Annotated in this window: 52 protein-coding genes and 1 pseudogene (2 of these 53 running past the window's edge); 25 read left to right on the forward strand and 28 right to left on the reverse strand. The window is 62.4% G+C overall.

What is annotated here, in order from left to right; all coding sequences use genetic code 11:
• The 7 genes in view from V1294_RS21450 to V1294_RS21480 are tightly spaced (at most 52 nt apart) and all read left to right on the forward strand, a layout consistent with a single transcriptional unit that may run on beyond the window.
• On the forward strand, nucleotides 1-725 hold the 3' portion of the coding sequence (locus V1294_RS21450) for a D-alanyl-D-alanine carboxypeptidase family protein (protein ID WP_108519371.1). 538 nt of this gene lie to the left of the window's left edge; the window shows 725 of its 1263 coding nt (coding positions 539-1263); the start codon falls outside the window, past its left edge; it ends in the stop codon at nucleotides 723-725.
• 2 nt (nucleotides 726-727) lie between these two features.
• Complete coding sequence (gene tmk / locus V1294_RS21455) at nucleotides 728-1414, forward strand: dTMP kinase (RefSeq protein ID WP_334499911.1); 687 nt, start codon at nucleotides 728-730, stop codon at nucleotides 1412-1414.
• Complete coding sequence (locus V1294_RS21460; protein ID WP_334499912.1) at nucleotides 1411-2451, forward strand: DNA polymerase III subunit delta'; 1041 nt, start codon at nucleotides 1411-1413, stop codon at nucleotides 2449-2451. Before tmk ends, V1294_RS21460 begins: the two co-directional genes overlap by 4 nt.
• A 52-nt stretch (nucleotides 2452-2503) precedes the next feature.
• Nucleotides 2504-4435 (forward strand): methionine--tRNA ligase, encoded by a 1932-nt coding sequence (metG, locus tag V1294_RS21465; RefSeq protein WP_334499913.1) that lies wholly within the window; start codon nucleotides 2504-2506, stop codon nucleotides 4433-4435.
• 14 nt (nucleotides 4436-4449) lie between these two features.
• On the forward strand, nucleotides 4450-5241 hold the full coding sequence (locus V1294_RS21470; protein WP_334504755.1) for a TatD family hydrolase: 792 nt from the start codon (nucleotides 4450-4452) through the stop codon (nucleotides 5239-5241).
• Nucleotides 5238-6044 (forward strand): MBL fold metallo-hydrolase, encoded by an 807-nt coding sequence (locus tag V1294_RS21475; RefSeq protein ID WP_334499915.1) that lies wholly within the window; start codon nucleotides 5238-5240, stop codon nucleotides 6042-6044. Before V1294_RS21470 ends, V1294_RS21475 begins: the two co-directional genes overlap by 4 nt.
• A gap of 41 nt (nucleotides 6045-6085) precedes the next feature.
• A complete protein-coding gene (locus V1294_RS21480; RefSeq protein WP_334499918.1) occupies nucleotides 6086-6718 on the forward strand; it encodes an antibiotic biosynthesis monooxygenase family protein in 633 nt (210 codons plus the stop codon).
• Between the two features lie 3 nt (nucleotides 6719-6721).
• Here the strand turns inward: V1294_RS21480 and V1294_RS21485 are convergent, their stop codons facing one another.
• Genes V1294_RS21485 through V1294_RS21495 form a run of 3 tightly spaced genes read right to left on the reverse strand, consistent with a single transcriptional unit; the run spans nucleotide 6722 to nucleotide 11334 of the window.
• Nucleotides 6722-8371, reverse strand: coding sequence for an acyl-CoA synthetase (locus V1294_RS21485; RefSeq protein WP_334499920.1), 1650 nt, complete (start codon nucleotides 8369-8371; stop codon nucleotides 6722-6724).
• Nucleotides 8372-8399: 28 nt separating this feature from the next.
• Nucleotides 8400-10298 (reverse strand): TRAP transporter large permease, encoded by a 1899-nt coding sequence (locus V1294_RS21490; RefSeq protein WP_334499922.1) that lies wholly within the window; start codon nucleotides 10296-10298, stop codon nucleotides 8400-8402.
• A 16-nt stretch (nucleotides 10299-10314) separates the two neighbouring features.
• Nucleotides 10315-11334: a TRAP transporter substrate-binding protein gene (locus V1294_RS21495; protein ID WP_334499925.1), complete on the reverse strand. Its 1020-nt coding sequence runs from the start codon at nucleotides 11332-11334 to the stop codon at nucleotides 10315-10317.
• 415 nt (nucleotides 11335-11749) lie between these two features.
• Between V1294_RS21495 and V1294_RS21500 the strand changes: the two genes are divergently transcribed.
• Nucleotides 11750-12142, forward strand: a complete 393-nt coding sequence (locus tag V1294_RS21500) for a RidA family protein (RefSeq protein ID WP_334499928.1) — start codon at nucleotides 11750-11752, stop codon at nucleotides 12140-12142.
• A 33-nt stretch (nucleotides 12143-12175) separates the two neighbouring features.
• Here the strand turns inward: V1294_RS21500 and V1294_RS21505 are convergent, their stop codons facing one another.
• Nucleotides 12176-12982, reverse strand: a complete 807-nt coding sequence (locus V1294_RS21505) for an enoyl-CoA hydratase/isomerase family protein (protein WP_334499930.1) — start codon at nucleotides 12980-12982, stop codon at nucleotides 12176-12178.
• Between the two features lie 148 nt (nucleotides 12983-13130).
• On the opposite strand from V1294_RS21505, the gene V1294_RS21510 reads away from it, so the two are divergent.
• Nucleotides 13131-14348, forward strand: a complete 1218-nt coding sequence (locus V1294_RS21510) for an MFS transporter (protein ID WP_334499934.1) — start codon at nucleotides 13131-13133, stop codon at nucleotides 14346-14348.
• A gap of 8 nt (nucleotides 14349-14356) precedes the next feature.
• Here V1294_RS21510 and V1294_RS21515 read toward each other — a convergent pair whose 3' ends face one another.
• Complete coding sequence (locus tag V1294_RS21515) at nucleotides 14357-15118, reverse strand: hypothetical protein (RefSeq protein WP_334499938.1); 762 nt, start codon at nucleotides 15116-15118, stop codon at nucleotides 14357-14359.
• Between the two features lie 62 nt (nucleotides 15119-15180).
• On the opposite strand from V1294_RS21515, the gene nthA reads away from it, so the two are divergent.
• The 3 genes from nthA to V1294_RS21530 are packed head-to-tail and all read left to right on the forward strand — an operon-like array spanning nucleotide 15181 to nucleotide 16867.
• Nucleotides 15181-15822 carry a nitrile hydratase subunit alpha gene (gene nthA, locus V1294_RS21520; RefSeq protein ID WP_334499940.1) on the forward strand — a complete coding sequence of 214 codons (642 nt, stop codon included), beginning with the start codon at nucleotides 15181-15183 and terminating at the stop codon, nucleotides 15820-15822.
• Nucleotides 15822-16481: a nitrile hydratase subunit beta gene (nthB, locus tag V1294_RS21525; protein ID WP_334499942.1), complete on the forward strand. Its 660-nt coding sequence runs from the start codon at nucleotides 15822-15824 to the stop codon at nucleotides 16479-16481. The genes nthA and nthB overlap by 1 nt, the downstream gene beginning before the upstream one ends.
• Entirely contained in the window at nucleotides 16481-16867 is a 387-nt protein-coding gene (locus V1294_RS21530) for a nitrile hydratase accessory protein (protein WP_334499944.1), read from the forward strand. Before nthB ends, V1294_RS21530 begins: the two co-directional genes overlap by 1 nt.
• A gap of 151 nt (nucleotides 16868-17018) precedes the next feature.
• On the opposite strand, the gene queC is transcribed toward V1294_RS21530, so the two are convergent.
• Nucleotides 17019-17729, reverse strand: a complete 711-nt coding sequence (queC, locus tag V1294_RS21535; protein ID WP_334499947.1) for a 7-cyano-7-deazaguanine synthase QueC — start codon at nucleotides 17727-17729, stop codon at nucleotides 17019-17021.
• A gap of 267 nt (nucleotides 17730-17996) precedes the next feature.
• On the opposite strand from queC, the gene V1294_RS21540 reads away from it, so the two are divergent.
• From V1294_RS21540 to mazG, 3 genes are all read left to right on the forward strand, one after another.
• The gene (locus V1294_RS21540; protein ID WP_334499950.1) at nucleotides 17997-21392 is read left to right on the forward strand and encodes a response regulator; all 3396 of its coding nucleotides are present in this window, start codon (nucleotides 17997-17999) and stop codon (nucleotides 21390-21392) included.
• A gap of 3 nt (nucleotides 21393-21395) precedes the next feature.
• Nucleotides 21396-22394 (forward strand): GGDEF domain-containing response regulator, encoded by a 999-nt coding sequence (locus V1294_RS21545; RefSeq protein ID WP_334499952.1) that lies wholly within the window; start codon nucleotides 21396-21398, stop codon nucleotides 22392-22394.
• A gap of 159 nt (nucleotides 22395-22553) precedes the next feature.
• Nucleotides 22554-23447 (forward strand): nucleoside triphosphate pyrophosphohydrolase, encoded by an 894-nt coding sequence (gene mazG, locus V1294_RS21550; protein WP_334499953.1) that lies wholly within the window; start codon nucleotides 22554-22556, stop codon nucleotides 23445-23447.
• 77 nt (nucleotides 23448-23524) lie between these two features.
• Here mazG and hflX read toward each other — a convergent pair whose 3' ends face one another.
• From hflX to V1294_RS21575, 5 genes are all read right to left on the reverse strand, one after another.
• Complete coding sequence (gene hflX / locus V1294_RS21555) at nucleotides 23525-24904, reverse strand: GTPase HflX (protein ID WP_334499954.1); 1380 nt, start codon at nucleotides 24902-24904, stop codon at nucleotides 23525-23527.
• Between the two features lie 11 nt (nucleotides 24905-24915).
• Complete coding sequence (hfq, locus tag V1294_RS21560) at nucleotides 24916-25164, reverse strand: RNA chaperone Hfq (RefSeq protein ID WP_006020546.1); 249 nt, start codon at nucleotides 25162-25164, stop codon at nucleotides 24916-24918.
• Between the two features lie 304 nt (nucleotides 25165-25468).
• Nucleotides 25469-26839: a nitrogen assimilation response regulator NtrX gene (gene ntrX, locus V1294_RS21565; protein ID WP_334480739.1), complete on the reverse strand. Its 1371-nt coding sequence runs from the start codon at nucleotides 26837-26839 to the stop codon at nucleotides 25469-25471.
• A 17-nt stretch (nucleotides 26840-26856) separates the two neighbouring features.
• Nucleotides 26857-29208, reverse strand: coding sequence for a sensor histidine kinase NtrY-like (locus V1294_RS21570; protein WP_334499955.1), 2352 nt, complete (start codon nucleotides 29206-29208; stop codon nucleotides 26857-26859).
• 206 nt (nucleotides 29209-29414) lie between these two features.
• Complete coding sequence (locus V1294_RS21575; RefSeq protein ID WP_334504757.1) at nucleotides 29415-29516, reverse strand: hypothetical protein; 102 nt, start codon at nucleotides 29514-29516, stop codon at nucleotides 29415-29417.
• On the opposite strand from V1294_RS21575, the gene V1294_RS21580 reads away from it, so the two are divergent.
• Nucleotides 29482-29706, forward strand: a complete 225-nt coding sequence (locus tag V1294_RS21580; RefSeq protein ID WP_334505009.1) for a hypothetical protein — start codon at nucleotides 29482-29484, stop codon at nucleotides 29704-29706. The genes V1294_RS21575 and V1294_RS21580 overlap by 35 nt on opposite strands.
• Nucleotides 29707-29809: 103 nt before the next feature.
• Nucleotides 29810-30436: a hypothetical protein gene (locus tag V1294_RS21585; protein WP_334499957.1), complete on the forward strand. Its 627-nt coding sequence runs from the start codon at nucleotides 29810-29812 to the stop codon at nucleotides 30434-30436.
• Here V1294_RS21585 and V1294_RS21590 read toward each other — a convergent pair.
• The gene (locus V1294_RS21590) at nucleotides 30408-31055 is read right to left on the reverse strand and encodes a hypothetical protein (protein WP_334499959.1); all 648 of its coding nucleotides are present in this window, start codon (nucleotides 31053-31055) and stop codon (nucleotides 30408-30410) included. The two genes, V1294_RS21585 and V1294_RS21590, sit on opposite strands and share 29 nt — an antisense overlap.
• Nucleotides 31056-31129: 74 nt before the next feature.
• Here V1294_RS21590 and V1294_RS21595 point away from each other — a divergent pair, with 74 nt between their 5' ends.
• On the forward strand, nucleotides 31130-31252 hold the full coding sequence (locus V1294_RS21595) for a hypothetical protein (RefSeq protein ID WP_334499962.1): 123 nt from the start codon (nucleotides 31130-31132) through the stop codon (nucleotides 31250-31252).
• 57 nt (nucleotides 31253-31309) lie between these two features.
• Here the strand turns inward: V1294_RS21595 and V1294_RS21600 are convergent, their stop codons facing one another.
• On the reverse strand, nucleotides 31310-31705 hold the full coding sequence (locus tag V1294_RS21600) for a hypothetical protein (protein WP_334499965.1): 396 nt from the start codon (nucleotides 31703-31705) through the stop codon (nucleotides 31310-31312).
• The gene (locus tag V1294_RS21605; protein ID WP_334499968.1) at nucleotides 31702-32319 is read right to left on the reverse strand and encodes a DUF433 domain-containing protein; all 618 of its coding nucleotides are present in this window, start codon (nucleotides 32317-32319) and stop codon (nucleotides 31702-31704) included. Before V1294_RS21605 ends, V1294_RS21600 begins: the two co-directional genes overlap by 4 nt.
• Before the next feature lie 473 nt (nucleotides 32320-32792).
• On the opposite strand from V1294_RS21605, the gene V1294_RS21610 reads away from it, so the two are divergent.
• Nucleotides 32793-32951, forward strand: coding sequence for a hypothetical protein (locus V1294_RS21610; protein ID WP_334499971.1), 159 nt, complete (start codon nucleotides 32793-32795; stop codon nucleotides 32949-32951).
• A gap of 286 nt (nucleotides 32952-33237) precedes the next feature.
• Here the strand turns inward: V1294_RS21610 and ntrC are convergent, their stop codons facing one another.
• Genes ntrC through dusB form a run of 3 tightly spaced genes read right to left on the reverse strand, consistent with a single transcriptional unit; the run spans nucleotide 33238 to nucleotide 36863 of the window.
• On the reverse strand, nucleotides 33238-34680 hold the full coding sequence (ntrC, locus tag V1294_RS21615) for a nitrogen regulation protein NR(I) (protein WP_212422545.1): 1443 nt from the start codon (nucleotides 34678-34680) through the stop codon (nucleotides 33238-33240).
• 9 nt (nucleotides 34681-34689) lie between these two features.
• Complete coding sequence (locus V1294_RS21620) at nucleotides 34690-35865, reverse strand: two-component system sensor histidine kinase NtrB (RefSeq protein ID WP_108519394.1); 1176 nt, start codon at nucleotides 35863-35865, stop codon at nucleotides 34690-34692.
• The gene (gene dusB, locus V1294_RS21625) at nucleotides 35862-36863 is read right to left on the reverse strand and encodes a tRNA dihydrouridine synthase DusB (RefSeq protein WP_334504759.1); all 1002 of its coding nucleotides are present in this window, start codon (nucleotides 36861-36863) and stop codon (nucleotides 35862-35864) included. The genes V1294_RS21620 and dusB overlap by 4 nt, the downstream gene beginning before the upstream one ends.
• Nucleotides 36864-37149: 286 nt before the next feature.
• On the opposite strand from dusB, the gene V1294_RS21630 reads away from it, so the two are divergent.
• Both V1294_RS21630 and V1294_RS21635 read left to right on the forward strand, forming a co-directional pair.
• On the forward strand, nucleotides 37150-38331 hold the full coding sequence (locus V1294_RS21630) for a bifunctional 2-C-methyl-D-erythritol 4-phosphate cytidylyltransferase/2-C-methyl-D-erythritol 2,4-cyclodiphosphate synthase (RefSeq protein ID WP_334499973.1): 1182 nt from the start codon (nucleotides 37150-37152) through the stop codon (nucleotides 38329-38331).
• Nucleotides 38332-38334: 3 nt separating this feature from the next.
• Nucleotides 38335-38937, forward strand: coding sequence for a CinA family protein (locus V1294_RS21635; protein ID WP_334499976.1), 603 nt, complete (start codon nucleotides 38335-38337; stop codon nucleotides 38935-38937).
• Between the two features lie 8 nt (nucleotides 38938-38945).
• Here the strand turns inward: V1294_RS21635 and V1294_RS21640 are convergent, their stop codons facing one another.
• The 5 genes from V1294_RS21640 to lipA all read right to left on the reverse strand — a co-directional run bounded on the left by V1294_RS21640 (nucleotide 38946) and on the right by lipA (nucleotide 43705).
• Nucleotides 38946-40619, reverse strand: a complete 1674-nt coding sequence (locus tag V1294_RS21640; protein ID WP_334499979.1) for a thiamine pyrophosphate-binding protein — start codon at nucleotides 40617-40619, stop codon at nucleotides 38946-38948.
• Between the two features lie 102 nt (nucleotides 40620-40721).
• The gene (locus V1294_RS21645) at nucleotides 40722-41645 is read right to left on the reverse strand and encodes an NAD(P)-dependent oxidoreductase (protein ID WP_334499982.1); all 924 of its coding nucleotides are present in this window, start codon (nucleotides 41643-41645) and stop codon (nucleotides 40722-40724) included.
• A gap of 63 nt (nucleotides 41646-41708) precedes the next feature.
• The gene (locus V1294_RS21650; RefSeq protein ID WP_334499984.1) at nucleotides 41709-42191 is read right to left on the reverse strand and encodes a type II toxin-antitoxin system RatA family toxin; all 483 of its coding nucleotides are present in this window, start codon (nucleotides 42189-42191) and stop codon (nucleotides 41709-41711) included.
• A complete protein-coding gene (locus tag V1294_RS21655; protein WP_334499987.1) occupies nucleotides 42191-42730 on the reverse strand; it encodes a DNA topology modulation protein in 540 nt (179 codons plus the stop codon). Before V1294_RS21655 ends, V1294_RS21650 begins: the two co-directional genes overlap by 1 nt.
• Nucleotides 42731-42745: 15 nt before the next feature.
• Nucleotides 42746-43705: a lipoyl synthase gene (gene lipA / locus V1294_RS21660; protein ID WP_334499989.1), complete on the reverse strand. Its 960-nt coding sequence runs from the start codon at nucleotides 43703-43705 to the stop codon at nucleotides 42746-42748.
• Between the two features lie 135 nt (nucleotides 43706-43840).
• Between lipA and V1294_RS21665 the strand changes: the two genes are divergently transcribed.
• The 3 genes from V1294_RS21665 to V1294_RS21675 all read left to right on the forward strand — a co-directional run bounded on the left by V1294_RS21665 (nucleotide 43841) and on the right by V1294_RS21675 (nucleotide 47103).
• Nucleotides 43841-44446: a DNA-3-methyladenine glycosylase gene (locus tag V1294_RS21665; protein ID WP_334499991.1), complete on the forward strand. Its 606-nt coding sequence runs from the start codon at nucleotides 43841-43843 to the stop codon at nucleotides 44444-44446.
• Nucleotides 44447-45576: 1130 nt separating this feature from the next.
• Nucleotides 45577-46026 carry an ester cyclase gene (locus V1294_RS21670; protein WP_334480723.1) on the forward strand — a complete coding sequence of 150 codons (450 nt, stop codon included), beginning with the start codon at nucleotides 45577-45579 and terminating at the stop codon, nucleotides 46024-46026.
• Nucleotides 46027-46155: 129 nt separating this feature from the next.
• Nucleotides 46156-47103, forward strand: coding sequence for an alpha/beta hydrolase (locus tag V1294_RS21675; RefSeq protein WP_334499994.1), 948 nt, complete (start codon nucleotides 46156-46158; stop codon nucleotides 47101-47103).
• Nucleotides 47104-47312: 209 nt separating this feature from the next.
• Here V1294_RS21675 and V1294_RS21680 read toward each other — a convergent pair whose 3' ends face one another.
• Nucleotides 47313-47942, reverse strand: a complete 630-nt coding sequence (locus V1294_RS21680; RefSeq protein ID WP_334499996.1) for a glyoxalase superfamily protein — start codon at nucleotides 47940-47942, stop codon at nucleotides 47313-47315.
• 449 nt (nucleotides 47943-48391) lie between these two features.
• Nucleotides 48392-48637: pseudogene (locus V1294_RS21685) on the reverse strand (VOC family protein); the annotation flags it as partial.
• 484 nt (nucleotides 48638-49121) lie between these two features.
• Here V1294_RS21685 and V1294_RS21690 point away from each other — a divergent pair.
• Entirely contained in the window at nucleotides 49122-51428 is a 2307-nt protein-coding gene (locus V1294_RS21690) for a glycoside hydrolase family 113 (RefSeq protein ID WP_334499998.1), read from the forward strand.
• 44 nt (nucleotides 51429-51472) lie between these two features.
• Here V1294_RS21690 and V1294_RS21695 read toward each other — a convergent pair whose 3' ends face one another.
• The 4 genes from V1294_RS21695 to V1294_RS21710 all read right to left on the reverse strand — a co-directional run.
• Nucleotides 51473-51859, reverse strand: a complete 387-nt coding sequence (locus V1294_RS21695) for a VOC family protein (RefSeq protein ID WP_334500001.1) — start codon at nucleotides 51857-51859, stop codon at nucleotides 51473-51475.
• A 169-nt stretch (nucleotides 51860-52028) separates the two neighbouring features.
• A complete protein-coding gene (locus V1294_RS21700) occupies nucleotides 52029-54893 on the reverse strand; it encodes a valine--tRNA ligase (RefSeq protein WP_334500003.1) in 2865 nt (954 codons plus the stop codon).
• A 270-nt stretch (nucleotides 54894-55163) separates the two neighbouring features.
• Nucleotides 55164-55877: a PopZ family protein gene (locus V1294_RS21705; RefSeq protein ID WP_334480716.1), complete on the reverse strand. Its 714-nt coding sequence runs from the start codon at nucleotides 55875-55877 to the stop codon at nucleotides 55164-55166.
• Nucleotides 55878-56193: 316 nt separating this feature from the next.
• A protein-coding gene (locus tag V1294_RS21710; RefSeq protein ID WP_334500006.1) for a TolC family outer membrane protein crosses the window boundary here: on the reverse strand, nucleotides 56194-56891 show its final stretch. It continues 709 nt past the right edge of the window; the window shows 698 of its 1407 coding nt (coding positions 710-1407); the start codon falls outside the window, past its right edge; the stop codon is at nucleotides 56194-56196.

A 56891-nucleotide genomic window follows, 5' to 3' on the forward strand; every position in this document is an offset into this window, starting at 1 on the left:
GCGAGCTTGGCATGACGAAGTCGACATTCGGAAATTCCAGCGGGCTGCCCGATCCGGCCAACAAGATGACCGTTCGGGAATTGGGCAAACTGGCGCGTCACCTGATCCTGACCTATCCCGACATGTACAAATTGTTCGGCGAGCGGGAGTTCACCTGGAACAAGATCCGGCAGCAGAACCGCAATCCGCTTCTGAACTCGCTCAATGGCGCTGATGGGCTGAAGACCGGCTACACCAAGGAAGGCGGCTATGGGATGGTCGGCTCTGCGGTTCAGAACGACACGCGGCTGATCGTCGTGGTCAACGGCATGGAGGATCCCGACGATCGCGCCTCCGAAGCCAAGAAGATGCTGGAATGGGGCTTTCGCAATTTCGAGACGCGCACGCTGTTCGCGGCCAACCAGCAGGTCGGCTATGCCAAGGTGTTTGGCGGCGAAAGCCGCTCGGTGAAGCTAGCAAGCCCCGAGCCGATCAAGGTGATGGTGCCGAAGAACGGCAGTGAGAAACTGATCGCGCGCATTGTCTACAACGGTCCGGTTCGGGCGCCGGTGCAGGCTGGCCAGCCGGTCGGCGTCGTCAAGGTATGGCGAGGCCAGAACATCGCCGTGGAGACGCCGGTCTATGCCGCGGAGGCGATCGGCACCGGCTCGACCATGCGCCGCGCGATCGACGGCGCCAGCGAGCTCGTCATCGGCATGTTCCGCGCGAGCGCAGAGAAGCTCTGAGCATGACCCAGGCAACGCTGCAGCGGCCTTCCGGACGCGGGAAGTTCATTACGTTTGAAGGCGGCGAGGGCTCTGGCAAGTCCACGCAGATCAAGAAGCTCGCCGAGCGTCTTGGGGCGGGGAAGCTGCGCGTCATCGTCACCCGCGAGCCGGGTGGCTCGCCGGGCGCGGAAATCATGCGGCATCTCGTGCTGTCGGGCATGGGCAAGCTGCTTGGACCGGAGGCGGAGACGTTATTGTTTGCTGCCGCCCGTGACGATCACGTTCGCACCGTCATCCAGCCCGCGCTCGGACAGGGAACATGGGTGCTGTGCGATCGCTTCTCGGACTCGACCCGCGCCTACCAGGGCAGTCTGGGGCAGGTCTCGCCCATCGTGCTCAACGCCATGCAGCGCGTCACCATCGGCGATCTCAAGCCGGACCTGACCATCATTCTGGACATTCCCGTGGAAGTCGGCCTGCAGCGGGCCGCGGCTCGGCGCGGCAGCGGCGTGCCGGATCGTTTCGAGGCGGAAGATCTGCAGTTTCATCAGGAGCTGCGCGACGCCTATCGGCAAATCGCCGCCGAAGACCCGCAGCGCTGCGTGCTGATCGACGCCGATGCCGATGCAGACACGGTCGCAGGGCGCGTCTGGACGGCGCTGCGCGATCGTGTGTTCTCGGTCCCGAGCCCGGCGGGGACGGCATGAGCGCACGCAAGACCGAGCAGGAAACGGCGGCCAGGCATCCCCGCCAAACGGCCGATCTGTTCGGCCACCGCGAGGCGGAGATGGCATTGCTCAATGCCTATCGCAGCGGACGCATTCCGCATGCCTGGCTGATCGGCGGCCCACAGGGAATCGGCAAGGCAACGTTGGCCTATCGCATGGCCCGCTTCGTGCTCGCGAATTCCAAGCCCATGGCGCCTTCGGTACAACGCGCCGAGACGCTGGCGCTGGATCCGGATGATCCTATCGCGCGCCAGATCACGGCCGGCGCACATGGCGGGCTATTGGTGCTGGAACGCGGCCTCAACGATCGCGGCGTGATGCGGACCGTGATCACCGTCGACGAGACGCGGGAGACGATTTCGTTCTTCGGCTCGACCGCGGCGGTGGATGGCTGGCGGGTCTGCATCGTCGACACCGTCGACGAGCTCAATCCGAACGCCGCCAACGCGCTGCTCAAGATCCTCGAAGAACCGCCGCAACGATCGCTGTTCCTGCTCGTCAGCCATTCGCCGGCGCGGGCGCTGCCGACGATCCTGTCCCGTTGCCGCAAGCTGCCGCTGCGGCCGCTCGCGACCGACGACGTCATTCGCGCGGCGGCGCGCGCCGCTGACATCGCCCCCGATGATCCGGCGCTATCGGAGGCTGCCGATGCCGCGGAGGGCAGTGTGTCGCGCGCGCTGACGCTGCTCGGCGGCGATGCGCTGAAGCTGCAACAGCGGACCGCGGCGCTGCTGGCGACTCTGCCGCAGGTCGATCCGCGCGAGCTGCATGCGCTGGGCGATGCGCTGGGCACCAGCGATCGGGTGGCGCTGGCGGCTTTCATCGACGGCATCGATCGCTGGATCGGCGAAAAGCTGCGCACTGACGACGCCAACGCGAATCTGCCCCGCCTTGCACGGCTGGCTGAGGTATGGGAAAAGATCGTCCGCGCCGCGCGCGACACCGAATCCTACAACCTGGAACGAAAACCGCTGGTTTTCTCGGTGTTCGGGATGCTCGCGGAAGCAACCCGATAACGCTCCGCCTGATAACAATCCCGACAATTTTTGACAGATAGAGGAATTCGTGGTGGCGAAGGCTGGAAAGAAAGCTTCGAAAAAGCGCAAGGCGAAGAAGGTTCGCAAGTCGCCGCCCGCGTCCGCCAGCAAGAAGGCGGCGAAGAAGCGCGCCGCCAAGAAAGGTGCGACCAAACGCACGCGCGTTGTGAAGAAGGCCGGCAAGGCGTCGAAGAAGACTGCCAGCAAAGTCGCGAAAAAGTCACCCAAAAAGGCTGCGAAGAAAGCTGCCAAGAAGCCTGCCAAGAAATCAGCGAAGAAATCCACGAACAAAACGACGAAGACGCGCGCGGTAACATCGCAAGAGGCAGCTCCTGCCGTACAGGCAGCCCCCGTAGCTAAACGTGCAAAGCCAACCACGCCGCGCGCGAAGCCGGCTGCCGCGGCCCAGCCGGCGGTGGCTGCCGAGCGCAATACTTACTTCATCACCACCGCGATCGCCTATCCCAACGGCATTCCGCATATCGGCCACGCCTACGAGGCGATCGCGACCGATGCGCTGGCGCGGTTTCAGCGGCTTAACGGCAAGGACGTATTTTTTCTCACGGGCACCGACGAGCACGGCCTGAAGATGGTGCAAACCGCCGAGAGCGAAGGCATGAGCGTCGCTGATCTTGCTGCGCGAAATGCGGGCCGGTTCAAGGAGATGGACGAGCGTCTCAACGTGTCGTTCGACCGCTTCATCCGCACCACGGAGCCCGACCATCATCGTTCGGTCCAGGTGGTCTGGAACCGGATGCAGCAGAACGGCGACATCTACATCGACACCTATGCCGGCTGGTATTCGGTGCGCGACGAAGCCTATTACGCCGAGGAGGAAACCGTCCTCGGTGAGGACAATGTGCGCCGCGGCCCGCAGGGCTCGCCCGTCGAATGGGTCGAGGAGAAGAGCTACTTCTTCAAGCTCTCCGCCTATCAGGACCGGCTGCTGGCACTCTACGAGAACCAGCCCGATTTCATCGGACCGGATTCGCGTCGCAACGAAGTCATCAGCTTCGTGAAGGGCGGTCTGAAGGATCTCTCGATCTCGCGCACGACGTTCGACTGGGGTGTCAAGGTGCCTGATGATCCTGAGCATGTAATGTATGTCTGGGTCGATGCGCTGACCAACTACATCACCGGCGTCGGCTTTCCCGACGAGAGCGATCCGAACTGGCGCTACTGGCCGGCGGACGTGCACGTCATCGGCAAGGACATCATCCGCTTCCACGCGGTGTACTGGCCGGCATTCCTGATGTCGGCTGGCATTCCCGTGCAGAAGCGGGTCTATGCCCACGGCTTCCTGTTCAGCAGGGGCGAGAAGATGTCAAAGTCGGTCGGCAACGTCGTCGATCCCTTCAATCTGGCCGATCAATATGGCGTCGACCAGATGCGCTATTTCTTCCTGCGCGAGGTGCCGTTCGGCCAGGACGGCAACTACAACCACGAAGCCATCGTCGCGCGCATCAATGCCGACCTCGCCAACGATCTCGGCAACCTGGCGCAGCGCTCGCTGTCGATGATCGCCAAGCAGCTCGGCGGCGTGCTGCCGGAGCCCGGCGAGTTCACCGATAATGACAGGGAGATCCTGGCGGAGGCAGACGCCATGCTGGCGGCGTCGCGAACCGCGATGGCGACCCAACAGATCCATCAATGGCTGAACGCGGTGTGGTCCGTGGTCGCGGAAGCCAATCGCTATTTCGCCGGCGAGGCGCCGTGGGCGCTGGCCAAGACCGATCCTGACAGACAGAAAACCGTATTGTACGTGACGGCGGAAGTCGTGCGGCAGGTCGCCATCCTGACCCAGCCGGTGATGCCGGATGCCTCGGGCAAGCTGCTCGACAGTCTCGGCGTTCCCCAGGATGCGCGGGACTTCGCAGCGCTCAGCACGCGGATCAAGCCCGGCGCAACCCTGCCGCCGCCGGTCGGCGTGTTTCCGCGCTACGTTGAACCAAAGGTGGATTGAGCCGTTTGCAAACCATGCTCGTCGATAGCCATTGCCACCTCGACTTTCCGGATTTTGCCGAGGATCTCGACGCCATCGTCGCGCGCGCCGAGACCGCCGGAATCGGCCGCATCGTCACCATCTCGACCCGGGTGAAGCGGCTCGGCGGGCTGCTCGCCATCGCCGAGCGGTTTCCCAACGTCTATTGCTCGGTCGGCACCCACCCGCATCAGGCCGATGAGGAAGACGGCATTCCCGCGAGTGAACTGATCGAGCTGACCAAGCATCCGAAGGTCGTGGCACTGGGTGAGGCGGGGCTCGATTATTTCTATGAGCACGGCTCCCGCGAAGCGCAGGAGCGCGGCTTTCGCGCGCATATCGCAGCCGCCCGCGCCGCCGGCCTGCCGCTGGTGATCCATACCCGCGACGCTGACGAGGACTGCGGCCGCATTCTCGAAGACGAGGTGGCAAAGGGAGCGTTCCGTGCGGTGCTGCATTGCTACACCGGCGGGCGGGCGCTGGCGATGAAGGCGATCAGTCTGGGCCTCTCGATCTCGTTCACGGGCATCCTGACGTTCAAGAAGTCCGAAGCGTTGCGCGAACTCGCCGCCGAACTCCCGGCCGACCGCATCATGGTCGAAACCGACTCGCCCTATCTGGCCCCCGGCAAGTTTCGCGGCAAGCGCAACGAGCCGTCCTACGTGATCGAGGTCGCAAAAGTACTGGCAGAGACGCGTGGTGTCTCCCTGGAAGAGATATCGCGGCAGACCACCGAAAATTTCTTCCGGCTATTTTCAAAAGTGCCGGCACCGAAGGCAGCCGCATGACGGTGACGCTGACGATTCTCGGCTGCGGCTCCTCGGCGGGCGTGCCACGTCCGGCGCTCGGCTGGGGCGCCTGCGATCCCAACAATCCAAAAAACCGCCGCCGCCGCTGCTCGCTTCTGGTCGAGCGCACGGGTACGCACGGCACCACGCGGATCGTGATCGACACCTCGCCCGACCTGCGCGAGCAGTTGATCGATGCCGAGGTCGATCACATCGACGCCGTGTACCTGACCCATGAGCACGCCGACCAGACCCACGGCATCGACGATCTGCGCTCGGTCGTGCTGCATCAGCGCCGGCGCATTCCGGTCTACTTCAACCAGTCGACCGCGAAAGACATGATGGCGCGGTTCTCCTATTGCTTCATCGCACCCGAGGGCAGCGACTATCCGCCGATCCTGACGCGCCATTCGATCGAAGCGGGCGAGAATCATGAGACCGAAGGGAAGGGCGGGCCGGTGAAGCTTTCCGCCTTCCTGGTTCACCACGGCAGGATTCCCGCGCTGGGCTTCCGCATCGGCGCCGCAGCCTACACGCCTGACCTCCACGACATTCCCGAGGAGAGCTGGCCGGCGCTGGAAAACCTCGACCTCTGGATCGTGGACGGGCTGCGTTATGCCGGCCATCCCAGCCATTTCAGCGTCAATGACGCGCTTTCTTGGATCGAGCGCTTCAAGCCCAAGCGCGCCGTGATCACCAACATGCATTCCGATCTCGATTACGAAGTGCTGCGCCAGAGCCTGCCGGCCGGCGTGATCCCGGCATATGACGGGATGAGGCTGACGCTGGACGGCGCAGGCTGAGCCTGCGTCGCAATTCGATCGCAGAACGCGGAGTAACGTCAATGATTGGCCTGTTCTTTGAAGTCCAGACAAGGCCCGGGCACCGCGATCAATATCTCGATCTCGCGGCCGCGCTGAAGCCCGAGCTCGAGGCGATGGGCGGCTGCCTCTTCATCGATCGCTTCAGGAGTTTGACGCGGGAGAACCTGCTGCTGTCCTACCAGATCTGGCAGGACGAGGGGGCACTGACGGCCTGGCGGGTCCATGCCTACCATCATGACGTCCAGACCATCGGCCGCGAGAAGGTCTTTTCCGACTATCGCATCCGCGTCGCCCAGGTCATTCACGAGGCAAGGCCCGGACAGCCGGTCTGGCAGCCCGAACGGCGCACGCCCTATAATGATCCGGCACGGCGCCAGCCGACCTATATCCTCGCCTCGGAATCGAAGCATGCCACGCTGCCGGTGGAGACCGGATGGCGCCGTGACGCTTTCGTGAGCGTCTATCGTGAGGGGCATTTTGCGCACCTCGTCGATCTACCGGACGATCGCGCCGGCATCGAATTCGGCCCCCGCCTGTTTGCCGATCCGACAACCGAATATTTCCGCATTTTCGAGGTCATGCGCGACTACGGAATGTATGAACGCGCCGAGGCGCCGCAATATTACCCCCCGGTCACGCCTCGCTCGCACTGACGGTCAGGCCGAAATCGCCTTCGCCGAATCCACTTGGTTTCGCAGCATGAATTTTTGGATCTTGCCTGTAGACGTCTTCGGGATGACTCCGAACACCACTGCCTTCGGTGTCTTGAATCCCGACATGTGGGTGCGGCAGAAGGCGATGATCTCGGCCTCCGTCGCCTTGGCGCCTTCCTTCAGTTCGACGAAGGCGCAGGGCACTTCGCCCCATTTGGAATCGGGCTTGGCGACCACGGCCGCGAAAAGCACCGCGGGGTGCTTGTAGAGGACGTCCTCGACCTCGACGGAGGAAATGTTCTCGCCGCCCGATATGATGATGTCCTTGGAGCGGTCCTTGATGATGACGTAGCCGTGCTCGTCGAGCACGCCGAGGTCGCCGGTGTGAAACCAGCCGCCGGCGAAGGCTTCTTGCGTGGCCTTCTCGTTCTTCAGATAACCCTTCATCACGATATTGCCGCGGAACATCACCTCGCCGATGGTCTCGCCGTCGCGCGGCACCTCCTGCATCGTCACGGGATCGAGCACGGTCACGGCTTCCTCCAGCGGGTAGGGCACGCCCTGCCGGCGCTTCATCTGGGCGCGCTGATCGGCCGGCAACTCGTCCCAGCCCGGCTGCTCGGCACAAACGGAGGCGGGGCCATAGACCTCGGTCAGGCCGTAGACATGCGTCAGCTTGATGCCGATGCTTTCGGCGCCTTCGAGCACCGCCACCGGCGGTGCGGCGCCTGCGATCAATCCGATCACGGGGCGCGCGGCCTTGCCCTTCGGCGCGCCGGGCGCGTTGATCAGCGTGTTGTAGACGATCGGCGCGCCGCACATGTGGGTGACGCCGTGCTTCGGGATCAGCTCAAAGATTTTTGCCGGATCGACCTTGCGCAGGCAGACGTTGATGCCGGCCGAAGCCGCGACCGTCCACGGAAAGCACCAGCCGTTGCAGTGGAACATCGGCAGCGTCCACAGATACACCGGGTGCTGGCCGAGATTACCGGCAAGGATATTGCTGACGGCGTTGAGATACGCGCCGCGGTGATGGGTCACGACGCCCTTCGGATTGCCCGTGGTGCCCGAAGTATAGCTGAGCGCGATCGCGTCCCATTCGTCGGCCGGCAGCCTTGCGACGAAAGCCGGATCGCCCGCCGCGACCGCCGCCTCGTATTCGAGTTCACCGATCCGCTTGCCGCCCGCAAACGCCGCATCATCGACATCGACCACGAAGGGCTTTGGCCCGGTCATCAGCGTCAGCGCTTCCGCGATCACGTTGGAGAATTCCGGGTCGACCAGAATGATTTTGGCGCCGCCATGGTCGAGCTGGAATGCGATCGAGGGCGCATCGAGCCGGATGTTCAGCGCATTCAAGACGGCGCCCGCCATCGGAACCGCAAAGTGCACCTCGTTCATGGCCGGAACGTTCGGCAGCATCACCGCCACCGTATCGCCGTGGCCGATGCCACGGCCGGCGAGCCAGGACGCAACGCGCCGGCACCGCGCATAGGTCTCCGCCCAAGTGAAGCTGCGGCCTTCATAGACCGTGCTGAGGTGATCCGGATAGACAGCGGCGCTGCGGGCTAGAAAACTGAGCGGGGTCAGCGGCACATAGTTCGCCGGCGTCTTGTCCAATCCGATCGAATACTGGTTCTGGGCTGCACTCATCGGCTGTGTCCCATCTGAAAAGTTAGACTTACAAGAACCCGATGGAAATCCACGGGAAGATCGCCACGATAATCAGGCCGACCATCAGCGCCAACAGGTAACCCCAGATCGGCCGGATACCCTCGGCCGGATCGACGCGTCCGATGGCGCAGGCGGCATAATAGCCCACTCCGAACGGCGGAGCGAATAGCCCGATACCCATCGCGAGAATTACGATCATCGCGTAGTGCACCTCGTGGACGCCCACGGCGCGGGCGATCGGAAACAGCAACGGCCCGAACAGCACGATCGCCGGAATACCCTCGAGCACGCTCCCCAGGATCACGAAGGCCACGATCGACACCGCGATGAACGTCGCCGAACCACCGGGCAGGCCGGTCATGGCGGCCGCCAGCGTCCGCGAAAAGCCGGACTGTGTGAGGCCCCACGCCATGCCGGTGGCGCAGCCGATAATCAGCAGGATAGCGCCCGACAGGCACGCGGTCTCGACCAGCATTGGCATGATCCGCCGCCAGTCGAAATTGCGGTAGATCAAGAGGCCGTAAATCAGGTAGCCGACGATGAAGGCATAGACGATGCCGATGGTGGAAACCTCGGTCGCGGTCGCGATGCCTTCGACCACCGCGTAGCGGATCACGAATGGCAGCGCGATGGCGGGCAGGGCGATGGCAAACGCACTGGCGATCTCACCGCCGGTCGCCCGCGTGACATGGCGCAGATCCTCGTTCCGGTAGCGCCACCACACCAGCGCCGACAGCGTGATCGCCAGCACCAGACCCGGCAACAGGCCACCGGTGAACAGCGCTGCGATCGAGACGCCGGTGACGGAGCCAATGGTGATCAGCACCAGGCTCGGCGGAATGGTCTCGGTCTGTGCGCCGGTTGCAGAGAGGAGGGCGACCAGATCGCCCGGCTTGGCGCCCCGCGCCTTCATTTCCGGAAACAGCACCGGCGCCACGGCGGCCATATCGGCGGCCTTCGAGCCCGAGATGCCCGACACCAGATACATCGCCCCGACCAGTACGTAATGCAGCCCGCCGCGGACATGGCCCAGCAGGCTCGCCAGGAACGCCACCATGGCGCGCGCCATGCCGGTCATCTCGATCAGCAGACCCAGGAAGACGAACAGGGGCACCGACAGCAGGATGAGGTGGCTCATGCCCTCGTCCATGCGGCCGACCAACACCATCAGCGGCGTGCCCGTGGTCAGCGCCAGATAGCCGTAGGTCGCAAGCCCGAACCCGAACGCAATTGGTACACCTGCAAACACGCAGAAGCCGGCGACGCCGACAAAGAAGATGATCAGATTGAGATTGCCGAGCGGCTTCAGCGAGCCCCTGAGCAGCCAAAACACCGCGATGACAAGCGCGACCGACAGGATCGCAGCCAGCATGGTCCGTCCATTGCCCGACCGGGCCAGCCGCAGGAAGGCAAACAGCGCCATCAGCGCGATACCGACCGGCAGCGCCGCAGCACGCCAGATATTGCTGATCTGCAGCGCAGGCGTGGTGATGTAGCTTTCCTCGTAGGCGTATTCGTAAGCCGGCCAGGCAATCAGAACCAGAAACGCCAGTGCGGCTACGGTCGCCACCAAATCGAGATAGCCGCGCATGGCGGGCTTCGCGCTGGCGACCACCGCGGTCATCCGCATGTGCTCGGCGCGGCGGAACGCGACCGCGGCGCCCAGCATGGCGAGCCACAGGAACAGGATCGACGCCAGTTCGTCCGACCAGATCAGCGGCCGGTGCAGCGCATAACGCGCCACCACACCGGCAAACAGGATCACGATCTCGGCGACGACCAGAAGCGCCGCTGGAATCTCGACCAGCATTCCCAAGGCGTGTTCGATCGACGCCAGCAATGAGCGGCGGCGAGGGGACTGAGCCACCTCGCCGCCAACCACTTCAGTCATGTCGGCATGAGCCATGATGGCCTTCAGATGCTCAGGACAGCTTGCCCACGGACTTTTCGAGCAGCTCCCAGGCCTGGTCGCCGTATTTACCTTTCCATTCCGCGTAGAAGCCGGCGGAGCGCAGCTTGTCGCGGAACGGCGTCACGTTGGGCTGGTTGAAGGTCAGGCCCTTGCCGGCCAGTTCCTGCTGCAACCCGGCATTCAGCTTGGCGACGTCCTCGCGCTCCTTGACGGCCGCCGCGTTGATGTTCTTGGCGACGATGGTCCTGATGTCCTCAGGCAGCTTTTCCCAGGCGCGGCGGTTCGCCAGGAACCAGAAGCCGTCCCACATATGGTTGGTCAGCGAACAGAACTTCTGGACTTCATACAGCTTCGCCGTCGAGATGATCGCCAGCGGATTTTCCTGGCCCTCGACGATCCTGGTCTGCAGCGCCGAATAGACCTCGCTGAAATTGATCGAGGCGGGCGCTGCATCGAACGCCTTGAACATCGAGGTCCAGAGCGGGGAGACCGGCACGCGGATCTTGAAGCCCTTGAGGTCATCCGGGCCGTTGATCGGCTTGGTCGACGACGTGGTCTGGCGGAAGCCGTTGTCCCAGATCTTGTCCATCACCACGAGGTTCGCCTTGGTGATCTCGCCACGGATATGGGCGCCCAGGCCCCCGTCCATCGCCTTCCAGACCGTGTCGTAGTCCGGGAATGCAAAGCCGATGCCGCTGATGGACGCCGCCGGCACCAGCGTCGCCAGAATCAGCCCCGACAGCGTGAAAAACTCGACGCCGCCCGAGCGGATCTGGCTCAGCATATCGGTATCGGAACCGAGCTGGTTGTTCGGGAAAATCTGGAGGTCGAACCGGCCATTGGTCTCGGCCTTGATCGCTGCGGCCATCTCCTTGGCCCGGATGTTCAGCGGATGTCCATCAGGGAGGTTATTGGCGTATTTGTAGGTAAATTCGGCAGTCTGGGCCCGCGCCACCGGCGGCGCGCCGATGCCGCCCAAAACCGCTGACGCAGCAGATGCCTTGAGAAGCGTGCGTCGTGAAAAACTCATCCTGGTTCTCCCTTGAGAGTTATTGTTCTTGCAATGGTCCGATGTCGCGAGTCAGCGTACTCGCGCGCTTATTGCAGCGTCCGCACGCGGCGGCAACACAGGCTTTGGCGGAGCAGGATTGCTTGGGCCAAACGAACGCCTGTACAGCCGCCGGGCTGGCCTGGTTTGCTAGAAGATCCGCCTAAATATCTGATCTAATTGTAGATATAGATATTCCATAATATACCTTATGCGAATTACAGGTATCCGGCTCTCCCGGGTCGGCTGGTTTGCAAGTCCCGCATTGTGGTCTTCTCTTTCAGGCTCGTCAGGGCAAACAGATCGACGAGATCGCCAACGCTGCTGACACTACGGTGTCAGCATCCATGAAATAGGCTGCGCTATTGGGTGGTAGCAACGGGCTGGAGAAGTCGTCGTGAACAAGCAAACATTCCGCGTGGAGCCCTTGTCGACCTATATCGAGGCGCGCCGCGTTCCCGTAGCCCCCGTCGTTCGGCACGGAGACCTGGTCTATGTGTCCCAGCACCCGCCTTATGACCCGGTAACCGGAGAGATAAAGCGCGTGTCGATAGAGAGGCAGACAGAGATCGTTCTTGATCAGATGAAATTGTGTCTGGAAGCGGCCGGAACGTCACTCGAAAAGGTCATCAAGAGTAACGTGTATTGCAATGATCCAATTCACTTTCAGACGATCAACGCGGTATACGCACGGTATTTTCCAACGGATCCTCCTGCCCGTAGTTTTATCTTCGTTTCCGGTTGGCACGGTCCATTTGACGTCGAGGTTGATTGTATTGCCGGGGTCTGACGGGCGCCCGTCCGGGCGTGCCGTGAAGACTTGCTACCTGCCCTTGAACCGCGGTTTGCGGCGGCCCAGAAACGCTTCCACGCCTTCCTTGTGATCCTCGCTCATGCTCGCCAGCGCAAACTGGTCGAGGTCCATGTGGCTCGCCAGATCGTCGAGCGCATGCGCCAGGCGGTTGACGGTCAGCTTGGTCATGGCGACCGACAGCGGCGGCTGGGCGGCCACCTTGGCGGCGAGTGCCATTGCCGCGTCAAACGCTTTGCCGGGTTCAGCCACCTCCTCCACCAGCCGCCATTCATAGGCGTCAGCGGCCGAGATGCGCTGGTCGGCCAGGATGACGGCCTGCTTGGTGCGGGCCGGTCCCATCAAATGCAGCATGCGCGGCACGCTCTGCCAGCTCATGTTCATGCCAAGCCCGATCTCGGGCACGCGCATATGAGCGTCGCTGGCCATCACGCGGAAATCCAATGCGACCGCGAGCGCAACGCCACCGCCGACGCAAAATCCCTCGATGGCGCCGATCGTGATCTGCTCCATCTCCTGCCAGGCCCGCGTTAGCCGCGGTCCAAGTTTCAGGTGCCGGCGCAGCGCGCCGAGATCCATGGACTTGCGAGACCGGCCTTCGGGGTCCTTGAGGTCGAAGCCGGCGCTGAACGATTTGGCGCCGCCGGCCAGCACCACGACCGAGGTCTCGCCGTCATCCTCAAAACTGCGAGCGGCGTCCGTGAGCTGGCGTAACGCCTCCGGCGACAACGCATTGATGCCGTCGCCGCGGTCGAAACGCACGACCGCGATGCGGCCATCCGGTCCCAGGCCCTTTTCGATCTTCACAAATTCGGCCAACGCATTGCCTCCCTGCCCGTCATTTTTCCGAAGTCTAGCTCAGAAATAAATTTGGCGGACCAGTATCCTTCGCCGGTTCCCATTCGTCCTGTTCGAGAAAACCGCATCCGCTTCGCGTTGAGGGGATCGAACAAGGAGCATTTTACGCATGGGACCGTCATATCGTTGGGTGATCGTCGGTGTGGGCGCGCTGATGACGTGCGTTGGCATTGGCGCAATGTTCTCGCTCGCCGTGTATCTGGAGCCGATGTCCGCGGAAACGGGCTGGTCACGCGCCGGGATCTCGGGCGCGATGACCATCGACTTTCTTACGATGGGAATAGCCGGCTTCGCTTGGGGAGCGGTCAACGACCGGTTTGGTACGCGTCCCGTCGTCTTGAGCGGCGCCCTGCTCCTGGGCCTTGGTTTGTTTCTCGCCAGCCGCTCGACCTCGCTGATCGAATTCCAGCTCACCTACGGCATCCTCATCGGCCTTGCCGCGGGCGCTTTCTTCGCGCCGATGATCGCGGCCGCGACAGTTTGGTTCGACAACAACCGCAGCCTCGCAGTATCGCTGGTGTCCGCAGGCATGGGCGTCGCGCCGATGACCATCTCGCCGTTCGCGCGTTGGCTGATCTCGACCTACGATTGGCGTACCGCGATGATGACGGTGGGCCTGATGGCGTGGGCGTTGCTGATCCCGGCGGCGCTGTTGGTGCGGCAGGCGCCGGAGGCAACGCCGTCACGTGCGGCGGCAAAGGGCGCTGCCGGCGATCCCGGAGCCGGCTTGTCCGTTGCGGCAGCGCTTCGTTCGCCCCAGTTCCTGGTGCTGGCGCTGACCTTCTTCGCCTGCTGCGCCGCGCATTCAGGACCGATCTTCCACATGGTCAGCTACGCGATGCTCTGCGGCATCCCGGCGATGACCGCGGTCAGCATTTATAGCGTCGAAGGCCTGTCCGGGCTGGGTGGCCGCCTCCTCCTCGGCATCCTCGCCGACCGGTTCGGCGCGAAGCGGGTTCTGATCGGCGGGCTGCTGGTGCAGGCGCTGGCGATCGGGACCTATCTCTACGTGAGCAAACTGGGCGAATTCTATGCGCTCGCGATCGTCTTCGGGACCGCCTATGGCGGCGTGATGCCGCTCTACGCCGTGCTCGCGCGCGAATATTTTGGTCCCCGGATCATGGGAACGGTGTTCGGAGCCGCAACGATGGTGTCGAGCCTCGGCATGGCCCTTGGGCCCTGGATCGGTGGTATGATCTTCGACACGTTTCATGACTATCGCTGGCTGTACATCGGCGCGCTCAGCGTCGGGCTTGGCGCGATGGCGATTGCGCTCGCCTTCCCGCCGCTGCCTTCGAAATCTCGCGAAAGGCTGCAGCCGGCATGAGTGCCGGCTTAAAGGTGACCCGTGCGATGGTGCTCCGGCTTGCCGCCGGGCACCGGAAAACGGATCGTGGTGCCGAGCGTGATCCAGTTGGCGTTCTCACCCGAAATGTTGCGGCCGTAGATCAGGTCGACCGAGAAAATCTCGTTCGGCCGGTAGCGCACGCCGGTTTGAAACCGCGGCTGTACCGCGCTCGGAATATCGGACTGCCCGGCCTGGCCGAACGCTTCGATCGTCCACTGCAAGGTGTCGGTAAACTTCCAGTCGAATCCGATGCCGTAGAGCAGATAGTGGCGATCGACGCTGCGGTCCCACAGCCAGCCGCCGTTGACGTTGATGCGCATAGTCTCGTTCAGCCGGAACGTCGCGGGGATCACAGCAAAGGCCGAGACGTGTTCGCCGGTCAGCGCATCGAAACCTCCGCCGGCGTAGAACGAGATGCCAAGCCTGCCGACCCCAGTTGGCGCAATGTTCATCTTGGCTTTTGGCTGGATCGTGGTACCCCATTCACCATCGCTGCGCGCGCGGCTGGTGAACATGCTCAACTCAACGGCCTTGAACGCATTGACCACGCAGGATGGATTGGCGACCGCCGTAAAATCGGTGTTGGAAGCCGACGACAGCCAGCTCTCGACCTTGCACGAGCCGGCCTCTCCAATGTCGGCCGCATCGACCGCATAGGCGCCATTCGCCGCCCGCGCCTCTCCGGCCGGAAGCCAGGCCAAAATGGCCACGGCCGCCGCTATTTTGGTGCACCCTGCCCTGATCCCCATGGGCAAATGCTAGCAGAGTCCCTGCCTCGACATAGCCCGGATTTTGCGACTATCCTGACGGCATGAGCGACCATGATCACCATCACCACGGCCACCACCACGATCACGACCACTCCGAGTTGTCGGAGACCGAGCTGCGCGTGCGCGCGCTGGAATCGATCCTGACCGAGAAAGGCTATGTCGATCCGGCGTCCCTCGATCTCCTGATCGATCTCTATGAAAAGAAGATCGGACCGCGCAACGGCGTTCGCGTGGTCGCCAAGGCCTGGACCGATCCGGCCTACCACGCCCGCTTGATGAAGGACGCGACGGCGGCGATTGCGGAACTCGACTATTCCGGCCGCCAGGGCGAGCACATGGTCGTCGTGGAGAACACGCCCGAGCAGCACAATATGGTCGTGTGCACGTTGTGCTCCTGCTACCCGCATCCCGTTCTGGGATTGCCCCCGGTCTGGTACAAATCGGCGCCCTATCGCTCGCGCGCCGTCTCCGATCCGCGCGGCGTGTTGAAGGATTTCGGCGTGACGCTGCCGGACGCCACCAAGATCCGCGTCTGGGATTCTACGGCGGAGATCCGCTACCTCGTGCTGCCGATGCGCCCTGAGGGCACCGAGGGCTGGAGCGCCGAGCAGCTCGCCGAGCTCGTCACCCGCGACAGCATGATCGGCACGGGCCTGCCGAAACAGCCGGACGGGACTGCCTGATGGACGGCGCACATGACATGGGCGGCGCCAAGGGTTTTGGCCCGGTCGTACCCGAGCCGAACGAGCCGGTGTTTCACGGCGACTGGGAGCGCCGCGCCTTTGCGCTGACGGTCGCAATGGCGCGTCCGGGTGGCTGGAACATCGACATGTCGCGGTTTGCGCGCGAGAACCGGCCGCCTGAGGATTATCTCAGCAAGAGCTATTTCCAGATTTGGCTGGCCGGGCTGGAAACGCTGATGATCGAGCGCGGGCTGGTGACGCGTGAGGAGATCGAAGCCGGCAAGGTGCTGTCGCCGCCCAAGCCCGGCGTCACGCCGATCGCGCCAACTGAGGTGACGCCGGCGATCCGCCGCGGCGGCCCGACCGAACGCGAACCGAAAGCGCCCGCGATGTTTGCCGTCGGCGAGACCGTGCGGATGAAGGACATCCACCCGGTGACGCATACGCGGCTGCCGCAATATGTCCGCGGCCATCTCGGCACTATCGAGCTCAATCATGGCTGCCACGTCTTCCCCGACACCAACTCGCTCGGCAAGGGCGAGGACCCGCAATGGCTCTACACCGTGTGTTTCGATGGGCCGGAGCTATGGGGCAAAGACGGAGATCCCACGCTCAGCGTCTCCGTCGACGCCTGGGAATCCTATCTGGAGCGCGTTTGATGAATCTGACCCCGCAACAGGCGATGCGGGCGGCCATCGCCGTCCCCGGCGTGCCCCGTGACGAGGACGGCCCGGTGTTTCGTGAGCCGTGGGAGGCGCGCGCCTTCGCCATGGCGCTGGCGCTGCATGAAGCCGGCGTCTTCACCTGGAAGGAATGGGCGGAGACGCTGGGCGCACAAATCAAGCGTGCGCAGGCCGAAGGCGATCCAGATACCGGCGAAACCTATTACCGGCACTGGCTCGCCACGCTGGAAACGCTGGTCGCCGCCAAGGGCGTTACTACATCGGATGTTCTGCATCGCTACCGCGACGCCTGGGACCACGCCGCCGACCGCACGCCGCACGGCGCGCCGATCGAGCTGACGCCCGGGGATTTTGGGAAGTAGCTCGGCGTCCCCAGTCGTCATACCCGCGGAGGCGGGTATCCAGTACGCTGCGGCTTATCGGCTCACACGCAGGTCTCCGGGATACTGGATCGCCCGCCCCAGTGCGCAATTGCGCACAAGGCGGGCGACGACAACGGCAGTGTGCGGCACGCTACGTCCCCGCATATTCCCGCCAGCCCTTCGCCCGCAGCGCGCAGGCCGGGCATTCGCCGCAGCCATAGCCCCAATCGTGCTGCGCGCCGCGTTCGCCGAGGTAACAGGTGTGGGAGTGCTCGCGGATCAGGTCGACCAGCCCTGCCCCGCCGAGTTCGTTCGCGAGTTTCCAGGTCGAAGCCTTGTCGAGCCACATCAGCGGCGTATGCAGCTCAAAGTTCTTCGCCATGCCGAGATTGAGCGCCGACTGCAGCGCCTTGATGGTCTCGTCGCGGCAGTCCGGATAGCCGGAGTAGTCAGTCTCGCACATGCCGCCGATGATGTGGCGGATGCCGCGCCGGTACGCCAGCGCCGCCGCGAAGGTCAGAAACACCAGGTTGCGACCCGGCACGAAGGTGTTCGGCAGGCCATCCGCGCCCATTTCGATCGCGACGTCGCGGGTCAGCGCGGTATCGGAAATCACGGCCAGTGTCGGGATTTCCAACGTGTGGCTGTCGCCGAGTTTTGCCGCCCAATCCGGCCGCAACGATTTGATGCCTGCCAGCAGGCGGTCGCGGCATTCCAGCTCGATCGCATGGCGCTGACCGTAGCTGAAGCCGAGCATTTCGACGCGGGCGAAGCGCTGCAGCGCCCAGGCAAGGCAGGTGGTGGAATCCTGCCCCCCGGAAAACAGCACCAGCGCGGTTTCAGACTGGGATTGATCGGTCATGGGGTGCACTTACCACCGCGAGATACTCCCGCCAATCGTTGTGACAGTCTGTTCCATCATATCCGCCACAGCCTCAGGCACTCAAAATCGTTACGCTTTATTAACTACATGGCGGTTCAATATTGCTGCCAGAGGCGGCTTCTGCCGAGCGGCTAGTAAATTTAATTGCACCCTATTGGGCCGCGAACGGCCGCCTAGCCCATTCAATGCGCGTCGAGCCGTCGGTTGGCCGCCGGCAGCCACAGGGCGCGGAAGGCGGCATTCCCAATGAGTGGACGTATCCGAACGCGCCTGCTGGCTCTCGTCACAGCCGCCATTCTGCCGCTGCTGCTTCTGGCGGCCGTTTTTCTTTGGGAACGGTTCAACGAAGATTTTGCGAACACCCGGACCGCTGCGATTAACGCGGCGCACACGGCAGCGGCGCGCGTCGATGACCACGTCAACGACGTGAATACCTTGCTGCTCGTTATCGGCAAAATGATTTCCACCAATCCGGCGGATGCCGAAAAGAACGACGTGATTCTTTCCAAGGTAAAGGCCGACCTGCCGTCCTATTTGAACAACATTCTGCTGTTCGACCTGGCAGGCAACAACATCGGAACGTCGCAGTGGCCTGTGGAGGATCGAAGCAAGCTTTCCGGAATCGGGCGAAGCTATTTCAAACCGGCGCGCGAAGGAAAGCTCACGATAAGCGAGCCGCTCGTAAGCCGGCTGAACTCCGAGTGGGTTGCCGCTGAGGCGCGTCCGGTTCTTGACGACGCCGGCTCGATACTGGCCGTCATCGTCACGGGCATGAGACTGGCGCGCATCAACGAGATCGTGGATTCCGCAAAGCTGCCGCCCGGAAGTGCCGTGAGGATTCTCAACGAGAACGGCATCGTGATCGGCCGCACGGATCGTCCTGAATGGACGGGCCGCAACGTGAGCAACGACCCGATCGTGGCTCGTCATCTCGGTTCCGGCGAGGCAGGCGAAGAGTTGGCCTGGCTCGATGGCGTCACGCGCGTAACAGCAACCACCAGGGCGCGTACCGTTCCCTGGGTCGTGACGGTCGGCTTGCCCCCTGTGCAAATCTCCAACGTATTCAAGCACTCACAATGGGCGTTTATCTCGACCGCATTGGCGGTGGCGTTGGCGTACCTGCTGGCCTGGCTGCTTTCATCGGGAATAGTCCGTCCAATACGGCAACTGCAGCGCGATGCCACCATTGTCGGGGAAGGAAACGCCGATCACCGCTCGCACGTTCAGGCAAAGGGCGAGTTGGGCGAGTTGGCAAACACCTTCAACAGCATGGCGGCTTCCCTGCAGCAGCAATCGACGGAGCTGAAGCGGGCAAACATGCAGTTCGATGCTGCCATCGCCAATATTTCGCAAGGCATTTGCATGTTCAGTGCGGACAAGCGGCTGGTGATCTCAAACGATCGCTTCCGGCAGATGTATAATCTGACTGAAAAGCAGGTCGAGCCCGGCACGCCGCTGGCCCAACTTCTGCAATGTCACGTCGCAAACGGTGAAAAAAGCGACCTGTCCGTCGAAGAACATGCCCAGAGAATGCCTACATTGGCCTCCGAGACATTCACGCTCGCGGACGGTCGTGTGATCCTTATTCGACGAACGACGATGTCGAACGGCGGCTGGGTTGCGACTCACGATGATATCACCGAGCAGAAGCGCGCCGAGGCCATGTTGGCCGAAAAGGCCCGCGAGGCGGAACAGGCTAGTCTCGCCAAGTCCGAGTTTCTGAGTTCGATGAGTCACGAGATCCGGACGCCGCTCAATGGCGTGATTGGCATGACCGGACTGCTGCTGGACACCGAACTCGATCCGCGGCAGCGCGCCTACGCGGAGATGGCGCGCCAATCGGGAGAAGCCCTGCTCGGGGTGATCAACGACGTTCTCGATTTTTCGAAGATCGAGGCCGGGAAGATAGAACTCGAAGTCATCGAATTCGATCTGTACGACGTCGTCGAGGGCGTCACCGGGATGGTGGCAGTCAATGCCGCCTCCAAGGGATTGGAGCTGGCGAGTTTGATCGATCACGACCTGCCGACGACGTTGCGTGGCGATCCGTTCCGTTTGCGCCAAATTCTTACAAACCTGGCCGGCAACGCGGTCAAATTCACGGAACGCGGCGAGGTGGTGTTGCGCGCCAGGTTGGATGCGGAGAGCGACGATCGCCTGAAGGTTCGTTTCGAGGTTCGCGACACAGGGATCGGTATCTCTGCGGAACAACAGTCCCATCTCTTCGATGCGTTTACGCAAGCCGACCTTTCGACGACCCGGAAATATGGCGGGACCGGGCTCGGTCTGGCCATTTGCGCGCGGCTGGTAGGTCTGATGGGCGGCGAGATCGGCGTGGAAAGCGGGCTGGGAAAAGGCAGCACGTTCTGGTTCACGGTGCCGCTTGACCGTTCGTCGAAGCCAGTCCAGCGGCGGCGCATGGACCTCCGGGGGTTGCGGGTACTTGCTGTCGACGACAATGCGGTCAATCGAGCGATCCTGCATGAGCACATCGTCGGCTGGAAAATGCGCAATGGCAGCGCCGAATCCGGTATTCGCGCGCTGGAAATGCTGCGCGCCGCGGTCGCTCGCGCCGAGCCGTATGACGTGGCGATTGTCGATATGCAGATGCCGGGCATAGACGGACCCGCCCTCGGCCGTGCCATCAAGGCTGATCCTGCCATTGCCGGTACGCGGTTGATCCTGCTGACGTCGATCAGCCACGCCGGTTCCCAGCCGAACCGTGAAGGCCTGTTCGACGCATGCCTCACCAAGCCGGCGCGGCAATCCGCGCTCTATGATTGCCTGGCCGACGTGATGGCAGAGCCGGATAGTGTCAGGAAGGAATTTCTGCGGGTCGAAATCCCGGATCCTCGTGGGCAAAACGCGCCGCAACGAGATGCGCGTATTCTGGTCGCCGAGGACAATATCGTGAACCAGAAGGTGGCCATCGGTATTCTCGCATCCCTCGGCTTTCGCGCCGATGTCGTGGCCAACGGCCTCGAAGCTGTTGAAGCTGTCGGCCGGATCCCCTACGCCGCGATTCTGATGGACTGCCAGATGCCGGAGATGGATGGCTACGAGGCCGCCCGGGCGATCCGACTGCGCGAAGGAACCGGTCGGCGTACGCCAATCATCGCGCTCACGGCTGATGTCATGAAGGACGCGCGCGCCAAGAGCCTGTCCGCCGGAATGGACGACCACATCACCAAACCGCTCAAGCCTTCCGAGCTTGCCGCTGCTCTCGACCGATCGTTGCCGACGTTTGCAGCGGTCGAATCCCCGCCTCTCGCGGCGGAGCCGCAATCCGACGACGTGGTTGATCGCGCCGTGCTCGACGGACTGCGCTCGCTTGAGAGAGCCGGCTCGCCCGGCCTGGTCGAAGCACTGGTAGATTGCTTCCTTGAGGAAACCCCGCGCCAGTTGGCCGAGATGCGGAATTCGGCCCAACTGGGCGATGCGGTGCATCTGACCAGGCTCGCCCACAAGCTGAAGGGAAGCCTTGCCAATCTGGGCGCTCATGGAATGGTCCGGACCTGCGCCGAACTGGAAACGCTTGGCCGAAGCGGTGATACCGGTGTCGCACCGCAGCTGGTCGCGGATCTTGAGCGGCAGTTCAATACGGTCAGCAGTGCGCTGCGGTCCGAAATTGTAAAGGCATGAGCCATGCGCATCCTCGTCGCCGAAGATGACACTGCATCACGGCTGATCATCGAGGCCGCCGTAACATCGTTGGGCCATGAGTGCATCAAGGCGATCAGTGGTGAGGAGGCATGGCGACTTTTTGAGACGGTCGACGTGGACGTTGTCATCAGCGATCGCAGCATGCCGGGAATGGACGGCATTGAACTGTGTCGCCGGGTCCGGGCGAGCAACAAGGACTCCTACACCTATTTCATCTTCCTGACGATCTTCGACGAAAGGGCTGATGTCATAAGTGGCATGGAGGCCGGCGCGGACGACTACCTCTTCAAACCCCTCGATGCCGGGGAGTTGAAGCTTCGCCTGCATGTCGCCTCGCGGGTTACGGCGCTTCACCGGCAGTTATTCCGGCAGGCGGCGGAGCTCGAGCAGCTCAATCGTCGGCTTTTCGACCAGTCGCGCACGGACTCGCTGACCGGGCTGGGCAGCCGCCTCAAGCTGAACGAGGACCTCGATGCGATTTACGCGCAGCTGGAGCGCTATGGGCGCAGCTACTGCGCGATCATGTGCGACGTCGATTACTTCAAAGCTTACAACGACAATGAAGGCCATCTTGCCGGCGACAGGGTACTCCAGCTTGTGGCACGGACACTGTTGAGCACGTGCCGGAATGGCGACCAAATCTATCGTTATGGTGGCGAAGAATTCCTGATCCTGTTGCCCGAACAAGATCTCGAGGCGGGGCTTGTCGCGGCCAATCGCTTCCGTCAAGCCATCCAGGAAATAGCGATCCCGCACGATGGCAACCCTGCAAACGGGATCGTGACCATCAGCGCCGGGGTAGCGTCTTTCTCGGAGCCCGAGAACAAGTCGATCGAGGGTTGGCTGACTGAGGCTGACGCTGCGCTCTATCGTGCAAAACAAGCCGGGCGCAACCGCGTCGAGACGCATCAGCAACCATCGGCGGTGCCGGAGCCGTCGAGCAAGCCTTCGCTCGTGGACATCAGAACGACTGTAACCTGACCGTTCACCAGATCGTCGAATTAGGGCATGGGTTGTGCGTCCACCGGCCGGGGCTGTGGCCAATCGGTGGAAAATCGCGCCTATTTCGGCTCGTTCCGCTGGGATCGCCGCGCCGCTTGCGGCATAAAGCGGCTCGTTCTCCCAAGCGACGGAAATCCCATGACCCCTTCCCGCGATATTTCCCGCCTCATTGAGATCATGGCGGCGCTGCGCACGCCGGTAACGGGCTGTCCATGGGACCTCGAGCAGAATTTTGCGACGATCGCGCCCTACACCATCGAGGAAGCCTATGAGGTGGCCGACGCGATCACCCGCGGCGACTTCGATGATCTCCGCGAGGAACTGGGTGATCTCCTGCTGCAGGTCGTCTATCACGCCCGCATGGCGGAAGAGCAAAACGCCTTTGCATTCGGCGAAGTGGTCGAGGCGATCACAACGAAGTTGATCCGTCGCCATCCGCATGTGTTCGCCGACAAGGACGGCAATATCGCCCCCGCCGGCGTCAAAAGCGCCTGGGAACGCATCAAGGCCGAGGAAAAGGCCGAGCGCGCGGCACGGCGGCCGCCGGAAGAAACCGCGCATCAATCGCTGCTATCGGGCGTCAAGGCCGGCCAGCCCGCTCTGACGCGGGCGATGGAATTGCAGCGCAAGGCGTCGACCGTCGGCTTCGATTGGAACGATCCCCGCGCGGTGCTCAGCAAGATCCGCGAAGAGGCCGACGAGATCGAGGCCGCGCTCGACAACGGCGATGCGGACGAACTCGCCGCCGAGACAGGCGATCTCCTGTTCGCGCTGGTCAATCTGGCGCGCCATGTTGGCGCCGATCCGGAAAGCGCACTGCGCGGCACCAACGCCAAATTCGAACGCCGCTTTGCCTATATCGAGCGTGCGCTCTCCGCGAGAGGACGCTCACTCGAGGACGCGACGCTGGAAGAAATGGACGCGCTGTGGAACGAGGCGAAGGATGCGGAACAGCTCCCATCGTCGTCCCGGCCAAGCGAAGCGCGAGCCGGGACCCACACCGCGGAATCTCACGATAAGGCACGCGGCTAGTATCGCGCATACTACAGCCTGTGGCTGTGGGTCCCCGCTCCCGTGCGCAATTGCGCACTAGGCGGGGACGACAACTGCTATGGGGCCGAATGCGGCACGGCATCGAACCGCGACACCACGATGTCGCGTTTGGTCTCGTCGACGCGCACGGTCATGTCGAAGCGCCCGTCGTGGAGCTCCTTGTTGAGCACTTCGGCATTGCGGTGCAGCCAGCTGATGCCGGCGCCGTCGGAAGCATCGATCGAGAGATCGAGCGTCGTGCGTGTCGCCGCCAGCCGATCCTCGATCGCGGTCAACAGCTCGTTCACGCCCTCGCCTGATACGGCGGACACCAGGAAACACGGCCGCTCCGGCGGACGTCGTGATGCGATGTTGCGCAGGTTCTCGCGCTCCTCGGGATCAAAGCGATCGATCTTGTTCCAGACTTCGATGATGCGAGCGCCAGAGTCGGGGTCGATGCCGAGCTGGCGCAGCACGGCGTCGACGTCACGCTCCTGCGCCTCCGCGTCTTCGTGCGAGATGTCGCGGACGTGCAGAATGATATCGGCCTCCAGCACCTCTTCCAGCGTGGCGCGAAACGCCGCGACGAGTTGTGTCGGCAGGTTGGAAATGAATCCGACGGTATCTGACAACATCGCCTTGCCGCCATGCGGCAGGCTCAGCGCGCGCAAGGTGGGGTCAAGCGTCGCAAACAGCATGTCGGCCGCCTGCACGTCGGCGCGCGTGAGCCGGTTGAACAGCGTCGACTTGCCGGCGTTGGTATAGCCGACCAGCGCCACTACGCGATACGGCACGCGCTGCCGGCCGGCGCGATGCAGCCGCCGCGTCGCCTGCACTTTCTTCAGTTCATTTTCCAACCGTGCGATGCGATCGCCGATCAGGCGGCGGTCGGCTTCGATCTGGGTTTCGCCGGGGCCGCCCATGAATCCGAAGCCGCCACGCTGGCGTTCCAGATGGGTCCAGGAGCGCACCAGCCGGCTGCGTTGGTAATTCAGATGCGCAAGCTCGACCTGCAGCGCGCCTTCCTTGGTCTTGGCGCGGCGGCCGAAGATTTCCAGGATCAGGCCGGTACGGTCGAGAACCTTGCTGTTCCACGCCTTCTCGAGATTGCGCTGCTGGATCGGCGACAGCGCACAATCCATCACCACGAGTTCGATGTCGTGGCCCGCGATGAGGCCGGTGATCTCCTCGACCTTGCCCTTGCCGAGATAGGTCGCAGGCCGGATCTGGCTGATTGGCGCGATCAGGGCATCGGCGATCGTGAGGTCGATGGCGCGCGCTAGACCCGTCGCTTCCTCGAGCCGGGCCTCGGAATCGCGCACGACATCGTTCGTCTGCGCATCGGCCTCGCCGCGGCGCATTCGCAGATAAGGGCCGATGACGATCACCCGCCCGCTTTGCTTACCCTCCGCCGACCGCGGACGGTCGGCGATCCCTTCACGGTTGAGGGGTTCCAATCAGTTCACTCTCAAGCCGGAGCATCCTCACCACCTTCGAACAACTGAATCGGTGCCCCCGGCATGATGGTCGAGATCGCATGCTTGTAGACAAGCTGCGAATGACCGTCGCGCCGAAGCAGCAAGCAGAAGTTGTCAAACCAGGTAACAATCCCCTGCAGCTTCACTCCGTTGACCAGAAAGATCGTTAGTGGCGTCTTTGTTTTACGAACGTGGTTTAGGAAGGTGTCTTGTAGATTTTGTGCGCGGTCTGCCGCCATTTTTTTTGTCCCGCCGTCTCGTGCTTCTTTTTTGTTAAGCCGGTTGTTGCTCTCTCACGGAGCCTGCCCCGACTCGCCGGCTTCCCCTGAGATCCCCCTCCGGTCGGCTCGGCAGGACGATTAGAGGGTACGCGCGGTTTTAAGGCAAGCCGGTTCGCGTTCCACCTAGCAGGAACCCAGTGGCCATTCTCCGTAAAAGTGCGGAAAGAGATAAATATTCCAAAGCAAGTGCATGGATCGGCTCAAAGCAAGCGAAACGAGCCTCAGGTTCCGGCAGGTAACGAACAAGCGATTCACTCAAGTCTCAGCCAACCCCAAGCGCTTTGAGCTTGCGGTGGAGCGCCGAACGCTCCATGCCGACGAATTCGGCGGTGCGCGAAATGTTGCCCGAGAACCGGCTGATCTGCGCGATTAGATAGTCGCGCTCGAACACTTCCCGCGCCTCGCGCAGCGGCAGCCCCATGATGTGCTCGCCATTGTTGCTGGTCGGCATCGCCGGCACCATCGAACCTACATCCTGAGGCAGCATGTCGGCCGTGATGATCGCTTCAGGGCCGCCGCCGGCCAGAATCATGACGCGCTCGACATTGTTGCGGAGCTGGCGGACGTTGCCGGGCCAGACATGCGACTGCAATACCGCCATGGCGTCCTGGCCGATCTGCCGCTTCGGCAAACCGGTCGCCGCCGATATCTGGTCCATGAAATAGTCGATCAGTTCCGGGATGTCCTCGCGCCGCTCCGACAGCGGGGGGACGCGGATCGGCACCACCGACAGCCGGTGGTAGAGATCCTCGCGGAAGCGCCCTTCCGCGATCTCTTCCTCCAGGTTGCGCGCCGTCGAGGAGATGATGCGGACGTCGACATGAATCTTGGCGGTGCCGCCCGAGCGCTGAAAGGTCTGATCGACCAGCACGCGCAGGATCTTGTTCTGGGTCTCGCGCGGCATGTCGGCGATTTCGTCGATGAACAGCGTGCCGCCGTGGGCTTCCTCCAGCGCGCCCGGCTTGCGCGCCTGCTCGCCGTTCGACTGCTCGATGCCGAACAATTCGACTTCCATCCGCTCCGGCGTGATCGCCGCGGCGTTGATCACCACGAACGGTCCTTCAGAGCGGCTCGAGGCGTTGTGCAGCGTGCGCGCGGCCAGCTCCTTGCCCGAACCGGAGGGGCCGACGATCAGGATGCGGCTGTTGGCCTTGGCCGCCCGGTCGATGGTCTGGCGCAGCTGGTTCATGCAGGCAGAGCGGCCGGTGAGAACGCTGGCGGTGGGAGCCAGTTGCTTGAGTTCCTTCACCTCGCGCTTGAGGCGCGAGGTTTCCAGCGCCCGCGTCGCCACCAGGATCAGCCGGTCGGACTTGAACGGCTTTTCGATGAAGTCGTAGGCGCCGCGCTTGATCGCAGCCACCGCGGTCTCGATGTTGCCGTGGCCGGAGATCATCACCACGGGAACGTCGGCATGATCCTTCTTGACCTGCTCGAGCAATTGCAGGCCGTCGAGCTTGGAGCCCTGCAGCCAGATGTCGAGGAACACCAGATGCGGGCGGCGGTTGGCGATCTCGCCCAGCGCCGAATCGCTGTCGCGCGCAGTACGGGTATTGAAGCCTTCATCCTCCAGGATGCCTGCAACGAGGTCACGAATATCGGCTTCGTCGTCGACAATCAGAATGTCACTGGCCATGGGTTACACCTGTCTTGTCAGTTGCCTGTCGCGGCTTCGGTTTTTGCTTCATCATTGGTCGTGGTTGCCGTCCCGTTGGTTCCGCCTGACGGCGCTTTTGTTTCTTCAGCCTGTGGCTTTGCCTCCGGCGACGGCTGCTTCGCTTCCGCCTTCGGCGCATGGCCCGTGACGGCGAACCGCAGCCGCATCCAGGCGCCGCGCTGCCCGGACCGGAAATCGGAGGCATCCTTGAGTTCGATGCGGCCGCCATGGTCTTCCAGCACGCGGCCGACGATGGCGAGCCCGAGCCCGGTGCCCTTTTGGCGCGTCGTCACATAGGGCTCCAGCAACCGCGCACGGCTCACTTTCGGCAGGCCGATACCATTGTCGATCACGTCGATCACGATGTCGTCGTTTTCGCGCGCGGCAATGACGTCGATACGTCCCTTGCCGAGTTCTTCCGGCGGCACCTGCTCGATCGCCTCCGTCGCGTTCTTGATGATGTTGGTCAACGCCTGCGAGATCAGCCGGCGGTCGAACTGTGCGCGCATCGGATCCTGCTTGATATCGGCTTCGATATCGAGATCGGGATGACCGACCTTCATCAGGAATACTGCCTGGCGCACGGTATCGGCGACGTCCTCGCCTTCCATGACCGGCTTTGGCATCCGCGCGAAGCGAGAGAATTCATCAACCATCCGCCTGATGTCGTCGACCTGTCGCACGATGGTGTCGGTACATTGTTCGAAGATGTTCTTGTCTTCGGTGATGACCTTGCCGAATTTGCGGCGGATGCGTTCAGCCGAAAGCTGAATCGGCGTCAGCGGATTCTTGATTTCGTGGGCGATGCGGCGCGCAACGTCGCCCCATGCCGAGGTGCGCTGCGCGGAAACGAGATCCGTGATGTCGTCGAGCGTGATGATGTAGCTGTCGCGCGAATGGCTGGTCTGCTCGGCGCTGACGCGGACCGACAAATTGCGCTCGTGGCCGTCGCGCGTGATCGTGATCTGGCCCTGCACCAGGCGCTGCGTGCCCTCGCGTGCGGTCTTCATCATGTCGTCGAGCTCGGGCAGCACGTCCGACAGCGGATGGTCCAGCGTCTCGGACTCAGCATGGCCGATGAGTTTCTCGGCCGAACGGTTCAGGATGCCGACGCTGCCGGAGGCGTCGACGCCGATGATGCCGGCGCTGGCCGACGACAGCACCGCCTCGATGAATCGCCGGCGGCTGTCGATCAGGTCCGATGCGCTGACCAGTTCGTCGCGCTGGGTGCGCAATTCAGCCGTCATCTTGTTGAAGGTCTCGCCGAGTTGCGCGAGGTCGCCTTCGGACTTGTGCACCGGCACCTGGACGTGCAAATCGCCGGTCGAAACGATATTGGCTGCACTCATCAGATTGCGGATCGGCGACACCAGCCAGTTGGCGAAATTCAGCCCGAGCAAGATGGACGCCATCAAAATAGTGAGTGCGATCACGGCAAACATCAGCGCGAAGGTGACCTGGATGCCGAGCCGTTGGGCTTCGATCTGGGCATATTCGGCGACGCTGGCCTGCGTTTGCTTGAGCTGACTGACCACCCGTGGGTCGAGCAGACGGGCAACATAAAGAAAAGTGTCAGTGAAGCCGCGGAGGCGAATTACTGCTGCCACGTAGTTTTCTTCCGGGAATACCGCAATCTCCGGCTTGCTTTCGCCGACATCGTTGAGGAATTCCTGCGGCGGCGTCGCGAATTGCTGCTTGATGCCGGTTTGCGCCGTCACCAGAACGTTGCGATCCTTGTCGATCAGCATCGCGCCCGGCAAATTGCGTACGGCAGCGTTGTTCGTCAGCAACTCGAAAAATGACTGCCGGTCCTGATCGAAAAGCGGCCGCGCATTGGAAAGATCGTTGGCCATCCCCAGAATGTCGCTATTGATCAAAAAGGCGTGCTCATTGACATAGGCATGGGCGATCCTCAGGGAGTTCTCGATCGCCGCTCGCGTTGGCCCGGAAAACAGCCTGTCGAGACCACGATCGAGGGTGACATTGGCGACAATGGCAACCACGACCGCCGGCAGCACGGCGATGATGGAGAACAGGCTGACGATCTGGACGTGCAGCCGTGCCGCCGCCCGGCCCCGCCGCCGCGCCTGAATCACCAGCCAGACTTCGCGGACGATGATGCCGACCAGCAGCAGGATGGTCGCCGCATTGATCAGCAGGAACGAATAGACGACATGGCGGGTCGGCTCGATCGGCGTCAGGCCGCTCAAGACCATGAAGGTCAGAAATGCCGACAGCAGCGCGATCGCGACCGCAAACGGCGCCACCCATTTCCGCAGGATTCCCCCTCCGGATTCGGTATGCGACGGGTCGAATGGTGGTGCCGAGGTCGTTTCTGCGGTGGTCATTCCGGCAATCGGTGATCGGAAAGGGCTAGTGCCCGCCATTCGCGGACTGATGCATTCATATCACAATGTTGCCGGAATACGGCATCAGTAAGATGCCTGTAATTTCAATGCCTTACTAACAGAAATTACCAGCAAGTGGCAAAATTACCAAACGGCGAATCGACAATGGGTGGCGCCTTCAGCGGCGATTAACCATGTTGCGCCGCTTAGGCCGACGCGACCGCCGTCGCGCGAGCGGCTATTTTCGCATCGACCCATTGGTCGATCTCAGCGGTGACCCAGGCGACGCGCCAGTCACTCAAGGGCACCCGCTTCGGGAACTTTGTTCTCGACCTCCCAGCCGGGCGACCTGTCGGCGGCTCAAGAGAACTCCCCGGTTCTTCAACTGAGACGAGCTTCGGCATCCTCATCGGCTCGCCGATCACTCCTGTCTCCAACTGTGACGCCATTACTTTTCTCGTGATGCACAGCGCGACGGAACTCATCCTGACAGGTTAGACCCTCGAAACCGGTCTTTTCCACGTCTGTCCACAGTCTCCTGTGCCGTTGCAGAGCCCGTGCGGGAGTGCAGAATGAAGTTGGCCCCGAGGTTTCCTGCCGCATGACTACGGACCCACGCGTCGATTTCATCCTACAGAACGCTGGTCGCCTCATTACGGTCGCCACCAGATGCGCTTGGTCGTTCGGCGCGGCGGACGGGCTGAACGATGTTCTTACAGCTCCGACTGCCCCCACCGGGGAGTGGCGTCAGCCCGTCTCGGTTCTGCATCGGGACTCGCTTCTTATGGCCGCCTTACGGGTCGCCATTCTGCTGGACGCCGACGCAACGGTGGTCAGCTTTCAAACGCTCTACCATGGTTTGAAGGAACCTGCTGTGCAAGCAGCCCTCCTGAAGGCGCTGGAGGCCCGGCGCGGCCTTGATGTCTTCACGCCGACGCGGGTTGAGATCATTGCAGAATATCTCCGGACCTATCGAGAAATCGATTGGAATGCCCATGGTCGGCTAACGCACTTCCGTAACATGGGCATTGCCCACCTGACAGTCGCTGAACTGAAAAAGTCGGTCACAATCGCGGAGTTACGTACCATGGTCGGGATCATCTCCCGGCTGGCGGTCGCCTTGCAGCACTTCGTCCAAACCGACACGGCCTTTCGTGACGACATGGCCGACGAGTGCCGGGATCAGGTTAAGCGAGTGATCACGTCGCCTCGGTCGCTGCCGATTTGAGCGACCTGATCCTAACGACCTCCTGCCCAAGCGTAGCAATCAACTTTGCCGTCGCGACTTCGAGTTTCTCGCACGTATCGGCATAAGGTCGGAGAGCGTCGCTGTAACGCATTCCCGTGCTTGGAATCTCAATGATGTCGCTTTCAGGATAGGTGTCGAGCAATCGTTTGGCCTTCGGTAGTTCGGTCCGGATGATATCCAGCGCGACGGCGACTTCCACAGGAAACAATTCGAGGCTTTTCCAAGCTTCCTCGACCTCCTCCAGCATGCCAATTCGGATAGCGGAAGGTGGAAATCTTCGCGCAGACACCGTGTAGCCGGTTAACACTTTGCGCACGTCCCCCGACTGCACACGCATCTTCTCAATCGGGTAAAGCAGGCGCAAGTAAAGGCCAATCTTCTTTCGGTCCAGCTCTCGCTGATCCCGGTCCGAGTCTGCGTTTACTTTTGCCATTGCGCCACGGTACGCGAGCGTGCCGCCGATCAACGCAATAAAAGCGGCCATCAAAGGCTGCCAATCCTTCAATGTAGTGGTGTTGGCAGGTTCAAAAATACCGGTCCACGCCACCAGCGCCGCAGCGAAAAGCAGCAAACATATTCCGAATGCATCGAGCTTCATCCGGTTAGTTTGCCTTCGCTCGTTGAGGTTGTCCACGGCCGAGCATTACAGCGGCCCTCAAGGGCGAGAAGAACATGCCCAACGAAATCCCCGAGAGGCAGGTACAGATGATGCTCGGCCATGCCCTCATCGACGCGTTCCTCAAGAACCGCATGCCGCCAATCCCGCCGGAGAAGCCATCACTCCGCGTCGTCTAGCGCCGGCTTCGGGCTGCGCCGTGATGCCGAAGGCGCGCCGCGCAGCAGCGGCGGCTCCTAATCACGATGCGGTCGCAGCTTTGAACCGGCATTGATTGGCAAATCAAATCGGCCTCGGTCGGCAATGTCCACCTGCTTCGCAATCAGCGGGACCAGGCGGATGAGACGAGCCGCTGTCTCCGGCACAGAATATTTGCGCCAAGCGCCGTCGAGAAAGAAAAACACGATCTTGGATCGGTCGAGCGCCATGCGTTCGTGCGGCCTAAACTGGATGCGAAGGTCCTTGGTCACGACAGCCCATCCGCCGTCACGATCAAGTTCCGCCATCCAATCGACGTCAGAAATGTCGCGGGGGAATTTGTCGCTCAATGCGACCAGCGTGTGATCAGGGTACAAATGCTGTAGGGAACGGGGTATCGCGGGACTAAGATTATGGTCGACGAGCAGCTTCACGCCGCAAGTCGTTGTTCAAAGCCGAGTGCAGCCCGAATTTCGGCCTTCGGCAATTCGTAGAGAGAAGCGACGGCGTCGACCGAGCCTTCCACCTTAACCGCCTCGGCCAATATTTCCGTCGGGATGCCATGCCGCACAATCGGACGGCCGAACGATCTATTGGGGTCAATCAGAACTGACCGATGCCTCATGCCGAGCGGATACCACCTCGCGACCGTTGAGGCGTCGAATTCCAAGTCACGCAGACTTGGCTCGATAATCGTGCGGAAAACCTGTTGCCGCTTTTTGAGATCGATCATCCGGCCATCGTGATCTTTTTCGGTGATTTCCAAAAAGATCGTCTTTCCATCGGTCCGAAATCTCTGTGTCGAAAACGGGCGGTCGTCCTGAACCTCATCAACTGCGCGACGGTAACAATCCCGAATCGTGGTCAGGCCGATCCCGAGATCGCGAAACGCCTTGACGAACCGAAGTTCGATGAGGTCGCGGAAACTCAGCTCAATCTGATCGTCGTCGTTGTGATAATCTGGCTGCCAGAGCGGGTCTGAATGATGCGATCCGTCCTCGCCATGAGAATAACCCCGGAGCCAGCGGGAAACAGTGTTGCGTGACACGCGACGAGCTGGTGGCAGCCCAGGCCTACTAAAGTTGAGCAAGCGAAGGCTCTCTACGGCGCTGTACGCGCCTCGCCCGAGGGCATCCGGCTCACTGGAGCGGTCTCTCACCATGCAACACCAATAGCGCCCGAATCGTGCGGAGGAAAGTCCTTGACCTCGGCCACTGCTCTCCGCAGCCTGCCACGGAAGCCGTTAAAATCATCTGACGGATGCTAAACCAACAAATCCATCAAAGCCGCCGCTGGCGATGGTGCGCTAACCTCCATAGGCTGTTCGGATTGCCGACCAGAAGGGCGGCGCGGTCGCTGACCAGCAATGCAGCTTGATCACCAACCTCTGGCGCTTTGCGAAGCGCTACCCGGAGTTCAAGCCCGGCGACAAGCTCTGACCTACCCTCGGCGCGATGCATCACTATGAGTACGATGGCGTAGGCATCTTGGCGTGGCCGGAGGCGCCACAAGTCGCCAAAGATGGCTATCTTCTACGTGAAACAGGCCAACAAGATCAGGCTCGGCGAGACGGCCACCGCGAAGCTGGAAACTTACCTTGAGGAGCGTGGCGCGGAGCGCGTGCGCTATGCCGAGGAACGAGTCGCAGAGCGCCGAGCCGGGATCAAGCGGATGAAGTAAAACTGGGCCTACTCGACAGAGAAAGGTAGCCGTCTCTGGTGAGACGGCATTACCCTTGCTCCTGTAAGGGGTTGGGGTTACGACCCCAGCCACACCAAGAAGGCAACCAGGACCTGGGGATCGACCCTTAGGGAGATTGTCATGAGCGGACACCTCCTTTGGCGGTAGTAGCCGTAAACGTCGGCCGACGTTTGTCTTCAATAATTCCGCGACCGTCGGACCGCTAAAGCGATCGATCCCCAGCCGCGCCACCCGTCTTTATTGCGAAGGGAAGCGAGTGCTATCCCTAGCCGCCGCTCCGGTAGACCTGAATGTCGAGATCCCTGATCTTCTTCCGCAGCGTATTTCGGTTGAGGCCGAGCAGGTCGGCTGCGCGGATCTGGTTGCCGCGGGTGGCCGCCAGCGCCGCGGTGAGCAGCGGCACCTCGATCTCCTTGAGGATGCGGTGGTAGAGGCCCGGCGGCGGCACGCCGTTCGGGAAGCCGGAGAAGTGCGAGGACAGGTAGGCCTCGACCGCGCCGCCGAGGTTCTCCACGCCCATCGGGGCATTGCCGCCCGAGGTGACCGCCGGCGGCGCCAGCTCGCCGTCGATGACCGAGGCCGTGATGACGTCCTGCGGATAAAGCGCCGCCAGCCGGCGGGCGAGGTTTTCAAGCTCGCGCACGTTGCCGGGCCAGCGGTGCTGCTTGAGGCGTTCCAGCGCCAGCGTATCGAGCTTCTTCGGCGGCAAACCGTCCTTTTCGGCGAGCGAAAAGAAATGCCTGATGAGATCGGGCAGATCCTCGATCCGCTCCCGCAACGGCGGCAGGCGCAGCGGCACGACGTTGAGGCGGAAGAACAAATCCTCCCGGAACAGGCCCTGCTGGATCAGGATGCGCAAATCCTTGTTGCTCGCCGCCACGATCCGGACGTCGGTCTTGATCGGGGTGCGCCCGCCGACCGTGGTGTATTCGCCCTGCTGCAGCACCCGCAGCAACCGCGTCTGCGCCTCCATCGGCATGTCACCGATTTCGTCGAGAAACAGCGTGCCGCCTTCGGCCTGCTCGAACCGGCCCGACGCGCGGGTATTGGCCCCGGTAAACGCGCCGCGCTCATGGCCGAACAATTCGGATTCGATCAGGTCGCGCGGGATCGCCGCCATGTTGACGGCGACGAACGGGCCGTTGCGACGCTTGCCGTAGTCATGCAGCGCGCGGGCGACCAGTTCCTTGCCGGTGCCGGACTCGCCGGAGATCATCACCGTGAGGTCGGTCTGCATCAACCGCGCCAGCACCCGGTAGATTTCCTGCATCGCCGGCGAGCGGCCAACCAAGGGGATCGAATCGAATTCGGAATCGTCCGCCGCGCTCGCCACCCGCTCCTTCGGCTCGGCCAGTGCACGGCCGACGATGGTGATGAGCTCCTTCAGGTCGAACGGTTTCGGCAGATATTCATAGGCGCCGCGTTCCGAGGCCCGGATCGCCGTCATGAAGGTATTTTGCGCGCTCATGACGATGACCGGCAAGTTCGGCCGCATCTTCTTGATACGTGGCAAGAGATCGAACGCGTTCTCGTCGGGCATCACCACATCGGTGATGACGAGATCGCCCTCGCCCTGGCTTACCCAGCGCCACAGCGTCGCGGCGTTCCCGGTCAAACGAACTTCATATCCGGCGCGCGAAAGCGCCTGGTTCAGAACCGTGCGGATGGCGGTGTCGTCATCGGCAACGAGAATGCTACCTGCGGGCATCGTTATTCCTCATCTTGCGTCCTGTGAGGCAGGCGGCAGCGTACCCGGAACGCCGTCGCGGTTGCTTTGGTCGAACTGTTTGGTGGGATTGAACATCGGCATCAGCACGCGGAACGTGGTCTTCCGCGGCTGCGATTCGCATTCGATGATGCCGCCGTGATCGCCGACGATCTTGGCAACCAGCGCCAGGCCGAGCCCGCTGCCGGTTTGCTTTGTCGTCACGAAGGGATCGAACAGGTTCGGCAGCAGGTCTTCCGGCACGCCGGAACCGTTGTCCTTAACGCAGAATTCGAGCGGCAGCGACACCCGCGATTTCTTGCCCGGCACCGACAGGCGGACGCCGGGACGGAACGCGGTGGTGAGCTGGATTTCTGCGTCCGAGCCGAGATCGGCCACCGCTTCAGCGGCGTTCTTCACGAGATTGAGGAACACCTGAATGAGCTGATCCTGATTGGCCAGCACCGGAGGCAGTGACGGATCGTAGTCCTCGATAAAGCGGATGTTGCGGGCGAAGCCGGACTGCGCCAGCCGCTTGACGTGGTCGAGCACCGAGTGGATGTTGACCGGCCCGCGCGCCACCGGACGGTCGTCGCCGAACACTTCCATGCGATCGACCAGGGTGACGATGCGGTCGGCCTCGTCGCAGATCAGCCGCGTCAGCATGCGGTCTTCGGATGAGGCCGCCTGCTCCAGCAATTGCGCCGCGCCGCGGATACCCGACAGCGGGTTCTTGATTTCATGCGCCAGCATCGCGGCCAGCGCGATCACCGAGCGCGCCGCGCTCCGGTGGGTCAACTGCCGGTCCATCTTGTCGGCGATGGTGCGCTCCTGCAGCATCACGACGATGTGGCCGGGCCGTTCGGTGAGCGGGGCGACGTGGAGGTCGACCTGGCGATCGCCGCCGATGCGGGGCGTACCGAGATCGACCTTGTATTCGTTGACGGGCGAGCCGCTCGAGCGCACCTGGTCGATCAACGCCAGCAGCGGACTGCCGAACGGCACCAACTCCTTCAGCGACTGTCGCCGCAAAAATTGCGTCGAAATCTCGAAGAAGGATTCGGCGGCGATATTGGCGTCGACGATGCGGCCGTCGGGCGCCACCAGCAGCACCGGGTTCGGCAGCGCGTTGAGGATGGCCTCACTGTCGGTGGGCACGGCGCGGCGGTGTTCTGCGACTGAACTCATGCAGCAGCACTCCATGCGAAATCGTCGAACGCGTCCTGCAACGATCGGTGCACCCGGTGCGGATCCTCGGACGTCAGAATCTTTTGCCGCCAGCACTTCAGCGTCTCCGCGGGCGCGCGACTGCACTGCGCCGCGATCTCCAACGCCCAGCCGAGATGCTTGCGCGCGTGCTTGAGCCCGATGCGCAGCCCGTAATGGCTGCAGACCTCGTCGTAGAGCGCGCGCACATGCGCGAGTTGTTCGGCGAGCGATGGTGCAGTCTCCGCCTGTCCGGTTTCGAGCCGGCGGCCGATCTGCCCGGGCAGCCACGGCTGGCCCTGCGCGCCGCGCCCGATCATCACGGCGTCCGCCCCTGACACTTCCAGCGCCTGAACCGCCTTCTCGAATGAAGTGATGTCGCCGTTGACGACGAGCGGCACGGAGACCGCGTCCCTGACCGCGCGCACGGCGGCCCAATCGGCTGTGCCCTTGTAGAACTGACAACGCGTGCGCCCATGCACGGTAATCATCTGCGCGCCGGCGCCTTCTGCGCGGCGCGCCAGTTCGGGCGCGTTAAGCGAGCGATCGTCCCAGCCGAGCCGCATCTTCAGCGTCACTGGAACTTTCACCGCCGCGATCGTGGCTTCGATTAGCGTGAGCGCATGATCGAGATCGCGCATCAGCGCCGAACCGGATTGACCGCCGGTGACATGACGCGCCGGACAGCCCATATTGATATCGATGATGTCGGCGCCGGCCGCTTCCGCAACCCGTGCGCCCTCCGCCATCCAATGCGCCTCGCAACCCGCGAGCTGAACGACGTGCGCTCCGACGCCGGCTGTCTCGCAGCGCAGAAGCGACATCGGCCTGCCGTGCACGAGTTCGTCGCTGGCGGTCATCTCTGAGACGACCAGTCCGGCGCCGAGAGTGGCGGCAAGGCGTCGAAAGGGAGCATCAGTGACGCCGGACATCGGCGCCAGGAGAACCCGGTTGGCGATAGCAATCTCGCCTATTTTCAACGGCTTAGTACGTGAACTTTCCGGGCCGGTCACGGCGTTCTCATGGTTGGGGCGGCGGCGTCATTGCAACCGTCGGCGCATATTGTGAGCACAAATCTTGGGCAGTCAAGCTTCTTGCCTACACTTTAGACAGATCTATCATTTGTGCAAGTGCACTGCAACAAAAACCGCTTTTCCCACAGGTGATGGGAATCACTCTGTTTTCCGTATTCGGCATGGTAAGGGCTGTGCGCCAGCGCGGTCTGACGTCCCCTCCTCAACCTGATTCGTTCGTATTTGAGTCCAGATGCCCAAACCTGAGCGTACCGCAGCCATCCTCGTCGCAGCCGGACGCGGGCTTCGCGCCGGTGCCGGGGGACCCAAGCAATATCGCGAGATCGGCGGACAGACCGTGATCTTCCGCGCCATGCAGGCGTTCTGCCGGCATCCGGATGTGTTCGCCGTGCAGCCGGTCGTGAATCCCGATGACGCCGCGATCTTCATCGCGGCTGTCGCGGGACTACGCCATCAGCCGCCCACCAATGGCGGCGCGACACGTCAGGCTTCGGTGCATGCCGGGCTCGAGGCGCTGGCGGCAGAGAAGCCCGACATCGTCCTGATCCACGACGCCGCGCGCCCCTTCGTGACCCCTGCGGTGATTTCGCGCGCAATCGATGCCGCCGGCCGCACCGGCGCGGCGGTCCCTGCGATCCCGGTCACAGACACGATCAAGCAAGTCAGCGATACCGGCAATGTCGAGGCCACGCCCGAACGTGCACGGCTGCGAATCGCGCAGACACCACAGGCGTTTCGCTTCGATGTGATTCTCGATGCCCATCGCCGCGCCGCGCGCGACGGCCGCAGCGATTTCACCGATGATGCGGCGCTCGCGGAATGGGCGGGATTGACGGTAGCGACTTTTGAAGGCGATCCTGCAAACATGAAACTGACCACATCGGAAGATTTCGCCCGCGAGGAAGCCCGCCTCGCCGCCCAGCTCGGCGACATCAGGACCGGTACCGGCTACGACGTACACGCCTTCGGCGATGGTGATCATCTGATGCTCTGCGGTGTCCGCGTGCCGCACACCCGCGGTTTCCTCGCCCATTCCGACGGCGATGTCGGCCTGCACGCCCTGGTCGATGCCATCCTCGGCGCGCTGGCGGACGGCGATATCGGTTCGCACTTTCCGCCCACCGATCCGCAGTGGAAGGGTGCCGCGTCCGACAAATTCCTCAAATATGCCGTCGACCGCGTCACCGCGCGCGGCGGCCAGATCGCCAATCTCGAAGTCACGATGATTTGTGAACGCCCGAAGATCGGGCCGCTGCGCGATACCATGCGCGCCCGCATCGCCGAGATCACAGGTCTGAACATCTCACGCGTTGCGGTGAAGGCAACGACCAGCGAACGGCTCGGCTTTACCGGCCGCGAGGAAGGCATCGCCGCCACCGCGAGCGCCACCATCCGTCTGCCCTGGAGCGAGTAAGCCATGAGCGGCAGCGACGCCCGCGCCCTCTCCCGCTCGCTGCTCGATCTGTGCCGGATGCGCAAGCTGACGATTGCCACTGCAGAGTCCTGCACGGGCGGCCTGGTTGCCGGCGCGCTTACCGACATTCCCGGCTCGTCAGATGTGATCGACCGCGGTTTCGTCACCTATTCCAACGACGCCAAGCGCGCGATGCTCGGCGTCAAGGCCACGACGCTTGCGACCTTCGGCGCCGTCAGCAAGGAAACCGCGACCGCGATGGCGATCGGCGCTCTGGAAAAAGCCGGCGTCGATCTCGCGGTATCCATTACCGGCATCGCGGGCCCCGGCGGCGCCACGCCGGGTAAGCCGGTCGGCCTCGTGCATTTCGCGGTCGCCTCGCGCGACGGAAAAATACTCCACCGCGAATTCCGTTTTGGAGCCATTGGCCGCAGTACCGTGCGCCAGCGCTCCGTGGTGGAAGCGCTGCGCATGTTGATGGAGCTGGCGCGCGGCCCGCAGCCGCCGGTCAAGCCGCGCCGCGAAACGATGAGCCGGCTGCGCCTACGGGTGGCGCGCACGCCACGGCGCAGCGCCGTCAAACGGCGCCGGCCGGCGCGGACTTAAAGCCGGTATCAAGCCTGTGCAGCCAACGCCTTGGCGCGCGTTTCGCTCAGCGAGCTTACCGGCGTCAATGCTTCCGGGCTGATCGAAAGCTCGATGATGGCCGGAAGTCCGCTTGCCACGGCTTCGTCGAAAGCCCGCGCGAAGTCTTCGGTGCGCTCGACCTGCGCGCCGAAGCCGCCGCAGGCGCGGGCAAGCGCCGCGAAGTCGGGGTTGGCGAGATCGGTGCCGGAGACACGGCCGGGATAGGTCCGCTCCTGATGCATCCGGATGGTGCCGTACATGCCGTTGTTGCAGACGATCACAATCAGCGGCAGTCGGTTTTCGACCGCCGTCATGAACTCCATCCCCGTCATCTGGAAGCAGCCGTCGCCGGCAAATGCGATCACCGTGCGTTCCGGATGCAACTGCTTGGCGGCGACGGCCGCAGGCAGGCCGTAGCCCATCGAACCCGAGGTCGGCGCGACCTCGGTGCGATATTGCCGATAGCGCCAGAACCGGTGCACCCAGACGGCATAATTGCCGGCGCCGTTGCAGATGATGGTGTCATGGGGCAAGCGATCGCTCAAACCGCGCACGATCTGCGAGAGCTGGACATCGCCCGGTGAGCGCGTCGGCTCGGCAAAGGCGAGATAGTCGGCATGCGCTGTCTTGACATAGTCGGCGCGCGATCGATGCTTCGGCTCCAGCCGCTTGACCGCCGCCGCGAAGGCCGCGCTGCTCGCGACCACGCCGAGCGTCGGCGAATAGACACGGCCGATCTCTTCGGGATCGGGATAGACGTGAACCAGCGGCTGCCTTGGCTTCGGAATATCGAACAGCGTGTAGCCGGATGTGGTGGCCTCCCCCAGCCTCGCGCCAAGCGCAATCACCAGATCGCTGTTGCGGATCCGGTCGGCAATCTTTGCGTCGAGGCCGATGCCGACATGGCCGCCATAGCAGGGATGCAAATTATCGAAATAGTCCTGGCAGCGGAACGAAACGCCGACAGGCACTTCATGCGCCGACGCAAACGCCTCGAGATCGCGGCGCGCCTGTTCGCTCCATCCGCCGCCACCGACGATCACGAACGGCTTCTTCGCTTCCGAAAGTAGCGCATGGAACTGCCGCAGGGTGCCGTCATCAGGCGCGATCGGAAGCGGCGTATAGGGCGGCGCATCCGGCACTTCGGCGGTATCGGTGAGCATATCCTCGGGCAGCGCCAGCACGACCGGGCCGGGACGGCCCGAGGTCGCGGTGAAGAAGGCGCGCGAGATGAACTCCGGAATCCGCCGCGCATCATCGATCTGGGCCACCCATTTCGACATCGGCCCGAACATCTGGCGATAGTCGATTTCCTGAAACGCCTCGCGTTCCATCATGTCGCGCCCGACCTGACCCAGCAAAAGGATCATGGGCGTTGAATCCTGAAATGCGACATGAACGCCGGCCGACGCATTGGTCGCGCCGGGCCCCCGGGTGGCGAACGCGATACCCGGGCGGCCCGTCAGCTTGCCATAGGCCTCCGCCATCATGGCGGCGCCGCCTTCGTGCCGGGCGTTGATGAAGCGCACGCGCTGGCTCTGGTACATGCCATCGAGGGCGTCCAGGAAGCTCTCGCCGGGCACCCCGAACACGGTGTCGGCGCCGTGCAAGGCCAGTTGCTCGATCAGAATATGGCCACCGGTTCGAAGATTTGCGTCCATTCGCCTTATCCTTCGGTTACGGAATTACGGATTTGGGACCGGCTTAAAGAATGGCGTCGGCACCAGCAACCGGTTTTCCTGCAAGATCAGATATGCCGCCGGTCATTTTCCTTGTTGCTGGTCTTTCGGCCCTACCCGCGCCTCCACGCCGGTCACGGTCTCATAGGCCTTGATGACGGCGGTGCAGGACTCTCCGTCATGCCCGAGCAACGCCGCCTGCCGGTAGGTCTGGTGCACCGCTTCCGCCATGAACCCGGGCAGGCCCGCCTCCTCCAGCCAGCGCGCGTAATATCGGACGTCCTTGCGGGCGTTCGCCAGCGACATCAGCGGGGTGAAGTCGCCATCGAGGGTTGCCTGGCCATAGAGATCGAGCATGCCGCTCCTGGCGCCCGCGGCCGAGATGATGTCGATCACTTGCGAGAGATCGAGCCCGTCCTTGGCGGCAAGCGCAAACCCCTCGCACCATGCCGCCACATTGGCGAAGGCGATATAATTGTGAATGAGTTTTATGCGGATGGCGTGCCCGAGCGGGCCGATATGGAAGATGTTTTCGGCATAAAGCTCGAAATAGGGCCTGAGGTCGTCGAGCAGGTCGCCCTCACCGCCGAACAGCACGTTGACCTTGCCGATGTCGGCGTGCTTCGGGGTCCGCGTCATCGGCGCCTCGGCGTAGCGCCCGCCGGCCGCGCGCACCATGCGGTCGAGCTTCGCGACCATCTGCGGGCTGCCGGTGGTGTGATCCACGATGATGAACCCTGATGCCGGACCGGCCAGCAATCCTTCGCCAGAGATCAACAACGCCTCGACATCCTCGGCTTCGTTGACGCAAATCATGATGATGCGGCAGCTATCGCGAATCTCCTGGAGATTGCCGGCCGCCGTCGCACCAAATGATTTGGCAACCGCTACCGCCGCAGGATTGAGGTCGTAGGCGGTGACCGCCACGCCCTTGGCGACGAGGTTCTTGACCAGGCCGCGCCCCATCCCGCCGAGGCCGATAAAGCCGACGCGTTCGAATGTCGTCATCTCAGGTCTTTCATTGCTCGAGGTTTTTTTAACTGGGGAGGCTCGGCCGGCCTCGCGGGACGTCTAGCCGGCTTTCGTCGGCCCTGCCGCCCCACCTTTCCCGTAAACCGCATCCGCCCGCTTTTCGAACGCCGCGGCAAAGCGCTGGAACGCGGCGTCGAACATCGTGCCCATCAGCATTGCAAGCATCCGGCTTCTGAATTCATAGGACAGGAAGAACCCGACATCGCAGTCGGTTTCGGACTTTGGCTCGAACGTCCAGCGGTTTTCGAGGTTGCTGAACGGGCCCTTCAGATATTCGACCATGATCTTCAGGCTCGGCCGATCCAGCGTCACCCGGCTGGTAAAGGTTTCCCGCACCAGTTTGAACGATACGGTCATGTCGGCGACGATGATTTCGGTGCCGTCCCCCCTCAGCGTGTGCTGACGTATCCTCAGCGACTGGCACAATGGCACGAATTCCGGATAGCGCTCGACATCGGCAACCAGATCGAACATCTGCGACGCGGCGTGATGAACCCGGCGCTTGCTGGAAAAGCGCGGCATCAGTGGATACTCACCTGGCTCTGCCTGAGCGCGATTTCGTTCAGATAGTCGTTTGCCTGCGTCCGGTCGGTGAAGCAGATCAGCGATTGATCGCCGCGCAGACCCCCAAAATAATCCAGGAGTTTCGGCCGCTGTTGCCGGCGATAGGTCCAGACATAGCGAAAGAATTCGAAGTCGAGCCTCTCCGGGCAGCCTTCGGCCATCTCCGCGCGGACTTGGCCATAGCTGCCGGCGATCCGCTTCATGATGCCGAGCATGCAGCTCCTGCGCGGCAGGTCGAACCAGATCACGGTGTCGCTGGAATGACGGCGCAGTTCGCCGGCGCCATGCCTGGTGTAGTTGCCGTCCATGACCCATTGCGGCCGTCGTGCGACCTCGGCCACGCGCTGCCCGAACTCGGCATTGTCAGAGGCAACCCAGCCGGGCTTCCAGTACAGCGCATCCAGCGAAACGAAGGGAATGCCCGTCATCTCCGACAGCCGTCGAGCAAATGTCGACTTGCCGGACCCCGACGATCCCATGACAAGAACGCGTTGCATTGGCTCGGTCCGACGCTAGCGGGCTCGCGCGAGGCGCGCGGCCTGCAGCTTGGCGAAATCCTCGCCCGCATGGTGTGAGGAACGTGTCAGCGGGCTCGCCGACACCATCAGGAAACCCTTGGTGTAGGCGACCTTCTCATACCCTGCGAATTCGTCCGGGGTCACGTAGCGCATGACGGCGTGATGCTTGCGGGTCGGCTGCAGATATTGCCCGATGGTCAGGAAATCGACTTCGGCCGAGCGCAGATCGTCCATCACCTGCAGCACTTCGTGCCGCTCCTCGCCGAGGCCGACCATGATGCCTGATTTGGTGAAGATCGTGGGATCGATTTCCTTGACCCGCTGCAGCAGCCGGATCGAATGGAAGTAGCGCGCGCCGGGGCGCACCGTGAGATAGCGCGCCGGGACGGTTTCCAGATTGTGGTTGAACACGTCGGGCTTGGCCGCCGCCACCACTTCGAGCGCGCCTTCCTTGCGCAGGAAGTCGGGCGTCAGGATCTCGATGGTCGTGGTCGGGCAACGCGCGCGGATCGCGCGGATGGTCTGCGCGAAATGCTCGGCGCCGCCGTCGGCCAGATCGTCGCGATCGACCGAGGTGATGACGATATGGGCGAGCCCGAGCTTGAAGGTGGCCTCCGCGACGTGTTCCGGCTCCGCGGCGTCAAGCGCGCCGGGCATCCCGGTCTTGACGTTGCAGAACGCGCAGGCTCGCGTGCAGGTATCCCCCATGATCATGAAGGTGGCGTGCTTCTTGTCCCAGCACTCGCCGATGTTCGGGCAGCCGGCCTCTTCGCACACCGTGACGAGGCCGTTCTCCTTGACGATCTTTCTGGTGTCCGCATAGCCGCGGGTGTTCGGCGCGCGCACCCTGATCCAGTCAGGTTTGGGCGGCGACAGCGCATCCGGCCGGTTCACCTTTTCGGGGTGACGCGGGCGCACCTGATTGACGGAAACGGTATCGACGAGGACGACCATGTTAAGTCCGAAAATTGCGAGAAACCCTAGCTAATCCGTGTCGCTGCTAGCTGCAACCCGGCCCTCGCCGAACCTAGCAGAAACGTGCAAGATATCAGCGCTTTTCACCCGTTCCGCCGTGATTCCCACCTGAAAATGTCTCAAAATCCGAAGCCGGCCGATGCCGCCGCCCCTCGCCTCGGCAAGCTGCTGAAACGCGCGTTTTTTAACCGCAGCGTGCATGAGGTGGCGCCCGACCTGATCGGGGCGACGCTTCTGGTCGACGGCGTCGGCGGCATCATCACCGAGGTTGAGGCCTATCACCATCTGGACCCGGCCGCGCATTCGTTCCGCGGGCCGACACCGCGCAACCGGATCATGTTCGGCCCGCCGGGCTTTGCCTATGTCTACCGCTCCTACGGCATCCACTGGTGCGCGAATTTCGTGTGCGAGGCGGAAGGCTCGGCCAGCGCCGTGCTGATCCGCGCGCTGCAGCCGACCCACGGCCTGCCCGCGATGCGCCGCCGCCGGGGCTTGCAGGAGGAACGCGCGCTGTGTTCGGGGCCTGGCAAGCTCTGCGAGGCGCTGGGCATCACGATCAAGCACAGCGAATTGCCGCTCGATCAGCCGCCGTTCGCGCTGCATGCGCGACCCGGCAAACCCGAGATCGCCGCCGGGGTGCGGATTGGAATTACAAAAGCGGTCGACCTGCCGTGGCGCTACGGACTGAAGGGATCGAGGTTTTTGAGCAAGCCGTTCTGACAATTGGAGCATGAGCCTGTCGCTACCATGAGGTGTCACACCCCGCGCATGCGGGCATTCAGCGCGCCGTGGCCTATCCACGTCATTGCGAGCCAAGCGAAGCAATCCATTCTTACTTCCTTTGCGGCACGATGGATTGCTTCGCTTGGCTCGCAATGACGGCTGGACAGAGTTTCGCGATCTCGCGGCGCATCGCGCCCGAGGTTTGCTGGAGGTTTGCCCTCGAAAATGAGAGGGCGCAGGGAATGCCGGGTGCCGGCTAGCACCCGCGGTCTCGTGTGCAAGATGCACTCAAGAATGCGCACACGAGCATACAGGTACAGCCGGAGCAGCCCGGCATTCCCTGCGCAATGGTTTTACGGCTTATGCCGCGCTCTCCCTGGAGACGAATTCCTCTTGCCTCCATCGCCGACGAATTGACGGTTCGCATCGCCCGGTTGAGCTTTACAAACCTTCGCCGACTTGACACCAGCCACGGGCGCCAGGACCACACGGTTTTGCCGTACGCAGCTTCCTCCGCCAAACCATCCAGCCAGCCAGTGCCGCTGGCCAAACTTCTGGCGAAAGCGTTTAAGCGCCGTTCGTCTGCGCGTCATGCTCACTCACGGAAAACCGCCCTGCGAACATCTCTCGCGCCTGACGCTGCCGCGTCCACCGCAACCCGTCCCAACGTTCGTGACGATGGCCAACGCCCCTCTTCTCAGGACGGGATGGCGGGAGTTGTAGGGGTGATTTGGGTCTGTCACGAAGCGGAATATTTTTGCGGCCGAGGCTGGACAGGGCAAATCAGCTTGAAGTTGCGGAAGAAAATCGCGCATTGGCGCAGCGGCGCGAACCTATGATTTCGACTGCCTGCAGCAAGTAAGCAGCCCGCACGAGCATAGAGACATCGAGCGCAAGAGGCAGCGCCTTCTCAAGCCTGCCTGTAATTTCAGTGGACTGCCTCTCCCGAGAGATAGCGAAAATTCTTCCGCGTCGGAAAACGGGTGGTTGGAACATCAGTCGTGCACTAGGTGAGAAGACGATGCCACGTGGCAAGAATTTGAACGCGGATCTGAGTTTACCGCTGAAGGCCGCGGCGCACGTTTCGCTTACGAAGCGCGGCGCACACAATGGAGAAGGAGTTGCGAATGTCGAAGGAAGAGGAAAACAAAGCTATCGTGGGCCGTTGGTTCAAGGAGTTCTGGGGCAATCCTTGGAACCCCGATATCGTCGACGAGCTGGCTGCGCCTGGCATGCTGTTGCAGTATTCACTGCATGAACCGCGCCGTGGTCGCAAGGATGTGAAGGAATTCATGATTGGATTCCGCAATGCGTTTCCAGATTTGAACTTCTGGGGCGCCGCGGAGTTGATCGCGGAAGGCGATTACGTCGTCGGTCGCTGGGAAGGCGGCGGCACACACACTGGCTCCGCTTTCGATGACTTCATCATCGGATCATTGCCGGCAGCTTCCGGTCGGAAAATGCGCTTCACCGGAATTACCGTGCTCCGCGTCGAGAACGGCAAAATCGCGGAAGAGGTCGGCCTGGACGACGGCGCTACCGCTCTGCAGCAGCTCAACATCTTGCGCGCGGCCTGATCAATCGTGATGGTCGTTTCTGACGAGGTCGGAGACACCCATCCAGAAACGAGTCGGACCGGGGTTATTCCCCGGTTCGATTCGCCGCCTGGCCGCAAGCCGTTACTAAAATCAAGGAGGACAAGTTCAATGAGTATGACTCGCAAGGACTTAACGTTCGCCTCCGGCCAGGATGCATGCGCTGCGTGGTTTTACCCGACCGCGGCTGACCAAGGTGCGAGACCTATCATCGTCATGGCCCATGGATTGACCGGCACACGCCGAGACCGTCTTGGCGCGTTCGCCGAACGGTTTGCGGCCGCCGGTATCGCGGCGCTCGTTTTCGACTATCGAGGTTTTGGCGACAGCACGGGCGAGCCGGACCTGTACGAACCTTCTCGTCAGTTGGATGACTGGCGCGCCGCCATCGCATTTGCGCGCTCTCTGCCCGATATCGATGGCGAACGGGTGGCGACGTTCGGCTCCTCGTCGGGCGGGGGTCACGCGCTTACCGCTGCAGCGGCAGATCCTAAGGTGGCCGCGGCGATCAGCCAGGTTCCGATGCTCGACAGGAACACCCAGTCCTACAGCAGACCTCCGCACGTCGTGAAGGAAATGAAGGCGGCGGCGGCCGAAGGTCGCTATTTGCCTGCGGTTGGTCAGCCCGATCAGGCAGCGCTCATCAGCGCGCCCGGCGCCGAGGTCGGTTGGCGTCGTGTCGTTGCAATCGGCGAGGAATCTCGATGGCGGAATCGCGTCTCGGCGTCTTGGCTGCTGGGTCCTCCATATAGTCCAATCCAACATGCCGCCTCGCTGCACTGTCCCTGGCTGGTTTGCGTCGGTGCGGACGATCAGGTTGCCAAGCCGGGGCCAGCAATTGAGGCCGCGCGCCAAGCTCCGAAAGGTGAGCTCCGCCTCTATCCAGGCGTCGATCATTTCGACATCTACGACGGGCCGCCCCACGAGGCAGTGGTCGCGGACGAGATCGAGTTTCTTTACCGCCACCTTCTAGGCCGAAGCCTCTGCGGAACAACTAAAGCAGCGTCGGAGTTGCCGCGAGTTCATTTACCCGCGTTGACCTCGGGTCAAAACCCATAAGATAAATCAAAAGCAAGCATCCCTGGAATGGCGGCTCCTGGCTGCACCTTTGAGACATGCCCGCCAATCCTGAGAATGTCCGTTCACCGGGGTAGACCGAAAGTCGCCGTGGTCCGGCCAAACCGACGCGAATGGCCAAACCGACGCGAATGACGGGCACCTGCATCGTTCCAGTGACAGCGTGCGGCGCCCGCAAGCATGGGATCGCGCTATTCGATCGTGAAACCTTGCGCCATACGACCGAACAGGTCATTCATGTCGGCCCACTTGGTGCTGCCGAAGCCCAACACGTACGCCAGTGTAGATCCATCGATCATGAAATAGTGGCGGCAGCTCCAAATAGAGGCTTCAAAGGTCTTATCGAAATCAAGCGTGACCATTGTCTTTGATCCGATTTTCGCTTTCCCGCTCACGAAGTTTGAAAATCCTTGCTTTTCAAGGACATCCTGAATCAATTTTGAATGTTCTTCTGGACTTTGTTTTGGATCGTAGGGCTCGCGGAAGACGATCAGATTGTGAAAGCCATCCTCATGTGAGGCGAACCGAACCACTTCCCAAGGACTATTCGTCGGCACAGCCGGGAAGCTATTCCAACGTGCGGGGATATCGAGACTGAAGCTCCATTCGCTACTTCTGTAGCGCGTCATCTCAAATGGGTTGGGCGTGGAATCTGAGAGGGCGACGTCCGAGAAGGCCGCGACGCAAGCACGCCAGCCATTGTAGCCGTGCCTCTTTGCGACTTCTTCTAGCGCAGCGCTGTGCTTGATCGAAATTCCTGAAGCACGCGCTTCCGCTTCAAGCGCGGCGGCTTCAGCCCTCAATTTGTCGAGCATAGACATGACAACCATCCTTTGAGTCGCGAAGATTTAAGGGCGTGGTTCCATTCGTCCTTCGCGACCAAGGGGTTGGCGCAAGAAGCTCAAATGCCGCTATTCGCCATGCCGTGCAAAACGGCGGAACCGGGAGGCCAGCGGCAGCCTTGCAGTATCTAGGGGCAAGAAAAAGGTGATGTCAATCGGGCCTTCCTCGCAATGCGCTCTACCATTGCAAACGCCCGGTAGATGATTTCAAGGTCGACTTGGGCGAACTGGGGGTGGCCTTGTCATTCCAACGCTCGCATGTCCCCGATTGGCCCTTTGCCTCAAGCGACGTCCGACATGAGTCCGGAATGCGCACCAAAGCGAAGTCCGCCGACCGCTCCGAATTTATGGATTCACGCCCCAACGATCGAGCCACCACAACCCCGGATATCGCTTCTCTCATCCGGGCTAAGATTCTTGTGCGCTTGCTACTCCGCCCGATGACACACCGCCTCGACCTTGTTGCCGTCGGGATCGCGCAGGAACGCGCCATAATCGGCAGCATGATAGTGGCGCAGGCCGGGTGGGCCGTCGTCGGTGCCGCCGGCAGAGATACCGGCGTGCCAGAACGCGTCGACCTCGCTTCGTGACTTCGCCTTGAAGCACCAATGCCGGCTGGTGGCCTCGTCCGGCCTCGCGCCCTTGTAGATGGCGATGTAGACGCGATCCGGATGGAAAGTTGCGGTGACGGTGCACTCAATTGATCTCCTCGACACCGTCGCCACTCGGCAAGCGGAGAAATGGATTGCTTCGCTCCGCTCGCAATGACGGAGCTGGGCGACTACGACGCCATCTTCAGCAAGCGCCTCGCATGGCGAAGCGACTTGCGGGGCTAATCAGACCCGGATGTCGCTTCGCTCATCCGAGCTGCGCTTGCTACGCTCGAACTTCCCTTGCAAGCGTTTTCGGTTTGAGCAGAATCTGTAACGATGCGCTAACAACGAGCATCGCTTTTTCAACAATCGCAACATCGACTCAATCCCGTCACGACACGCCCACGTTGAACACGTAAGTGTGGTCTACTGTTTCGCTTTGCGCGAGTGAAGTGCTCACAAATTGTGCTGCGTCGAACGTGCGGAACATGCAGAGTGGTGAATTTGCGCAGACGAAGGAGCCACCAAACAGCAACAGAAACTTTAAAGGAAATGGAGCTGTACGATGGCGGGTGTGTTCCCTGTTCAAGGATTTGGATTCCTCTCCAACTACAATGGTGCATTCGTTACCAGTTCCGCGTCCGCCGCCATGCAGGCGATCGCGAGTACCAATGCAAACTCGATCGAGCTCGCTCCACGGCTCTTTATGGAGACCAGGACGTCGAATGATGTCTTCGCGGATCCCGGCAAGACCGAGAGCGACGCCAACATTCTTCAGGCCGCGGCAAATGCCAGGGCGTTCGGCCTTTCGGTTACGTTGAAGCCTATGGTTTCAGCCCTCGATGGGACGCTCGCATACGCACTTGTTCCGAGCGATCCCGCCGCCTTCTTTGCTTCCTACAAGAGCGAAATGATCCACATGGCAGAACTCGCCGAGCAGGCCGGCGTAACTATGCTCTCGATCGGCAATGAACTCGGCAAGCTCTCCGGACCCCAGTATCGAAGCTACTGGGTCGACCTCATCGATTCCATACGCGCCGTGTTCCATGGCGAGATCACCTATGCAGCCGCAACCGACGAAGCCATCAATGTCAGCTTTTGGGACAAGGTCGATGTCATCGGAATCAACGCCTATCCGCCGCTAACGACGACAACCGAGCCGACCGTCGAGGAGATGGTCAATGCGTGGAACAGCATGTCCACGGACGACTACTGGGCGAAGGCGATGAATCACATGTCGCCTGTCGATTTCTTCCATTCCCTCGCCTTGCAGTACGACAAGCAGGTGTTCTTCACTGAAACCGGCTATCGAAGCGTCGACGGAACCAATATCAGGCCGGGCGGCTGGGCCGAAGGCACGACGCAGGACCTCCAGGAGCAATATGACGCCTTCAACGCCTTCTTTCAGGTGTGGGGATCGGAAGGCGGAAGCTGGTTCAGGGGCGCGTCGATCTGGAACTGGGACACGAACAACAAATACTCGCCGATCGGCTACTCGCCCCAAGACAAGCCTGCGCAGCAGTTGATTACCGAATGGTACGGCGGTCAGCACCAGCCGCCCGGCCAGAATCTGACGGGGTCTCCGTCTGCCGATTTGATGGATGTCGGCGGCGGCAATGACCTGCTGTCAGGCGGGGTGGGCAACGACACGATCAAGACAGACGGCGGCGACGACACCATTACCGGCGGCCCGGATACCATTCCGAAACTCACGGAGACCACTGTCACGGTGACGGGCTACAGCTCCGTCGTCGACGGCGTCGGCGCCAAAATGCAGCTCCTGATCAACGGGCAGCAGGTCGGCGACACCGTCGAATTCCGCGGCGCGACAGATGCATCGGGTTTCCAGACCTTCACATTCACCTTCGCCAACCCGGCGACAGTGTCGAGTCTTGATCTCGCCTTCATCAACGATGTTGCCAACGCCAATGGCGACCGCAATCTCTACATCAAGGACATTGCGGTCAACGGCGAGCATCTTGCCGTCTCCGACGGCGTCAATCCAAGTTCGCCTGGAACCTGGAACCTCTATCAGAACAAGTCCATCCACTATGACATGACTGCTCACCAGGACCTGTTCTTCGGCTCGGCGACCGATGATGACAGTCTTGACGGAGGTGCAGGCAAGGATGTGATCAACGGCGGTGCCGGGACTGACATGATCCAGGGTGGCCCAGGCAACGACGCCATCACCGGCGGCACCGGCGCGGACGTGATCCACGGCGGAGCGGACGACGATACGATCAACAGCGGCGCCGGCATCGCCACGGCGACGGACCAACTCTATGGCGACGACGGCAACGATATTATCAAGGCCAGCGCCGGCGACACGGGGGCCCTGCTCGACGGCGGCGCCGGCAAGGACCAGCTTTACGGCAGCGGAGCGGCGAACGCCATGAGTGGCGGAGACGGCAACGACTATCTCTCCGGTGGCGGCGGACTAGATATCATGCACGGCAACGCCGGCGACGACCAACTGAAAGGCGGCACGGCGGCAACGCAAATGTTCGGCAACGAGGGCAACGATAGCTTGCAGGGCGGTACGGGCAACGAGTTCCTGTATGGCGGCAGCGGCAACGATCGGCTGATCGGTGGTGGCGGAAACGATTATCTGGCCGGCGGGTCGGGCAACGATACATTCGTTTTCGCTGCGGGCTTCGGCAAGGACACAGTTGCCGACTTCCAGAACATCGATGGTGTGCAGGACATCCTGCAGTTCGACAAGACGGTGTTTGCCGACTTCAGCGCGCTGCAATCGCACATGGCCGAGGTTGGCACGAGCGTTGTGATTACGGTCGACGCCAACAATACGATCGAGATTCGGAACATGACGTTGAGCGAGCTTCACGCCGGCGATTTTCTGTTCGTCTGAGGCTAGCCGAGGGTAAACGCCTGATCCCGACAACCATCGCGCGGCTAGCCCGCCCGATGGCACACCGCCTCGACCTTGTTGCCGTCGGGATCGCGGAGGAAGGCGCCGTAGTAGGCGGCGTGATAGTGGCGCAGGCCGGGTGGCCCATCGTCGGTGCCGCCGGCGGCGATGCCGGCGTGCCAGAACGCGTCGACCTCGCTTCGCGACTTCGCCTTGAAGCACCAATGCCGGCTGGTGGCCTCGTCCGGCTTCGCACCCTTGTAGATGGCGATGTAGACGCGATCCGGATGCTCCGCGTCAGCCCGTTCGCCATAGCCGAGCCAGCGGTCGCTTCTTCCGACCTTGACGACGTCGAGTGCCTTCATGACCGCATCGTAGAAGCGCTCGGCGGCGGCGAAATCTGAGACTGTGATGGAGACGTGGTCCAGCATCGATCGGTCCTCGATGGTGACTGATGCTACCTCAGCCGTCATTGCCTGCGACAAACGCGAAGCGTTTGCGCAAGGGAGCGAAGCGACGAAGCAATCCATCTATCCGTTATACCGCGCCATGGATTGCTTCGCTTCGCTCGCAATGACGGGGATGGTTCAGCGCCTTGAGTCAGGACGCCATCTTCAAGCGTTCCAGCGCTTCCTGCAATTTCGCCTTTCGCGCCACCGCCGCCTCGCGTTTTTCCTTTTCCTCTTCGACGATCTCCTCCGGCGCGTTCGCCACGAATTTCTCGTTGCCGAGCTTGGCGTCGACGCGCTTGATGTCGGCGTCGGCCTTGACGATTTCCTTGTCGAGCCGCGTCTTTTCCGCGGAAAGATCGATCACGCCTTTCAGCGGCAGCGCCACCACCTCGCTGCGCACCAGCAACTGCACCGTGCCTTCCGGCGGGCGATCGGCAAAGGAAATATCCGCCAGACGCGCCAGGCGTTTCACGGTGTCGTTCCAGCGCTGCGCGCGCCCTTGGGTCTCCGTGGACGCGCCCGAGAGCACCAGCGGGATCAAGGTGGCCGGCGGAATGTTCATTTCCGAGCGCACCGAACGGATGGCGGTGACGAGATCGACCACCCAGCCGATTTCAGCCTCGGCCGCGGGATCGCTGAAATCGCCGGCGTCGAGCGCGGCCATGACGGGCGCGATCAGCGGGTCGCCAGGTCCTGCCAGCGCCATCGAAGCGATCTGTTCCTCGGTCACCGCGCTCGCCTTGCGCGGCCATTCGGCCAGCACCAGCAGGCCGTCGCGCTTCGCCGTCACCGCCCAGAGCTCCTCGGTGATGAAGGGCATGAACGGATGCAGCAGCTTGAGGATCTCGTCGCGCGCCCAGGCGGTCATGGCGCGGGTCTCGGCTTTCGCGGCCCCCTCCTCGCCCATCAGCACGGGCTTTGCGAGTTCCACATACCAGTCGCAATAGACGTTCCAGACGAAGCGGTAGATCGCATTGGCTGCATCGTTGAAGCGATAGCCCTCGATCGCCTCGGTCACCTCGCGCGTGGCGCGCGAGGTCTCATGCGCGATCCAGCGGTTCAGCGTCTGCTTTGCCGCTGTCGGATCGAAGCCTGCGGGCTGCTCACAGCCGTTCATTTCGGCGAAGCGGCAGGCATTCCACAGCTTGGTCGCAAAGTTGCGATTGGTTTCGACGAGTTGCGGCGACAGCTTGATGTCGTGGTTGTGGGCCGCGCCGCGCGCCAGCGCAAAGCGCAGCGCGTCCGCGCCAAAGTCGTCGATGACGCCGAGCGGATCGATGACGTTGCCCTTCGACTTCGACATCTTCGCGCCCTTCTCGTCGCGAACCAGGCGGTGGATGTAGACGGTCGAGAACGGCGCCTCCTTCATGAAGTGCAGGCCCATCATCATCATCCGGGCGACCCAGAAGAAGATGATGTCCCAGCCGGTGACGAGGACGTTGGTCGGGTAATAGCGCTTCACCTCCGGCGTTTCATCCGGCCAGCCGAGCGTTGAGAACGGCCACAGGCCTGACGAGAACCAGGTATCGAGCACGTCTTCATCTCTGACGATGAAGCCCTCGCGCTTGGCAGGGTCCAGCGCCATCTCGCGCCCCTGCTCTTCCGTGATGACTTCCTGCTCGACGTAGTAACCGAGCGCGTTGCCGACGGCTTCCTCTTCGGTCTCGGCAACGAACACCTTGCCGTCGGGCCCGTACCACGCGGGAATCTGATGGCCCCACCAGAGCTGGCGCGAGATGCACCAGGGTTGGATGTTTTCCATCCATTCGAAATAGGTCTTTTCCCAGTTCTTCGGCACGAAGCTGGTCGCGCCCGAGCGCACAGCCGCGATCGCCGGCTGCGCCATGGTCCTGGCGTCGACATACCACTGGTCGGTCAGATAAGGCTCGATGACCACGTTGGAGCGGTCGCCATGCGGCACCGCATGCGTGTTCGGCTCGACCTTCTCCAGGAAGCCGAAATCTTCCAGCCGCGCCACGATCTGCTTGCGCGCGGCGAAGCGCTCGACGCTCTGTAATTCTTCTGCAAACTGGTCCGCGCCCTCGGGCAATCCGCGCAGATAATCCTCATTGCCAACGAGGGCCATGCAGCCCTCGCGATCGAACACGTTGATCTGCGGCAGGCCGTGCCGCTGGCCGACCTCGAAGTCGTTGAAGTCGTGCGCCGGCGTGATCTTGACCGCGCCGGATCCCTTCTCAGGGTCGGCATAGTCGTCGCCGATGATCGGGATGCGGCGGCCGACCAGCGGCAGGATGACGTGCTGGCCGATCAGATGGCCGATCCGCTCGTTGTCCGGATGAATCGCAACGGCGGTATCGCCGAGCATCGTCTCGGGGCGCGTCGTCGCCACGACGACAAAAGTCGAGGGATCGTCGGGGCTGAAAGTCTTGCCCTCGATCGGATAGCGCAGGTACCAGAGACTGCCCTTGACCTCGACCTGCAGCACCTCGAGATCGGAGATCGCGGTCACCAGCTTCGGGTCCCAGTTGACCAGCCGTTTGTCCTTGTAGATCAGGCCTTCGCGGTGCAACTGGACGAACACCTTCACGACGGCGCGCGACAGGCCTTCGTCCATCGTAAAGCGCTCGCGCGACCAGTCGCAGGAGGCGCCCAGCCGCTTCAACTGGTTGACGATGGTGCCGCCGCTCTCGGCCTTCCACTGCCAGACACGTTCGAGGAATTTGGCGCGGCCCATGTCGCGCCGGTGCTCCTGCCGTTCCATCAATTGCCGTTCGACCACCATCTGGGTCGCGATGCCGGCGTGATCAGTGCCGGGCTGCCACAGCACGTCGCGGCCGCGCATGCGCTCGAAGCGGCAGAGAATGTCCTGCAGCGTATTGTTCAGTGCGTGGCCCATATGAAGCGAGCCCGTCACGTTCGGCGGCGGGATCACGATGGTGAACGGCGCGGCGTCCTTTCGTTCCGGGCGACCGGCCTTGAACGCACCGCTCTCCTCCCAGATCCGGGACATGCGGCTCTCGATATCGGCGGGCTGGTAGTTTTTCTCGATCATGGCACTGCAATTGGAGATGGTGGGGGCTCCCTTGAGCAAAACCGTCGCCGGTCCTCTCAAAGAATGTAAATTAAATCAATGTGGTAGCGTCCGGTTTGGATGCGATCGGCGCCGGGCCGCGCCCCTAGAAAGCCGCCGCAGCGCCTCAAGTCAACCTGACAACGCGGGTTCAGGGCAGCGGGGACCCGAGGTAACGCCGGTTTGAAGGATGGGGTTGGCGATCGACGTCCGCCAGGGCGGCCTTGATGCAGCCTCAACGCAGCTTTGGGACTAGCGCCCGCCGCGCGAAACCCGTTCGATTTCGGCCTTGACGATCCGCTCCACCAGTCCCGGCAGATTGTCGTCCAGCCAGGATTTCAGCATTGGCCGCAGCATTTCCTTGACCAGATCTTCCAGCGTCCGCGCGTTGTTGCTCAGCACGGTATTGGCCAGCGAGTTGAAGGCGGATTCCACGGCGGAGACGGTTGAATGCGATAAAATCGGTCGCGCTGGCGCGCTCTCGAACGGCGGCTCATAGGCCGGCTGGCGACGTGACGCCTTGGCTTCGGTGAATTCGATGTCGTCCTGCGGATCGACCTTGCTGAATGTTGTCGCGGCGGGGGCTGGTGCAGGCTCGGGCAATGCCATCTCGTCGGTGAGTTCGAAAACATCGGCCTCGGGCGCCGCCGGCCTGATATCCGCCTCGGGCGTCGCCGCATCGAGGCTCGCCAGCATCGCGTCGATATCGTCCTGGTTGTTGCTGGCGGCCGGTTCGGGCGCAGGCGGTGGTGGCGGCGGGGCTGGTTTCGGCGCGGCAACCGGCTTCGGCGCCGGAGCGATCGCCGACGGCGGGATATCCTTCATCACGGCCGGCTTCGCGGCGGCCGGCGCGCTCGCCGGCTTTTCGGCAGCCGCAGGCTTAGCCTCGTCGTCGGCAATGATGCGACGGATCGACGCCAGAATCTCCTCCATCGAGGGCTCTTGGACCTTTGCAGGTTGCGTCATCTCCGACTCCACATCGAAACCATTTTACACCAAAGCCACGAAGGAATTGCCGGTTCCGGATATGCAGGCCGGGATTTTCATCGCACAAGCCCGACTTGTCCCCAGATCAAGCCCGCCCGCGGCATCGCGCGCAGGTCCTGCTCCCCTCAAAACGATTCCGACACGCGTCCGTGAGATGCAAAGACGCGGGCCACGAATCGCTCAGCTCGCCCCGGAAACGGTACGTCATGGCCACAATTGATTGCAAGCAAAGCGCCCGGCGCTTCAGGCGCCGGGCGACGATTTCATCCCGCCTGTGCGGAAATCGACTCGGAGATCAGCGGCCGTCGGGTGTGCGAACGCCGGCCCAGCTATCGCGCACCTGATGATAGTGCACGCTCGGGTCATAGACCGTGGTGGGCAGGTTCATCACGGTCGGCGACAGCCGGCCGACCGTGTTCAGCACGGAGTATGACGCAACCACCCGATCATGCTGCGCGGTAACGAGCGCAACGCGCGCGTTGACCAGCGCCTGCTGTGCGTTCAGCACGTCGAGCGTGGTGCGCTGTCCGGCCTTGGCTTCCTCGCGCACGCCGTTCAACGCAATTTCCGACGCCGTCACCTGCGCTTGCGCCGATTGCACCTGCGCCTTGCCGGCGACGAGCTGTCCCCATGCCGTGACCACGTTGGCGCGGGTCTGGTCGCGGGTCTGGTCGAGAACGAGGCGCTGCTGCGCCACCGTTTCCTTGGACTGGCGGATCAGCGAATATTCGGCGCCGCCCTGATAGATCGGCACCGAAAGCTGTGTGATCGCAGACGCGCCGAACGCGCGGTACTGGATCAGGCTCTGCTCATAGGACTGCTGAACCGATGCCTGCAACGTGACGGTCGGCAACAGCGCGCCTTCGGCCACCTTGACCTGGAGGTAGCTGACGTCGATGCCGAACATCGCCGCGGTGACGTTCGGATTTTGCGTCAGGCCGAGCTCGACGGCGGCCGGCAGCGTCGATGGCAGGAAGCGATCGACCGGCGAGC

It is taken from the genome of Bradyrhizobium sp. AZCC 1678, assembly GCF_036924765.1.
Classification (GTDB): Bacteria; Pseudomonadota; Alphaproteobacteria; order Rhizobiales; family Xanthobacteraceae; genus Bradyrhizobium; species Bradyrhizobium algeriense.

What these genes read in the sequence shown, in the direction of transcription:
- tmk (WP_334499911.1), top strand. Translation starts at nt 728, where the DNA reads ATGACCCAGGCAACGCTGCAGCGGCCTTCCGGACGCGGGAAGTTCATT.
- V1294_RS21460 (WP_334499912.1), top strand. Translation starts at nt 1,411, where the DNA reads ATGAGCGCACGCAAGACCGAGCAGGAAACGGCGGCCAGGCATCCCCGC.
- V1294_RS21470 (WP_334504755.1), top strand. Translation starts at nt 4,450, where the DNA reads ATGCTCGTCGATAGCCATTGCCACCTCGACTTTCCGGATTTTGCCGAG.
- V1294_RS21475 (WP_334499915.1), top strand. Translation starts at nt 5,238, where the DNA reads ATGACGGTGACGCTGACGATTCTCGGCTGCGGCTCCTCGGCGGGCGTG.
- V1294_RS21480 (WP_334499918.1), top strand. Translation starts at nt 6,086, where the DNA reads ATGATTGGCCTGTTCTTTGAAGTCCAGACAAGGCCCGGGCACCGCGAT.
- V1294_RS21485 (WP_334499920.1), bottom strand. Translation starts at nt 8,371, where the DNA reads ATGAGTGCAGCCCAGAACCAGTATTCGATCGGATTGGACAAGACGCCG.
- V1294_RS21490 (WP_334499922.1), bottom strand. Translation starts at nt 10,298, where the DNA reads ATGGCTCATGCCGACATGACTGAAGTGGTTGGCGGCGAGGTGGCTCAG.
- V1294_RS21495 (WP_334499925.1), bottom strand. Translation starts at nt 11,334, where the DNA reads ATGAGTTTTTCACGACGCACGCTTCTCAAGGCATCTGCTGCGTCAGCG.
- V1294_RS21510 (WP_334499934.1), top strand. Translation starts at nt 13,131, where the DNA reads ATGGGACCGTCATATCGTTGGGTGATCGTCGGTGTGGGCGCGCTGATG.
- V1294_RS21515 (WP_334499938.1), bottom strand. Translation starts at nt 15,118, where the DNA reads ATGGGGATCAGGGCAGGGTGCACCAAAATAGCGGCGGCCGTGGCCATT.
- nthA (WP_334499940.1), top strand. Translation starts at nt 15,181, where the DNA reads ATGAGCGACCATGATCACCATCACCACGGCCACCACCACGATCACGAC.
- nthB (WP_334499942.1), top strand. Translation starts at nt 15,822, where the DNA reads ATGGACGGCGCACATGACATGGGCGGCGCCAAGGGTTTTGGCCCGGTC.
- V1294_RS21530 (WP_334499944.1), top strand. Translation starts at nt 16,481, where the DNA reads ATGAATCTGACCCCGCAACAGGCGATGCGGGCGGCCATCGCCGTCCCC.
- queC (WP_334499947.1), bottom strand. Translation starts at nt 17,729, where the DNA reads ATGACCGATCAATCCCAGTCTGAAACCGCGCTGGTGCTGTTTTCCGGG.
- V1294_RS21540 (WP_334499950.1), top strand. Translation starts at nt 17,997, where the DNA reads ATGAGTGGACGTATCCGAACGCGCCTGCTGGCTCTCGTCACAGCCGCC.
- V1294_RS21545 (WP_334499952.1), top strand. Translation starts at nt 21,396, where the DNA reads ATGCGCATCCTCGTCGCCGAAGATGACACTGCATCACGGCTGATCATC.
- mazG (WP_334499953.1), top strand. Translation starts at nt 22,554, where the DNA reads ATGACCCCTTCCCGCGATATTTCCCGCCTCATTGAGATCATGGCGGCG.
- hfq (WP_006020546.1), bottom strand. Translation starts at nt 25,164, where the DNA reads ATGGCGGCAGACCGCGCACAAAATCTACAAGACACCTTCCTAAACCAC.
- ntrX (WP_334480739.1), bottom strand. Translation starts at nt 26,839, where the DNA reads ATGGCCAGTGACATTCTGATTGTCGACGACGAAGCCGATATTCGTGAC.
- V1294_RS21570 (WP_334499955.1), bottom strand. Translation starts at nt 29,208, where the DNA reads ATGACCACCGCAGAAACGACCTCGGCACCACCATTCGACCCGTCGCAT.
- V1294_RS21585 (WP_334499957.1), top strand. Translation starts at nt 29,810, where the DNA reads ATGACTACGGACCCACGCGTCGATTTCATCCTACAGAACGCTGGTCGC.
- V1294_RS21590 (WP_334499959.1), bottom strand. Translation starts at nt 31,055, where the DNA reads ATGAAGCTCGATGCATTCGGAATATGTTTGCTGCTTTTCGCTGCGGCG.
- V1294_RS21595 (WP_334499962.1), top strand. Translation starts at nt 31,130, where the DNA reads ATGCCCAACGAAATCCCCGAGAGGCAGGTACAGATGATGCTCGGCCAT.
- V1294_RS21610 (WP_334499971.1), top strand. Translation starts at nt 32,793, where the DNA reads ATGGCTATCTTCTACGTGAAACAGGCCAACAAGATCAGGCTCGGCGAG.
- ntrC (WP_212422545.1), bottom strand. Translation starts at nt 34,680, where the DNA reads ATGCCCGCAGGTAGCATTCTCGTTGCCGATGACGACACCGCCATCCGC.
- V1294_RS21620 (WP_108519394.1), bottom strand. Translation starts at nt 35,865, where the DNA reads ATGAGTTCAGTCGCAGAACACCGCCGCGCCGTGCCCACCGACAGTGAG.
- V1294_RS21630 (WP_334499973.1), top strand. Translation starts at nt 37,150, where the DNA reads ATGCCCAAACCTGAGCGTACCGCAGCCATCCTCGTCGCAGCCGGACGC.
- V1294_RS21635 (WP_334499976.1), top strand. Translation starts at nt 38,335, where the DNA reads ATGAGCGGCAGCGACGCCCGCGCCCTCTCCCGCTCGCTGCTCGATCTG.
- V1294_RS21640 (WP_334499979.1), bottom strand. Translation starts at nt 40,619, where the DNA reads ATGGACGCAAATCTTCGAACCGGTGGCCATATTCTGATCGAGCAACTG.
- V1294_RS21645 (WP_334499982.1), bottom strand. Translation starts at nt 41,645, where the DNA reads ATGACGACATTCGAACGCGTCGGCTTTATCGGCCTCGGCGGGATGGGG.
- V1294_RS21650 (WP_334499984.1), bottom strand. Translation starts at nt 42,191, where the DNA reads ATGCCGCGCTTTTCCAGCAAGCGCCGGGTTCATCACGCCGCGTCGCAG.
- V1294_RS21655 (WP_334499987.1), bottom strand. Translation starts at nt 42,730, where the DNA reads ATGCAACGCGTTCTTGTCATGGGATCGTCGGGGTCCGGCAAGTCGACA.
- lipA (WP_334499989.1), bottom strand. Translation starts at nt 43,705, where the DNA reads ATGGTCGTCCTCGTCGATACCGTTTCCGTCAATCAGGTGCGCCCGCGT.
- V1294_RS21665 (WP_334499991.1), top strand. Translation starts at nt 43,841, where the DNA reads ATGTCTCAAAATCCGAAGCCGGCCGATGCCGCCGCCCCTCGCCTCGGC.
- V1294_RS21670 (WP_334480723.1), top strand. Translation starts at nt 45,577, where the DNA reads ATGTCGAAGGAAGAGGAAAACAAAGCTATCGTGGGCCGTTGGTTCAAG.
- V1294_RS21675 (WP_334499994.1), top strand. Translation starts at nt 46,156, where the DNA reads ATGAGTATGACTCGCAAGGACTTAACGTTCGCCTCCGGCCAGGATGCA.
- V1294_RS21680 (WP_334499996.1), bottom strand. Translation starts at nt 47,942, where the DNA reads ATGTCTATGCTCGACAAATTGAGGGCTGAAGCCGCCGCGCTTGAAGCG.
- V1294_RS21690 (WP_334499998.1), top strand. Translation starts at nt 49,122, where the DNA reads ATGGCGGGTGTGTTCCCTGTTCAAGGATTTGGATTCCTCTCCAACTAC.
- V1294_RS21695 (WP_334500001.1), bottom strand. Translation starts at nt 51,859, where the DNA reads ATGCTGGACCACGTCTCCATCACAGTCTCAGATTTCGCCGCCGCCGAG.
- V1294_RS21700 (WP_334500003.1), bottom strand. Translation starts at nt 54,893, where the DNA reads ATGATCGAGAAAAACTACCAGCCCGCCGATATCGAGAGCCGCATGTCC.
- V1294_RS21705 (WP_334480716.1), bottom strand. Translation starts at nt 55,877, where the DNA reads ATGACGCAACCTGCAAAGGTCCAAGAGCCCTCGATGGAGGAGATTCTG.